General features: G+C 42.3%; 51 protein-coding genes, 1 tRNA gene and 1 other annotated feature (1 of these 53 running past the window's edge). Of the genes, 19 read left to right on the forward strand and 33 right to left on the reverse strand.

Going from position 1 to position 57,671, the window contains the following annotated elements:
• Nucleotides 1-266: 266 nt before the first annotated feature.
• The 5 genes from EKM80_RS00810 to EKM80_RS00830 all read right to left on the reverse strand — a co-directional run bounded on the left by EKM80_RS00810 (nt 267) and on the right by EKM80_RS00830 (nt 7,420).
• Nucleotides 267-1,553 (reverse strand): MFS transporter, encoded by a 1,287-nt coding sequence (locus tag EKM80_RS00810; RefSeq protein ID WP_125551201.1) that lies wholly within the window; start codon nt 1,551-1,553, stop codon nt 267-269.
• A gap of 55 nt (nt 1,554-1,608) precedes the next feature.
• Nucleotides 1,609-2,514: an isocitrate lyase/PEP mutase family protein gene (locus EKM80_RS00815; RefSeq protein WP_125551202.1), complete on the reverse strand. Its 906-nt coding sequence runs from the start codon at nt 2,512-2,514 to the stop codon at nt 1,609-1,611.
• Nucleotides 2,514-3,200, reverse strand: a complete 687-nt coding sequence (locus tag EKM80_RS00820; RefSeq protein ID WP_125551203.1) for an isocitrate lyase/phosphoenolpyruvate mutase family protein — start codon at nt 3,198-3,200, stop codon at nt 2,514-2,516. The genes EKM80_RS00815 and EKM80_RS00820 overlap by 1 nt, the downstream gene beginning before the upstream one ends.
• A 57-nt stretch (nt 3,201-3,257) precedes the next feature.
• Nucleotides 3,258-3,475: a binding site (T-box leader), on the reverse strand.
• 207 nt (nt 3,476-3,682) lie between these two features.
• Nucleotides 3,683-6,394, reverse strand: coding sequence for an HAD-IC family P-type ATPase (locus EKM80_RS00825; RefSeq protein ID WP_125551204.1), 2,712 nt, complete (start codon nt 6,392-6,394; stop codon nt 3,683-3,685).
• A 96-nt stretch (nt 6,395-6,490) separates the two neighbouring features.
• Nucleotides 6,491-7,420 carry a helix-turn-helix transcriptional regulator gene (locus tag EKM80_RS00830; RefSeq protein WP_125551205.1) on the reverse strand — a complete coding sequence of 310 codons (930 nt, stop codon included), beginning with the start codon at nt 7,418-7,420 and terminating at the stop codon, nt 6,491-6,493.
• An 88-nt stretch (nt 7,421-7,508) separates the two neighbouring features.
• On the opposite strand from EKM80_RS00830, the gene EKM80_RS00835 reads away from it, so the two are divergent.
• Nucleotides 7,509-7,988, forward strand: a complete 480-nt coding sequence (locus tag EKM80_RS00835) for a GyrI-like domain-containing protein (protein WP_125551206.1) — start codon at nt 7,509-7,511, stop codon at nt 7,986-7,988.
• 42 nt (nt 7,989-8,030) lie between these two features.
• Here EKM80_RS00835 and EKM80_RS00840 read toward each other — a convergent pair whose 3' ends face one another.
• Entirely contained in the window at nt 8,031-8,708 is a 678-nt protein-coding gene (locus EKM80_RS00840; protein WP_125551207.1) for a GntR family transcriptional regulator, read from the reverse strand.
• Between the two features lie 62 nt (nt 8,709-8,770).
• Complete coding sequence (locus EKM80_RS00845) at nt 8,771-9,412, reverse strand: pentapeptide repeat-containing protein (protein ID WP_125551208.1); 642 nt, start codon at nt 9,410-9,412, stop codon at nt 8,771-8,773.
• 383 nt (nt 9,413-9,795) lie between these two features.
• Here EKM80_RS00845 and EKM80_RS00850 point away from each other — a divergent pair, with 383 nt between their 5' ends.
• The 4 genes from EKM80_RS00850 to EKM80_RS00865 all read left to right on the forward strand — a co-directional run bounded on the left by EKM80_RS00850 (nt 9,796) and on the right by EKM80_RS00865 (nt 12,846).
• Nucleotides 9,796-10,455: an amino acid ABC transporter permease gene (locus EKM80_RS00850; RefSeq protein WP_125551209.1), complete on the forward strand. Its 660-nt coding sequence runs from the start codon at nt 9,796-9,798 to the stop codon at nt 10,453-10,455.
• Nucleotides 10,436-11,119, forward strand: coding sequence for an amino acid ABC transporter permease (locus EKM80_RS00855; protein WP_125551210.1), 684 nt, complete (start codon nt 10,436-10,438; stop codon nt 11,117-11,119). The genes EKM80_RS00850 and EKM80_RS00855 overlap by 20 nt, the downstream gene beginning before the upstream one ends.
• A 14-nt stretch (nt 11,120-11,133) precedes the next feature.
• Nucleotides 11,134-11,871 (forward strand): amino acid ABC transporter ATP-binding protein, encoded by a 738-nt coding sequence (locus tag EKM80_RS00860; protein ID WP_125551211.1) that lies wholly within the window; start codon nt 11,134-11,136, stop codon nt 11,869-11,871.
• 144 nt (nt 11,872-12,015) lie between these two features.
• Complete coding sequence (locus tag EKM80_RS00865) at nt 12,016-12,846, forward strand: transporter substrate-binding domain-containing protein (protein WP_125551212.1); 831 nt, start codon at nt 12,016-12,018, stop codon at nt 12,844-12,846.
• A gap of 56 nt (nt 12,847-12,902) precedes the next feature.
• Here EKM80_RS00865 and EKM80_RS00870 read toward each other — a convergent pair whose 3' ends face one another.
• On the reverse strand, nt 12,903-13,283 hold the full coding sequence (locus tag EKM80_RS00870; RefSeq protein WP_125551213.1) for a VOC family protein: 381 nt from the start codon (nt 13,281-13,283) through the stop codon (nt 12,903-12,905).
• 252 nt (nt 13,284-13,535) lie between these two features.
• On the opposite strand from EKM80_RS00870, the gene EKM80_RS00875 reads away from it, so the two are divergent.
• Together EKM80_RS00875 and EKM80_RS00880 are read left to right on the forward strand one after the other, a co-directional pair.
• Complete coding sequence (locus EKM80_RS00875; protein ID WP_125551214.1) at nt 13,536-14,909, forward strand: NAD-dependent succinate-semialdehyde dehydrogenase; 1,374 nt, start codon at nt 13,536-13,538, stop codon at nt 14,907-14,909.
• Nucleotides 14,910-14,976: 67 nt separating this feature from the next.
• The gene (locus EKM80_RS00880) at nt 14,977-15,507 is read left to right on the forward strand and encodes a dihydrofolate reductase family protein (RefSeq protein ID WP_125551215.1); all 531 of its coding nucleotides are present in this window, start codon (nt 14,977-14,979) and stop codon (nt 15,505-15,507) included.
• Here EKM80_RS00880 and EKM80_RS00885 read toward each other — a convergent pair.
• Nucleotides 15,504-16,988: a PucR family transcriptional regulator gene (locus EKM80_RS00885; RefSeq protein ID WP_125551216.1), complete on the reverse strand. Its 1,485-nt coding sequence runs from the start codon at nt 16,986-16,988 to the stop codon at nt 15,504-15,506. The two genes, EKM80_RS00880 and EKM80_RS00885, sit on opposite strands and share 4 nt — an antisense overlap.
• 173 nt (nt 16,989-17,161) lie before the next feature.
• On the opposite strand from EKM80_RS00885, the gene EKM80_RS00890 reads away from it, so the two are divergent.
• The 4 genes from EKM80_RS00890 (at nt 17,162) to EKM80_RS00905 (ending at nt 21,415) form a co-directional block, all read left to right on the forward strand.
• Nucleotides 17,162-19,111 carry an oxidoreductase gene (locus EKM80_RS00890; RefSeq protein WP_125551217.1) on the forward strand — a complete coding sequence of 650 codons (1,950 nt, stop codon included), beginning with the start codon at nt 17,162-17,164 and terminating at the stop codon, nt 19,109-19,111.
• A gap of 28 nt (nt 19,112-19,139) precedes the next feature.
• Entirely contained in the window at nt 19,140-20,000 is an 861-nt protein-coding gene (locus EKM80_RS00895) for an SDR family NAD(P)-dependent oxidoreductase (RefSeq protein ID WP_125551218.1), read from the forward strand.
• 20 nt (nt 20,001-20,020) lie between these two features.
• The gene (locus EKM80_RS00900) at nt 20,021-20,866 is read left to right on the forward strand and encodes an acetoacetate decarboxylase family protein (RefSeq protein WP_125551219.1); all 846 of its coding nucleotides are present in this window, start codon (nt 20,021-20,023) and stop codon (nt 20,864-20,866) included.
• 168 nt (nt 20,867-21,034) lie between these two features.
• Nucleotides 21,035-21,415, forward strand: a complete 381-nt coding sequence (locus EKM80_RS00905) for an iron-sulfur cluster biosynthesis family protein (protein ID WP_125551220.1) — start codon at nt 21,035-21,037, stop codon at nt 21,413-21,415.
• A gap of 197 nt (nt 21,416-21,612) precedes the next feature.
• Here EKM80_RS00905 and EKM80_RS00910 read toward each other — a convergent pair whose 3' ends face one another.
• The 3 genes from EKM80_RS00910 to EKM80_RS00920 all read right to left on the reverse strand — a co-directional run bounded on the left by EKM80_RS00910 (nt 21,613) and on the right by EKM80_RS00920 (nt 24,618).
• Nucleotides 21,613-22,290, reverse strand: coding sequence for a Crp/Fnr family transcriptional regulator (locus tag EKM80_RS00910; RefSeq protein WP_125551221.1), 678 nt, complete (start codon nt 22,288-22,290; stop codon nt 21,613-21,615).
• A gap of 187 nt (nt 22,291-22,477) precedes the next feature.
• Nucleotides 22,478-23,314: a CPBP family intramembrane glutamic endopeptidase gene (locus tag EKM80_RS00915; RefSeq protein ID WP_125551222.1), complete on the reverse strand. Its 837-nt coding sequence runs from the start codon at nt 23,312-23,314 to the stop codon at nt 22,478-22,480.
• A 230-nt stretch (nt 23,315-23,544) separates the two neighbouring features.
• Nucleotides 23,545-24,618: an LCP family glycopolymer transferase gene (locus EKM80_RS00920; RefSeq protein WP_125551223.1), complete on the reverse strand. Its 1,074-nt coding sequence runs from the start codon at nt 24,616-24,618 to the stop codon at nt 23,545-23,547.
• A 180-nt stretch (nt 24,619-24,798) separates the two neighbouring features.
• On the opposite strand from EKM80_RS00920, the gene EKM80_RS00925 reads away from it, so the two are divergent.
• Entirely contained in the window at nt 24,799-25,338 is a 540-nt protein-coding gene (locus EKM80_RS00925; RefSeq protein ID WP_318531426.1) for a biotin transporter BioY, read from the forward strand.
• Between the two features lie 297 nt (nt 25,339-25,635).
• On the opposite strand, the gene EKM80_RS00935 is transcribed toward EKM80_RS00925, so the two are convergent.
• Nucleotides 25,636-26,589 carry a zinc-binding dehydrogenase gene (locus tag EKM80_RS00935; RefSeq protein WP_125551225.1) on the reverse strand — a complete coding sequence of 318 codons (954 nt, stop codon included), beginning with the start codon at nt 26,587-26,589 and terminating at the stop codon, nt 25,636-25,638.
• 988 nt (nt 26,590-27,577) lie between these two features.
• Between EKM80_RS00935 and EKM80_RS00940 the strand changes: the two genes are divergently transcribed.
• On the forward strand, nt 27,578-28,027 hold the full coding sequence (locus EKM80_RS00940) for a DUF2188 domain-containing protein (RefSeq protein WP_125551226.1): 450 nt from the start codon (nt 27,578-27,580) through the stop codon (nt 28,025-28,027).
• A 19-nt stretch (nt 28,028-28,046) separates the two neighbouring features.
• Here EKM80_RS00940 and EKM80_RS00945 read toward each other — a convergent pair whose 3' ends face one another.
• The 3 genes from EKM80_RS00945 to EKM80_RS00955 all read right to left on the reverse strand — a co-directional run bounded on the left by EKM80_RS00945 (nt 28,047) and on the right by EKM80_RS00955 (nt 29,194).
• Nucleotides 28,047-28,784, reverse strand: a complete 738-nt coding sequence (locus tag EKM80_RS00945; RefSeq protein ID WP_125551227.1) for an alpha/beta hydrolase — start codon at nt 28,782-28,784, stop codon at nt 28,047-28,049.
• Between the two features lie 85 nt (nt 28,785-28,869).
• Nucleotides 28,870-29,064 (reverse strand): hypothetical protein, encoded by a 195-nt coding sequence (locus EKM80_RS00950; protein WP_125551228.1) that lies wholly within the window; start codon nt 29,062-29,064, stop codon nt 28,870-28,872.
• Nucleotides 29,036-29,194, reverse strand: coding sequence for a helix-turn-helix domain-containing protein (locus EKM80_RS00955; RefSeq protein WP_125551229.1), 159 nt, complete (start codon nt 29,192-29,194; stop codon nt 29,036-29,038). Before EKM80_RS00955 ends, EKM80_RS00950 begins: the two co-directional genes overlap by 29 nt.
• A 136-nt stretch (nt 29,195-29,330) precedes the next feature.
• On the opposite strand from EKM80_RS00955, the gene yaaA reads away from it, so the two are divergent.
• The gene (gene yaaA, locus EKM80_RS00960; RefSeq protein ID WP_125551230.1) at nt 29,331-30,071 is read left to right on the forward strand and encodes a peroxide stress protein YaaA; all 741 of its coding nucleotides are present in this window, start codon (nt 29,331-29,333) and stop codon (nt 30,069-30,071) included.
• Nucleotides 30,072-30,473: 402 nt separating this feature from the next.
• Nucleotides 30,474-34,409 (forward strand): MMPL family transporter, encoded by a 3,936-nt coding sequence (locus EKM80_RS00965; RefSeq protein WP_125551350.1) that lies wholly within the window; start codon nt 30,474-30,476, stop codon nt 34,407-34,409.
• A 151-nt stretch (nt 34,410-34,560) separates the two neighbouring features.
• On the opposite strand, the gene EKM80_RS00970 is transcribed toward EKM80_RS00965, so the two are convergent.
• The 17 genes from EKM80_RS00970 to yycF all read right to left on the reverse strand — a co-directional run bounded on the left by EKM80_RS00970 (nt 34,561) and on the right by yycF (nt 54,984).
• On the reverse strand, nt 34,561-35,952 hold the full coding sequence (locus EKM80_RS00970; RefSeq protein WP_386699118.1) for a 6-phospho-alpha-glucosidase: 1,392 nt from the start codon (nt 35,950-35,952) through the stop codon (nt 34,561-34,563).
• 15 nt (nt 35,953-35,967) lie between these two features.
• Entirely contained in the window at nt 35,968-37,575 is a 1,608-nt protein-coding gene (locus EKM80_RS00975; RefSeq protein ID WP_125551352.1) for a PTS transporter subunit EIIC, read from the reverse strand.
• Nucleotides 37,576-37,683: 108 nt separating this feature from the next.
• A complete protein-coding gene (locus tag EKM80_RS00980; RefSeq protein ID WP_125551232.1) occupies nt 37,684-38,445 on the reverse strand; it encodes a MurR/RpiR family transcriptional regulator in 762 nt (253 codons plus the stop codon).
• 116 nt (nt 38,446-38,561) lie between these two features.
• Nucleotides 38,562-39,050 (reverse strand): PTS sugar transporter subunit IIA, encoded by a 489-nt coding sequence (locus EKM80_RS00985; protein WP_125551233.1) that lies wholly within the window; start codon nt 39,048-39,050, stop codon nt 38,562-38,564.
• A 531-nt stretch (nt 39,051-39,581) separates the two neighbouring features.
• Nucleotides 39,582-41,120: a gluconokinase gene (locus EKM80_RS00990; protein WP_125551234.1), complete on the reverse strand. Its 1,539-nt coding sequence runs from the start codon at nt 41,118-41,120 to the stop codon at nt 39,582-39,584.
• 348 nt (nt 41,121-41,468) lie between these two features.
• On the reverse strand, nt 41,469-42,050 hold the full coding sequence (locus tag EKM80_RS00995; RefSeq protein ID WP_125551235.1) for a uracil-DNA glycosylase family protein: 582 nt from the start codon (nt 42,048-42,050) through the stop codon (nt 41,469-41,471).
• A 117-nt stretch (nt 42,051-42,167) separates the two neighbouring features.
• The gene (locus EKM80_RS01000) at nt 42,168-42,389 is read right to left on the reverse strand and encodes a DUF3923 family protein (RefSeq protein ID WP_125551236.1); all 222 of its coding nucleotides are present in this window, start codon (nt 42,387-42,389) and stop codon (nt 42,168-42,170) included.
• A 217-nt stretch (nt 42,390-42,606) separates the two neighbouring features.
• Nucleotides 42,607-43,251, reverse strand: coding sequence for a DNA alkylation repair protein (locus EKM80_RS01005; protein WP_125551237.1), 645 nt, complete (start codon nt 43,249-43,251; stop codon nt 42,607-42,609).
• 168 nt (nt 43,252-43,419) lie between these two features.
• Nucleotides 43,420-44,298, reverse strand: a complete 879-nt coding sequence (gene pepI, locus EKM80_RS01010; RefSeq protein WP_125551238.1) for a proline iminopeptidase — start codon at nt 44,296-44,298, stop codon at nt 43,420-43,422.
• Nucleotides 44,299-44,361: 63 nt separating this feature from the next.
• Nucleotides 44,362-46,317, reverse strand: a complete 1,956-nt coding sequence (locus EKM80_RS01015) for an elongation factor G (RefSeq protein ID WP_125551239.1) — start codon at nt 46,315-46,317, stop codon at nt 44,362-44,364.
• Between the two features lie 332 nt (nt 46,318-46,649).
• A complete protein-coding gene (gene rlmH, locus EKM80_RS01020) occupies nt 46,650-47,129 on the reverse strand; it encodes a 23S rRNA (pseudouridine(1915)-N(3))-methyltransferase RlmH (protein WP_125551353.1) in 480 nt (159 codons plus the stop codon).
• 639 nt (nt 47,130-47,768) lie between these two features.
• Nucleotides 47,769-49,031, reverse strand: a complete 1,263-nt coding sequence (locus EKM80_RS01025; RefSeq protein ID WP_125551240.1) for a S1C family serine protease — start codon at nt 49,029-49,031, stop codon at nt 47,769-47,771.
• Nucleotides 49,032-49,219: 188 nt separating this feature from the next.
• Nucleotides 49,220-50,032 (reverse strand): MBL fold metallo-hydrolase, encoded by an 813-nt coding sequence (locus EKM80_RS01030; protein ID WP_125551241.1) that lies wholly within the window; start codon nt 50,030-50,032, stop codon nt 49,220-49,222.
• 79 nt (nt 50,033-50,111) lie between these two features.
• Nucleotides 50,112-50,939, reverse strand: coding sequence for a two-component system regulatory protein YycI (locus EKM80_RS01035; protein ID WP_125551242.1), 828 nt, complete (start codon nt 50,937-50,939; stop codon nt 50,112-50,114).
• Entirely contained in the window at nt 50,939-52,261 is a 1,323-nt protein-coding gene (locus EKM80_RS01040) for a YycH family regulatory protein (protein ID WP_125551243.1), read from the reverse strand. The genes EKM80_RS01035 and EKM80_RS01040 overlap by 1 nt, the downstream gene beginning before the upstream one ends.
• On the reverse strand, nt 52,251-54,137 hold the full coding sequence (walK, locus tag EKM80_RS01045; protein ID WP_125551244.1) for a cell wall metabolism sensor histidine kinase WalK: 1,887 nt from the start codon (nt 54,135-54,137) through the stop codon (nt 52,251-52,253). The genes EKM80_RS01040 and walK overlap by 11 nt, the downstream gene beginning before the upstream one ends.
• Before the next feature lie 136 nt (nt 54,138-54,273).
• Nucleotides 54,274-54,984, reverse strand: coding sequence for a response regulator YycF (gene yycF / locus EKM80_RS01050; protein ID WP_125551245.1), 711 nt, complete (start codon nt 54,982-54,984; stop codon nt 54,274-54,276).
• 342 nt (nt 54,985-55,326) lie between these two features.
• On the opposite strand from yycF, the gene EKM80_RS01055 reads away from it, so the two are divergent.
• The 4 genes from EKM80_RS01055 to modB form a co-directional block, all read left to right on the forward strand.
• Nucleotides 55,327-55,399, forward strand: a tRNA-Lys gene (locus EKM80_RS01055).
• A 219-nt stretch (nt 55,400-55,618) separates the two neighbouring features.
• Nucleotides 55,619-56,416: a gamma-glutamyl-gamma-aminobutyrate hydrolase family protein gene (locus tag EKM80_RS01060; RefSeq protein WP_125551246.1), complete on the forward strand. Its 798-nt coding sequence runs from the start codon at nt 55,619-55,621 to the stop codon at nt 56,414-56,416.
• A 69-nt stretch (nt 56,417-56,485) separates the two neighbouring features.
• A complete protein-coding gene (gene modA, locus EKM80_RS01065) occupies nt 56,486-57,250 on the forward strand; it encodes a molybdate ABC transporter substrate-binding protein (protein WP_164509471.1) in 765 nt (254 codons plus the stop codon).
• Between the two features lie 22 nt (nt 57,251-57,272).
• Nucleotides 57,273-57,671, forward strand: partial view of a molybdate ABC transporter permease subunit gene (gene modB, locus EKM80_RS01070; protein ID WP_125551248.1) — the 5' portion only. 267 nt of this gene lie beyond the right edge of the window; 399 of the gene's 666 nt are visible here — the first part of the coding sequence; its start codon is at nt 57,273-57,275; its stop codon lies beyond the right edge, outside the window.

The following is a 57,671-nucleotide window of genomic DNA, read 5'->3' on the forward strand; positions in this document are numbered from 1 at the left end:
TTCCCTTTTTCAATTCCCAATAAATCATTTACACATAATTATTTAAACACTCTTACTTAAAGTAAGCACAAATGATTTTTCTGATAAAAACTATAATGTAAATGCTATCATAGTGCATGATTATACATGATAATTATGTAACCGTGCTCGTTACCGTTATAACAGTATTCATTATTTATTATAACTTTTTTGTATTTATCGCTTACATTTATACTTATATGTACAAAAACGGCCTGCCAAGTTGCCCTGCAGGCCGTTTTTTAAACCTATTCGATAATTTTTTGCTTGGTTTCTGGGCCGAAAACTTGAACGACAATTGCTGCAATCAAAGCTAAGGCAGCGATAAAATAGAAGATCAAGTTAGGGCTCACCCGGCTGATGGCCCATGCGGCTAAGTAAGGTGTTAGCACGGTCAATAATTTTGCGACCCCATTGGCATAACCAGTTCCGCGGAAACGGAAATAAGTTGGGAACAACTCAGACATGTAGACACCGACAACGGAGGCCATTAGCACATAAAATCCTGTTGTTAATAAGAAGCCAACAATCAAAACGCCAGTCGTTGAATCTTGGTGTGCATACAATAAACCTAGCAAAGCAGTAATAACAAAAGTAGGTGCGATCACCTTTTTCCGGCCGATCCGATCAACTAATGAAGCGCCAATAATTGCCCCAACTGGCGCACCAATCATCATGATCGTGGAGAAGCTTAATGAATGGACCACGTTAATACCACGTTTAACCAGCAAAGTAGGTACCCAGGAGGTGAAGGTGTATTGGCAGAGCATAACCGCCGACACGGCGACGATAGCAACGAACAAGCCACGCCCGATATTAGTCTCTACCTTGGCTGCTGGTGCCACTTGATTTTCTCGTTTGTAACTGCCGTTTTCCTCTAGTTTAGCGATAATTTCTTCGGCTTCGGCACAGCGATTACGCGCCAATAACCAGCGTGGTGACTCAGGAAAATGCCGCCGTGCTACCCATAAAATTAAAGCCAAAACACCGATTAAAATAAACATTGAGCGCCAGCCTAAATTGGGAATCATAAGGGTAGCAATCAACAACGTGACTGGTGCGCCCATGTTAGCGACTACGGCAGTGATCCCACTCCAACGACCACGCGTTTTAACTGGTGCAAATTCATTGATCAAGGCATAACCAGTGACGATTTCTGCGCCTAAACCAATGGCGGCAAAGAAACGCAACCCGATCAGAAATTCAATATTCGGCGCAAAGGCACCTGCTATTGTAAAAACACCGAAAATTAATAAATTCGTTTGGTAAGCGCGTTTGCGACCGAAGAAATCACCGATAAAACCAGCAGCGATCGAACCGACGAACAAGCCTAGAAAACCAGCTGATAAGAATAATGACCCTTGAAAAAGCGTCGCAAAATGATTTTGGATCAAGGTACTATTGATTGCGCTGGCCATATAAACATCCCCTGCGTCGAGGATCATCCCGGCAGCAATCATGGCGAATACCCGATAAAATAATGGCGTTTCTTTAGTTAAATCTAAGCGTTGTTTCAAATTAGTTGCTTGTTCCATATTGTTGCCTCCTTATTCTGTAATCAATTTGCGTGTGTTCGCAAAATAACAATCACTATTTCTGCATTTCAATTAGCATTTGTTCTGGCGCATACCGTGCTTCAAGTTGATTGACTTGATCTAACCCAACAAATTGGTTAAAACGGTCAAAAGTGACCATCGCCGCCTTGCTTTGACTAGTTGTTCCCTGAGTAGCTAATTCGTGTAACACTTGCTCATCCGCGTAAGTTTGTGCGTAAGTGAGTGCTGTCGGATGCACAACGATACTAAAACCGAGCTGCTGTAACTCACTACTAGAAAGTAGCGGCGTCGCACCATCCTCGATCATGTTGGCCATTAACGGCACCTCTGGAAAGGCCGCCGCAATCTGCTTAAGCTCGGCGACACTGCGCGGTGCCTCAATAAAAACAAGATCAGCACCAGCGGCATGGTAGGCTTTACTCCGTGCAATTGCGGTATCGAGATCGTACACTGCCCGTGCATCCGTTCGTGACATGATCAAGAAATCGTCGTGGCGGCGGGCGGCCGCTGCAGTTTTGATTTTTGCCACCATTTCAGCTTGCGGTACAACACTTTTGCCAGCCATATGCCCACAGCGCTTAGGCCACGTTTGATCTTCTAAAAAGAGGCCCGCTGCACCGATAGCTTCATAGTTGCGGACTGTCCGCTGTACATTAGCTAAGTCGCCATAGCCAGTGTCAGCATCGGCAAATACAGGAATATCAACAGCATTGACAATTTCACGACATTTATTAAGCATGATCCCAAAGTCAGCGATACCACGATCTGGCATGGCTAAATTGCTAGCACTTGTCGCATAGCCAGCGGCAAAAATTGCTTTAAAGCCCTGCTGTTGCGCCACCTTAGCGGCTAAACTATCCGGGGCAACAACCATATTGACCACCTGTTCACCGAAAACAGCCTGACGAAACTGCTGACGCATTTGCGTAAATTTTTTCATTATAGCTGCCTCCCGACCAGTTGATTTTTAGGCTGTAGTTGCTGAAAATAATCTAGATCCAACACAGCCTTAAATTTGTTTTTAAGTAATTGGGTCACGGTTTGACTAGTAGCTGTATGCTGAATAGCTAAGCCGGCTTGCCACATTGAAGCTGGTAGTTGATCTAGCGCAAGCTCAGTACAATGGCCAAGCAAAACGAGATCAGCGCCGGCCTTATAAGCTTGTGTCGTCCGTTCTTGTAAGCCACTTAAGCCATATGTCGTCCAGCCATCTAATTCCGCAATCAATGTTATTGATTCATCCCTAAGCGCATCCTTAGCCGCTCGCAATTTACCAAAAAACTCAACTGGCGATACCGGCTGTGCTTGTCCCTGACTATGCGCTGGATAACGCTGATCGTTAAGGACGATGCCAGCTGCGCCAGAGCGTGCCAATTCTTGCACCGTATAATATGTATTTAGCGCATTGCCGAAGCCGGATTGCGCATCGGCCCAGATATCGCGGTCGGTTACCAAGCTCATATAGCGCAAATATTGCGCGTACTCGGATAATGCCAGTAATTCAGCATCCTGACTACCAAGTAATTGTTGTGCCACTAAACTACCAGCCAAAAACAAGCGCGGTTGCGTTGTCGCTTGGATCATTGGTGCATTTGCGAGCGCCGGAATGAGTTCTGTTTCTGTCATATTGCACCATCTCCTCAAAATTTAGGTCAAAAAAAGCACCCAGTGAGAGCTAAACTCTCAAAGGGCGCATTTGCGCGGTACCACCTTTATTTATGTATTCAAACCGAATACATCTCAACAGTTTTTAAACTGTTGCTGCGATAAGGGGCACCCACCCATGTCAGTACTGACATTAAACTCAAAGCTTACTTTCAATTTACTTAATTACCGCGTCACATCGACCCGCGGCTCGCTTAAAATTAAAATAAATCTACTTTTCTTATCAAAGTTTTAATCTGTTTTTCATTTTCTTATCATAATAGTCGTTTTTCAGAAAATGTCAACCGCTTTTTTGTAAAAAAAATAATGAGGCTGTGACATAAGTAATATTATGTCGCAGTCTCATTTTTATTATCGAACATTATAGATTATGTGCTGAAAAACAGTTTATAACACCATCGCAGCAAAAGTTAAGCGCGCTTGAAAGTGCGCTTAACTTCGGACTAACCCATTGCTGAGCCGCGATGCCGATCAATCATGATGCGAATGATCTTATCGATTTCCGTCACAACTAAGGTAACGAATCCTGCCACAATGGCGATACCCCATTGCCCCCAGCTCATATTACCGGTTTTGAAAACACCCTGCATGAATGGTAAGTAAACCAACAATAGTTGTAACGCCAGCAATAAGGCGATGGTCGCAAAGGCCATCGGATTACTCCAGAAGTGTCGTGAAAACGCCAAATGCGGTGTCCGAATATTGAATAGGTAGAACACCTTACCCAGCACAATGATATTAACCGTGATCGTACTAGCAATTACGTGCGATACACCGCTACTAGTTAACCAATCGAAGGCCCATAAGCCCATACCGGCAATCAGTACCGAGACATAAGTCATTTGGAAAACATCGTGCTTATTCAACAACGACGTCCCAGTCTTGCGCGGTGGCCGTTGCATAATACCTTGTTCTTCTGGTTCAAAAATGAAGGCGAACTGAATCGTGATCGCTGAAACCATGTTGATCCATAACAATTGGGTCGGTACCAACGGCAGCGCTTGTTGCATTAAAATACTGAACGCCACGATCAAACCTTCCGCAAAACTAGTTGGTAATAGGAACGCAATTGTTTTCTTAATATTGGTATATAGATGCCGACCTTCACGAATCGCTTTAGTCATCGTTGTAAAGTTATCATCGACCAAAATCATATCAGCGGCATCTTTGGCAACGTCCGTTCCTTTGATCCCCATTGCCACACCAATATCAGCTTTCTTCAATGCTGGTGCGTCATTGACACCATCACCAGTCATTGCCGTGACCTTACCAGTTTGCTGATAAGCATCAATGATCGCCAATTTATTACTAGGTGTCGTTCGTGCAAAAACATCATAACGATTAATATTTTCGCGTAATTCTTTTGGTGACATTTGATCTAATTCCGCACCGGTGATCGACTGAATATCATCAGCTAAGCCTAACTGGCGACCAATTGCGGCCGCTGTATCAGGGTGATCCCCAGTGATCATTTTTACTTTAACCCCTGCAGTACGCATTTCTTTCAGGGCAGCAATCACTTCTTCACGCGGTGGATCAATAATGCCGACAATGCCGAGAAATTCAATCCCCTGCTTTAAAATGTCATGAGTAACTTCAGTGACAGTATCGGCTACTAATTTATGCCCGACTGCCACTACACGCTTACCTTGGTGCGTTAGATCCTGAATAACATCGTTCCAATGATTTTGATCGAAACTAGGATCAGCGGCCGCCGCCATGGCGTATAACTTATCTGGCGCGCCTTTGATGAAAATCTCATGCTGCCCTGCTGCATCAACATCTAAACGCGCAATATACCGGTAATCAGAATCAAACGGAATTCGATCTAACTCGGTAACAGCAGGCTCTTCAACGCCAAGCCCCTTATGGTACAAGGTTAAAAAAGCCCCATCCGTAGGTTCACCGTTGATTATCCAATGACCATCTTCTTGTTGCAAAATAGTATCATTAGCCTCAAAACCAGCAATCAACAACTTGGTTAATATCGCATCATTACTGACCGTGACTGGCTGCTGATCACGCATGATCTGCCCATCTGGCGCATACCCAGTCCCGGTAACGGTATAGCGATGGCGGCGCGTAATAATATCTTGCGCTGTCATTTCATTTTTAGTTAACGTCCCTGTTTTATCAGTGGCGATCACATCCACTGCACCTAACGTTTCGACAGCCGGTAGCGTCTTAACGATGGCATTGTGTTTCGCCATTCTATTGACACCCATGGCTAAAATCACTGAGGTCGATGCCGGTAATCCTTCTGGCAACGAGCCAACAACCATGGTTACTACCGCTAAAGCTAAGGTTGGCAAGGAATAAAGATTGATCCACCAACCAAAGACAAATAACGCGATTGCGATCCCAATAATGAAATAGGAAATCCACTTACCTAAATCATCGAGTTCTTTCATTAATGGTGTCTTGGCTGCCTTAACGTTACTAACGTCATCGGCGATTTGACCTAATTCAGTATCGTGACCAGTTGCAACGACGATCCCAGTAGCACTACCGTTAGTCACAGCTGTACTAGCATAAGCCATATTGATTCGTTCAGCCAATGGTGTTTTCGCTGAGTCTAATGGCGCAAATGACTTCAGCACCGAATCAGCTTCACCGGTCAAGGCAGCTTCTTGGATCCGTAAATTATCAGCATCTAATAGTCGCATATCAGCTGGAACATTGTCACCAGCTTCCAAATAAACAATATCACCAATCACCAGTTGACTTGCTGGAATATCGGTTCGTTGCCCACCACGAATGACGGTTGCCTCCGTGGATAGTAACGACTTGATTTTTTCTAATGAATTACTAGCGTTGACTTCTTGAAAATAACCAATCAATGCATTAATAATGACGACTAAGCCAATAACGATTGAATCAGAATAATGTTGTAACAACAGCGTTAACGCCGCCGCAAACAGCAAAATATAGATAATCACATTATTAAATTGCCGCAGAAACATCACCCATTTTGGCGTGACGTGTGCAGTTAGCTCGTTGGGTCCATGCTTGGCAAAACGCTCTGCCGCAACGGCCGTACTCAATCCTTGCTCAAGATCACTATCAAACTTAGTTAACACCTGTGTTTCGGTTTGCGTAAATAACGGCGCCGGCCCAGGTTTCGCATCGGGTGGAACAATTGGTTGTTTTTCCATGAAGTACATCATCCTCCGTATTCTTAGTTATATTAGTATAGCATAGCCAGAAATAATCGCGAAAGTATTATTACTCTAAACTAATGTTAGAACTAATTATTTCAAGTCACTTTTGTTATAAATTTGGGCCACTTGTGCTAAATATTTTTCAAAGCCAGCGCGAAATACATCGCCCGCGATAATTTCCGCTTTATTGCCTAACGATAAAATAAAGCGATAAGCTGCTTCATTATTTGGTAGCGTAATCGTTGCTTCAAAATGGCCATCCAGCAATTGTTTAATTGCAGTACTGCCATAACGTTCACTAAAAACATCACGAATGCTATTGGCGGCGCGCAAGGTTATTGACACTAAGTTAGCCGCCGAAAATTTATCGGTAAAGGCCAAGCGCTCAAGCGGCAATGTCCGCGGCGTAAATTCTTCTACTAATAATTGCACAGCTTGCATGCGCGCTAAGCGAAACGTTCGAAAGTCCTGCCGTTCGCGGCTATAAGCTTGTAAGTACCAGCGATCGCCTTTATAGGCTAAACGATAAGGTTCAACCCGCCGCTGACTAAGCGCACCTGTGCGGTCACTATACATAAAAGTCACCAACCGATGCTGCTTAATCGCCTGACTAAATTGCTGCGCCAGCACTTTAATTTCTGCTGCGCCCTGCCAATTAACATCCTCGATCAATAAATCCGTCGCCTCAGGATCAGTAGCAAACATTGCCTGCAATTTTTGCACCGTCGCTTTGATTTCCGGTGTTTCAATCAACGCCTGTACACTGGCCAATGCCGTCAACAAATTACGTACATCGGTCGCCGTTAAAAAGTTTTGGGCAATCTTATAATTAGGCAACAAGCCAATACCGCCCTGCCGACCTTGAACTGTATAAATTGGTAAACCAGCTAGACTCAACGCCTCTACATCACGGTAAATTGTACGCTCAGTGACTTCCAGTAAAACTGCCAGTTCACGTGCTGACACCAAGTCTTTGCGTAACAAAATCAGCATTATATTGATCAAGCGAGCAATCCGCATCTTTTTCCCTCTTTTCCTTAAAACATGACAGCTCTTTGTCAGGTATTATCTGTTATTCTACTATCATCAACTGAAAGAAGGAATCCATATGACACAAACTTACAAAATCCAAAACTTCCCCGAACTGACAATCACTGGTTATGCCGCTAAACTGCCATTACCAACGATGGACAACCTTAAGGAAGTCTCTGCACAAAAAAGTCACCATTTCATGACTATCGGCCAAAGTGGTCAATTTCCCACCTTAATGCAAGCCAGTCGCGACAAAATCGGCTACGCACTTAGTGGCGCGACGGACGATTACTTGGAATATTTTGCCGGTGCCAATACAACAGCTACGCCAGCCGACACGACAACTCGTACCTTACCAGCCGGTGATTACATCGTGCTAAAAGGTCAAGGTGGTCCTAGCCGACAATTATTCGATCAACTAATTAGTCAGTTTTTTGGCACTATTTTACCAGCTGATCCTCACTTATATCCAAAAGACAGCTTCGTCATTGAAGCACTATTAAATGGCAATCCTACTGATGCCGTGGTTGAATTACGTATTCCCGTAAGCCACTAAAAAAAGCATCTAGCAAATTTAACTGAATTTGCTAGATGCTTTTTAATTAGCGCGATCGACGCAAGCTTGTAATAGATGCATTGAACGCAACCAATTTTGGGTCATCCGCTCACGAGCAGCAACAGCATCATCGGCTGCAATTGCGGTAATAATTTCGTTATGCTCGCGAACTGCATCTGGCTGTTGCACGTTCAATTGAGCAAGGTAGAAATTCTCAATCCGTTGTGCGTGGGCATCGACTAATTGCGAGAATTCGTTAACGTACGGATTAGCGGCAATTTTCAAAATATAATCATGAAAAGCATTATCCGCTAGCAAGACGGCTTGAGGCTGATTTTGTTGTTGCGCTTGCTCATAGCGTTGATTTAACACATTGAGTTGTTCCACTTCAGCAGTCGTGATCGTTTCAGCCGCTAATTCTGCAGCTAAGCCTTGTAACGCAGCCAATGGACGATAAATCGTACTGATTCGATCGGTAGCAACAGCGGTAACGCGGGTAGCACTGCGCGGAATCATTTCCACGAATTCTTGCGTGGCTAATAATTGCAACGCTTCACGCACCGGCGTCCGACTGACACCAAATAAAGCAGCAATTGCTTGGTCTGAAATCTTCTCTTTTGGTGCTAAGGTGCCAGTAATGATCCAGCTACGGAGTTGTTGATAAACACGATCCTTAGCATTTAATTCAGGTGAATTTGGCGTTTTTTTAGGTAATGGCATCTCTAAGTCCTTTCATAACTTATTGTGATATATCAGAATTATAGTCTTTTTTACGCCAAGGCTCAAGGCGCATCATTGATCGTCACCCCCAGCGCTAACGCCAGATCCAACGCTTGCTGTGGTGAAATGATCATCCCACGTAACAAGTCTAAACTATAATTAATACCGTTAGTTTCATTATGACTGAAATCGAGTCCCTTTAAGCGCGTATGCAAAAAATTAGCGCGGGCTAGCTGACAATCCACGAATTTTAGTGCTTGCCAATTGACCTCGCTAAAATCAAGTTCACTTAAATCGGTTTGCTCAAAAAAAACATGCTTTAAGCGCGCACCAGCTAAGCTTAAATAATCAGCCTTACAATTAGTGAAGCTGAGCTCATTAAATACTGAGCCGGCAAAGTTACTACCAGTCAATTTACAATCATTAAAGGCCACCCGTTTGAAGCTAGCTTCGATCATTTCTGAATTTAAAAAAGTGCAATGATTAAAACTAACATCTTGCAGCTCAAAGCGTTCAAAAATCATTTGGTCAAAGGTCACATGATCAAACTGTACCCCTTTAAAGTAGACGCCAGTAAAATCACCGTCACTAACTTGTTGCTGCTGAAACTGCGTATCCTGCACGAACGCTTCATCGACTAATTTTAATGTATCGTTAGGTAAGTTAGGTACTAAGCGTGGCGCTGTAATTTTTGATTGAACCATGTTTTCCTCCACAAAGACTACTATAATATATTATAGTTTAGTTTACCGATTTTATCTGAGCTTGTAAAATCCGCCCGTTGACAGCACAAAAAAATAGTGTAGTATTAAAATTAAGTTAGAAACATTAAGCTATGAAGAGAAGAGTAACTTACGAAATGTCCCAGCGAGCTTCTATTCGGTGTGATGAAGCGTCATTTGGTAAGCGAAGATGAACTTGGAGCTTTACTGGCTAGAAGTAGCACAGTCGTTGCAGGCGTTATACTGCACAGTCTAAGACTGAATGAGGTTCAAATCGCGAGGTTTGAACAAAATCAGGGTGGTAACACGTCAAACGTCCCGGCACTGCTTTTTGCGGTGTCGGTTTTTTATTTGGAGGTGTCTTTATGAGTTGGATCGTTATCCAACAAAGTGTTCCAGTTTTTGCGCAGGCTTTCTGGCTAACACTAAAGCTGTCATTTTATGGTATTATCGGCGCCATTATCTTGGGCCTGATCGCCAGTTTTCTACGCTATTTCAAGGTTCCCGTACTCAGACAAATCAGCGCGGTGTACACAGAAGTTTCGCGGAACACGCCATTATTGATCCAATTATTTTTTATTTATTATGCCTTTCCAGAAATTGGGATAAAAATGTCTGCCACCGCGGCCGGCATTAGTGGCTTGATTTTCCTGGGTGGTAGCTATATGGCTGAAGCAATTTTCGGTGGACTAAAAGGCGTCGCTAAAATTCAAGTCGAATCAGGCTTAGCCATTGGGCTGAGTCGTTGGCAATTAGCACGCTACGTGGTGTTCCCACAAGGCTTGACCTTAAGTGTTCCCGCAATTGCCGCTAACGTGATTTTTCTGATCAAAGAAACGTCAATTTTTACCGTTATCGCGATTCCAGAGCTAACTAATACCGCGCTGGATCAAATCGGCTTGTACTATCATACCGACGAATCATTGTTCGTCTTGGTCATTGCCTACGCAATCATCTTAATTCCATTGTCGTTAATACTGACTTGGTTAGAAAGGAGGGCGCGTCGTGGTGCATTCGGGAATTAGTATTTTATTTGCTGGTCAAAATTTCAGTCGCTTACTCGGTGGGCTCTGGATCTCAGCTAAGATCTCGATCGTTTCACTAGTCATCGGTATCGCCCTCGGCATTTTACTTGGGGCATTACGAACAGTAAAGAACCCTATTTTACGCGTGATCTTACGCTTATATTTGGAATTCTTCCGCATTGTGCCAACCGTTGTCTTACTATTTTTATTCTATTATATTCTACCGAAAAATTTCAACGTTAATTTAAACGCCCAAGCCGTGGCCATGTTGGTCTTCGCCTTGTGGGTCGGCGCCGAAATGAGCGATATTGTTCGTGGCGCCTTGATCTCTGTTCCGCAGCATCAGTGTGAAGCCGGCATCGCTATTGGCTTAAACGGTCCCCAGTTATTTCGTTATGTTTTATTGCCGCAAGCAATCGGACTGATGATTCCGGCAACAATCAATTTAATGACGCGGGTGATCAAAACGACTTCGCTACTCTTACTGATCAGCGTTATGGATGTTATTAATATCGGTCAACAGATCATCGAAGCCAACCGTCAAACTCATCCCGACGGTGCTTTCTGGGTGTACGGACTGATTTTCATTTTATATTTTCTGCTGTGCTATCCCCTTTCCGCTTGGGCGCGCCATCTGGAGCGGCAGCAAGACAATAATGCATAAAGGAGTTAATTACTATGGCCACGCCATTATTACAAGTGGAACATCTCGAAAAATCATACGGCGATGTCCACATTTTACACGATATTAATTTAACGGTTGCCACTGGCAGCGTCACTGTTTTACTTGGGCCATCTGGTTCTGGTAAAAGCACATTGATCCGCTGTCTTAATGGCCTAGAGGATTTCCAAAGTGGGCAACTGACCTTTTCCGGTGAGCCAGTCACTCCTAGTCCAAAAGTATGGCAAAAGTTACGGCAAAAAATCGGTATGGTTTTTCAAAGTTACGATTTATTTCCCAATTTGACTGTACTCGATAATATTTTACTAGGGCCACTAAAAGTGCAGCATCGCGCTAAAGCAGAAGCTAAAGAACAAGCAATTAAATTATTAAAGGAGGTGGGGCTTGCTGATTACCAAGATTCCTATCCACGCCAACTATCCGGGGGCCAAAAACAACGGATCGCCATCGTGCGCGCACTAGCATTAAATCCTGACTTTATGTTATTCGACGAAGTGACGGCATCATTAGATCCAGAAATGGTCCGCGGCGTGTTGGAAGTTTTACGCAACTTAGCTCAGCAAAAAATGACCATGTTAGTTGTCACCCACGAAATGAACTTTGCCCGTGAAATCGCGGACCAAGTTGTTTTCTTAGAAGAAGGTCACATTCTAGAGGTCACACCGGGCAAGCAATTTTTCGAAAATCCACAAACAGAACGGGCGCAGATATTTCTGAATAGTATGGACTTTTAGTATTGTATTTTAAAAAGCACCTAAGTTAGTCAGCGCGCCAATAAACGATCCGCAATGATCTTTTGGCGCGCAACTAACTGGTCTTTTTAAACCCGTTTATATCAGCACTAATTTTGGTTACACTTAATTTGGGGGGAACTTATAATGAAGAAACACACACGTTTGATTGCTGCTTTCTTAGCAGTAGTAACATTATTCGGTTTATTCGCTGGGTTTGCACAACCAGCACAGGCAGCAGAAACAACTAGCGTCAGCGCGATCAAGAAACGCGGCACAATCAAAATTGCCGTTTTCGGCGACTTGCCACCTTATGGCTGGGTCGACAAAAACGGTAAGCGCCAAGGCTACGATATTGCCTTAGCTAAACAAGTTGGTAAAGATCTTGGCGTTAAAGTTAAATACGTTCAAGTCAACGCTGACAGCCGGGTCGACGCCCTTAACTCTAACAAAGTTGATTTAGTCTTAGCCAACTTCACCGTTACACCTGAACGCAAACAAGTAATTTCGTTTGCTAAACCTTACATGAAAGTCTCGATCGGGGTTATTTCACCTAAGAGCAAACCCATTACTAAGGTTAGCCAATTAAAAGGTAAAAATTTGATCGTCAATAAAGGCACTACAGCAGAACAATACTTCACCAAAGATTCTAAGGGTGCCACATTACAAAAGTACGATTCAAAAACGCAGCAATTTAACGCTTTGAAAAATGGTCGTGCGGCTGCTTTAGCTGATGATAATTCCTACTTGTATGCTTGGGTCAAAGATAATCCTAAATACACCGTTGGCATCAAGCATTTAGGTCCCAACCAATACATCGCACCAGGGATCAAAAAAGGCAACAAGAGCTTGTTGAAGTGGACCAACAAAGAAATTACTAAGTTAAATAACAATGGTTTCTTTGACAAGAACTACACTAATAATTTGAAGCCATACTTTGGTTCTGACGTTACCGCTAAGGATATCGTCATCAAATAATAACGATAAAAAAGCCTCATTCAAGCGCGCTTAACTGCCGCTGAATGAGGCTTTTTTTAAATCGTGATCTCAATTTGATTGCCTTCAGGATCGAGTACAACGCTTTCGTAGTAACCGTCACCGGTAGTTCTAGGCCCGCTGATGACTTGATAATCGGCAGCCGCTAACTTAGTCGTCAGTGCATCGACTGCTGCTGAATCCCCAACGCTAAACGCCAAATGCGTATAACCTTGCACTAATTGAGTTGGGTGTTCAGTCACATCCGGGCGCTGCATAATTTCCAAGCGCGCTTGATCACCAAAACTAAGGAAATAAGTTGCTAAGCCAGTGTGCGAATTAAAGTATTTCGTGTTAGCCTGCGCCCCAAAATAAGTTTCGTAGAATTCACGCGTATTTTCTAAATCATTAACATATACCGCTACATGAGAGATTTTCATTTAATCACATCCTAATGCTATTTTTTTCTTGTTAGTCATGCGTTAAGCATCACAATTGTAACCGATATTATGAAAGATTACCACCTACGTACTAGGTAGACCAATATTTGGAAATTAAATAAATTATTCCGGTCAAAAAGGCGTATATATGTGAAATGATTAACTATACCATTTAAAATTAATTAGTTAAAATGATTGAATTCGCTTTCTGTAACCGCTATAATCGAAGGTACATGAAAGGGAGGTTACACAATGGCATATCAATCAATTAATCCTTACTCGAATGAAGTTTTGAAATCATACCCTGACGCAACTGACGCTGATCTTGAACAAGCGTTGGCTGCTGGAGATAAATTATATCACCAATGGCGTAATGATGCAGTTTCATCACGGGCACCTTATTTGAAGAAAGTCGCTGAACTGTTACGGGCGGAAAAACAAGAATTAGCGACTATTATGACCAAAGAAATGGGCAAATTGATCAGCGAGGCTAACGCTGAAGTTGATCTTTGTGCCGATATTGTAGATTACTACGCAGACCATGCAGTAGCACTTTTAAAACCAGTTCCATTAAAGACTGATGCTGGTGCTGCTTACTACGCTAAGCAAGCGACTGGGGTTATTTTTGCAGTTGAACCATGGAATTTCCCACTATATCAAATCGTGCGTGTTTTCGCACCAAACTTTATGGTTGGTAACCCAATGATTCTCAAGCACGCTTCCAACACTCCAGGCTCAGCTGATGCGTTCGATAAATTAGTTCAAAAAGCTGGTGCACCTGCTGGCAGCTTCAAGAACTTATTCGTTAACTATGATCAAGTTTCTAAAGCCATTGCAGATCCGCGGGTCTCTGGTGTTGCTTTAACTGGTTCCGAACGTGGCGGTAGCTCAGTCGCTAAAGAAGCTGGCGCTAACTTGAAGAAATCAACCATGGAGTTAGGCGGTAATGATGCCTTTATCGTGCTCAATGACGCTGATCTCGATCTAGTTAATAAAGTCTCAACCCAAGCGCGGTTGTTTAACGCTGGCCAAGTCTGCACTTCATCCAAACGGTTCATCGTTTTAGCAGAACATTACGATGAATTCTTGAAGAACTTAAAGGCTGGCTTTGCTGCAGTTAAACCAGGCGATCCCTTAGCTAAGGACACAACTTTAGCCCCATTATCTTCTAAGCGCGCTAAAGAAAAATTAGTCGGCCAAGTTAAAAAAGCCGTCGACGGTGGCGCTAATGTCTACTTTGGCAATGAACCAATTGACTTACCTGGTCAATTCTTCCCACCAACGATTTTAACTGACATCGCTAAAGATAACCCAATTTACAACGAAGAAATGTTTGGTCCAGTTGCCACCGTTTATAAGGTCGACAACGAAGACGAAGCAGTTGCTTTAGCCAATGATTCTAGTTATGGCCTAGGTGGTTCTGTCTTCTCGAAGAACCCTAAGCATGCCGCTTATATTTCCGAACGTGTAGAAACTGGGATGTCCTTCGTCAATTCAAGCTGGTTATCCTTACCAGAATTACCATTTGGTGGCGTCAAGAACTCTGGTTATGGCCGTGAATTAAGCGATCTTGGCCTTAATGCCTTCGTTAATGAACACTTAGTCATTAACGCAACTGACAAATAAAGCGCTACTAACGATCTGCCCTTGCGACAGATCGTTTTTCTATCTCAAAATACAAGGAGTCCTAACGATGCCTAAAAAAGTTATTCTCCAACTAGCGATGACTATCGATGGCTATATTGCCGATCAAAATGGCAGCGTTGATTGGATCGATGCAACAGTTGGCTTTGACCTCGACTGGGGTTACGATCAATTTATCGCTGGTATCGACACTATTGTTATGGGCGCCACCTCATACCACGCGGCTTTGAAAATGAGCCCCACCTACCCTTACGCCGAACAAGAAAATTATATTTTGACCCACCACCCACAACCTGATCAGACTAAGCGCCATTTCGTCAATGGTTCAGTCACTGACCTAGTCCGTAACTTACGACAAGGTAGTGGCAAAGCCATTTGGATCTTTGGTGGTGGTTCCGTGATTCAACCGTTGATTGCGGCTGACTTGATCGATGAATACCAACTATTCACTGCACCCGTTATTCTTGGCCAAGGTGTGCCTTTATTTGGTCACCGACCTCAGCCATTACTTTTACAACTAAAATCAACCACTGTTTTCGGTCCGGGCGTAATGGCAACCTATATTCGGCAACAAGCTTAGTGAATTACGCTTGCTTTATCATGAAAACTAGCAAGTAATTGCTGCATCTGCAGGCTGCACTCTAACTGGAACCATAATTGGCTGTCCTTCAGATCCAAACCTGTTAAAAGCTTGATTTTGTTCAATCGATTTAGCAGCGTATTGCGATGAATAAACAAACGCTCAGCCGTTATAGTTTGGTTGCCGCCGCAATTAATGAATTGCGCCAGCGTAGCCATCAATTCAGTTTGATTAACTAGATCGTATTCGTGTAATTGCTGTACGCTAGGATCAATGAACGCCGTTAACACATCACGCTGCTTGATCCGATCTAGCATGATTGCAAAGTAATAATCACGACAAAAAAGTAGTTGCGCTTGATCCTGGAGTTGCAAACTTAATTTTTCAGCGTGCCGGGCAATCACATACTGCGCTTTGGTCGCAAAGAAATCACGATAACAATTAGAAACGATTACTTGGCATTGCAGCTGTTGTTGTAACTGCAGCCAAGTAGTCTTTTTTAATGTCGGTAATTCACCGGGAACTAGGGCTACAACGCGCTCCTGATAAACCACAACTAGTGCCGCTGGAAACTGTGTCCGCATTTTTTGACATAGTTGGGTTAAATGCTGCTGGGCCTTAAGCACAACTAGGCACATACTACTCGGCACCTGATAATTAATGACCTGCGTATTAACCTTTATAGCGTTGATATTGATGCCTTCCAATAAATCATTTAATAATTGTGCTTTGACTGAGACTTGATAATCTTTAAACGCAGCCGCCTTACCTAACATATTGCTTAAAACCTGACCAACTCGCGGTAATAGTTGGCGCTGGTTAAGGGAAAATTCTTGTTGGTCATTAAACATCACAATATAACCAACCAATTCATGTTGAAAATACAAGCGGGCTACTAGGCGTTGATAAGTTGACGCTGGACAGGGAAACCGATAACTACCCTGTGCTGAAGTTTCAGTTTGAACCAACATCTTTTTAATGCCGCGGATAAAATCTAACTTCGAATAACCTTGATCAATATTTTGCTGCCACAACGGATCCGGAAAAGGAAATGTACGCGAATAGGCTAATACGCGATAATTATCATCAATGATCATCAAAGTATTCTTTAGCTGTTTAGCTACAAAGTCGATCACATCCTGATAATCGTGGGTCAAACTCCGCTGCAAAACTTCAGTAAATTGCACTTCTTGTTGCTGCTCAACGGCTAAAAGTTGATTGGCCTCATTAAATAGCACTACCACTGCTTGATTACTCAAATTAGTTGACGCTTGACCACCACATGGACACCGCACTAGCGCACGATCACCACCTGAACTAACTAATTTCAATGCGCCAGTCGCCGATTGTTCGATATACAATATATGATTTTGATTACCTGTACCAATTTGTATCATGTTGATTTCATTATCTTGGGCCACTTGAATTTTAGTCAAAATAAATTTTTTTGCCAGTTTGTGTAATAATTCGCTATATTTCATATCCCATACCCCTTATCAGTTCTAGCAACCTAGGCAACTTGCACAGTTCACTTTAATAAAGACTGGACTAACTGTACCTTAATCATAGCAATTCACTGTGCTATTGTGAAGATGTATTCAAAAAAGATTAAATAATCAAGTTCATTTTTTCACAATTTAAGGAGGTTTTCTTAATGACTGTCTTTCCAAAACTTTTTCAATCTGGAAGAATTGGTAAATTAGCCTTGAAAAATCACGTCGTCATGCCAGCAATGGGCGTATCACTGGCGCGTACCAATGGTGAAGCAAGTGATGATATTATTCGCTACTATGCTGAACGTGCACGTGGCGGTGTTGGTTTGATCATTACTGAAGTGACTCGAATTGACGATAAATACGGCGTAGCAACCTACAAACAATTAGCCGTCACTGATCCAAAACAAATTCCCCAACTACAACGCTTAGCTGATGCTGTGCATAAATACGATACAAAAATTTTTGTTCAATTACATCATCCTGGTCGCGAAACTACCGCTCAACTGATCAACGGTCAACAAATTGTTGCGCCGTCAGCAATTGCCGATAAAACCGTTAAAGAAGTGCCGCGTGCTTTGACCACTGATGAAGTGCAAGCACTAATTAAGGCCTACATTAAAGGGGCTGTGATTGCGAAAACTGCAGGTATTGACGGCATTGAAATCCATGCTGCTCATGGTTACTTGATCAACGAATTTCTTTCACCTTATTCCAATCACCGAACGGATCGCTATGGTGGTAGTTTCCACAATCGTCTCCGCATCCTTCAAGAAATTATCACCGGTATCAAATACATGTGCGGTGCTGATTTTCCAATTAGCGTCCGCATTAGCGCCGATGAATTTGTCGCTGGCGGTTTGAAAATCGCCGATAGCGTAAAAATTGCACGTACTCTGGAAAGCTATGGTATCGACGCCATCAACGTTTCCAGCGGGATTTATGAAAGTGCCCCAACCATTGTCGAGCCTGGTTCATACGCTCAAGGATGGAAACAAAATCTGGCCAAGACAATTAAAGCTAATGTGAAAATTCCAGTCATCGCCGTCAACAACATTAAAACCCCAGAAGTTGCTGAGCAGCTGCTTGATACCGCTGTTTGTGACTACATCGGTGTAGCGCGGGCAACTTTAGCTGATCCAGATTGGGCGCGTAAAGCTGAAACTGGTCATAGTGATCAGATCACAACTTGTATCGGCTGCCTACTCTGCTTTGGCGCTTTACAAGCTGGCCAACATATTATCTGTGCCGTCAATCCACGTTTAGGTCGTGAACGTGAATTTGCCTGCTTGAATAAAAATGGTGCGCAACGGTCCGTCGCCGTTATCGGTGGTGGCCCTGGTGGCATGACTGCAGCTAAAACATTAGCTGAACGTGGCTTCAAGGTAGCACTATTTGAACAGCGCAAAGTCTTAGGTGGTACGTTAAATATTGCCGATAAAACACCACTCAAAGATAAAATTACTTTATTAGATCATCAGTTGATCAATCAAGTTGAGGCTAATTCAAATATTGACATTCATTTAAACGAAAAAGCGACGGTTGAAAAGGTTCAAGCCTTGAAGCCAGCCGGCGTCTTCATCGCTAGTGGCGCGAAACCAATCGTCCCACAAGTCCCAGGTATGGCCGGTAAAAATGTCGTTATTGCTGGCGCTTATTTGGCGGGTAAAGCACCTGTCACCGGTAAAGTGGCCGTAATCGGCGGTAGTATGACTGGTTTAGAAACTGCGGAAAAACTCGCCAGTGAAGGTCATGAAGTCACAATTGTAGAAATGCAGGCTAAAGTCGGTGTCGGCGTTAATGCAACCATTTTAATCGACTTAATGCAACGATTGAATAAATATCAACCAACAATTTTAACTGGTAAACGACTAGTTGGGGCTGGTGAACATGGAATTAAGGTGCTCGACATGATCAATCATGGCATGTCAGATATTGCTGCCGATACCGTTGTTCTCGCTTTAGGCGTTACACCTGATACCAGCGTTAGTGCACCATTCACCGAAGCTTTTGAGCAAACAAAAGTGATTGGTGACGCACAAGCTAGTGGCAGAATTGCCGAAGCGATGCGCGACGGCTACACGAAAGCTTACGTTTTTGATAACGATTAATTAAGCCTTAATGGGAGGAGTTTATAACATGAAAGATTTCAAAGATCGCGTTGCGCTGATCACTGGTGCAGCCCATGGTTTCGGTGCTGAATTAGCCCAAGAAGCAGCGCGCCGCGGCATGAAGTTAGTCTTAGCAGATATCGATGAACCAGCTTTAAAACGGTCCGTTCAACAAGTCGCTGATCTAGGCGCCCAAGTGGAAAGCATTACCGTTGATGTTTCATTAGAAGAAGACGTCGATAAAATGGTTAAAGCCGCTATGGCGCGTTTTGGCCAAATCGATTTGCTGATCAATGACGCAGGAATCGCCTTGCCGGGGACTGTTTGGCAGTTACCTTCCCGCGACTGGGAATGGATCATGCACATCAACTTAATGAGCCAAGTTTACGCGCTACAACGCGTGATCCCAATTATGTTGAAGCAAAAAACAGCCTGTCATATTGTCAACGTCGCTTCGATTGCTGGTTTGATCGACACACCAGGAATGCCTGCGTATCACGCTAGCAAATTCGCCAGTGTCGGTTTAACGGAAGCCACCGCCTATGATCTACAACGGGCCGGCGCAAACATCAAACTATCCGTTATGTGCCCTGGCTTTGTCCAAACTGATCTCTATCATACCGAAGATCGCCGGCCCGAACGTTATCAAGCCCCAGATGATCCTTACTATCAAAGTGATATCTTTAAGGGTGGCCAGCAATTCGCTAAATACGTTATCGAAAGTGGCATGCCAATCGACTCAATTGCACTAACCGTATTCCAAGCAATTGAAGATGACGAGTTTTATATTCTAACTCACCCTGTTTTCAACACATTAATTGGCGATCGTGTTAAACGTATCGTTAATGGTGACGGCCCTGATGTTTCGGTTATGGACGGTTTAATGTAGCCTAAAAGGAGGTTCCAATAATGAGTAGTTTTCGCGTTGATCCTAGTGAAATGAAACAGTTTCTGGTACGGCCACGGCTTGATGATCAAGAAGGTATCATGTTTGCCTATGCAGCACCAGCTGAAGTCTTAGCCAAGTTATTACCACCGCCATTAAAGTTAGTTGCTCCTATGGTCTGTGGCTATGTCGTACAAATGGGCAAACCCAGCTTCGGTGGCCCCTATCTGGAATCGGTACTCTACGTTTTAGCCAATTACCGTGATAAAGTCGTTGGCGCTTATCCATTTAATTTAATGCTTCACGGCCCAGGTGCAGAAACAGGTATTATTTCTGGCCGCGAGGGTGCCGGCATCCCTAAAAAGTTCGCCGACCATATGGAGATTCGCCGCAATGACCAATCAGCGACAGCTATCGTTGAACGGCACGGTGTTCGTTTATTGGAAGTCAATTGGACTGCAGGCACACCAAATGATCCGCAAACAGCGCAACAGGTTTTTAGTCAACTGAAGCTAAACAGTCAAGTTGAGCAAGCTAGCTTATTCTATAAATATCAACTAGATCAAGCCCCAGACGGCACTAATACATTCCATGATGCTAAATTAGTCAGCACACAACAAGCCGTCATTACTGACCGTTTGGAACCAGGTAGTCTAGAAATCAAAGTAGCCTCCTCTGCCGATGACCCTTATGGCGAATTAAAAGTAGTTAAACCACTAGGGGCCGCCTGGTATCATGTGGCTTCCTCCGTAATGCATAACACAATTGATTTGGAAGCTGCTGACGCCGATGAAGTTGTTCCATACTTATTAACTGGTCGCTACGACCGTGGTATTGTTAATCCGCGTGCAACAACCTTTATCATCTAACTTTAGAGACTGTGATATAAATAAAATTATGTCGCAGTCTCATTTTTATTGCCAAATATTATAGTTTAACCGTCTTATGCCACACTCTCGTTCAAGCTAAATAAATTGCCAGTATCGGCTAAACGCTCTATACTTAAGCCACTTCTAAATAAAAACGAGGTGAGACGCATGCAAATCCGTTTTGATGACGCCGCAGTGGCTAAGTTACAACAGCATTTAGTCCCCGGCAAAAAACTTTTATTTACCTTTGAAGATGGTGTTGGCCCGTATTCGCAGCACGCAATGATCCACATGCAAGTTCAATTCTCAATCAACATTATTACTGACGACATGGACATTACTGGTTACGATCAAACAATTACCAGTAATATCGGCGATCTACTAGTTAAGGGCTATTCGATGGATAGTCTCGACGAAAATATGGTGGTCCATTTAAACACTCACTTAAACACACTTAGTCTCTCTGGTGATGGCGGATTAATCGACAATAATCTTGGCTTGATTGATTTCACCGAAGCAGATGGACTTAAAGAAAATCCTGCCCGCTAAAAAAAGCGAGAGTGCGACCTAAGTAAACTTAGATCGCACTCTCGCTTTTTTATTGCCGAACATTATAGTCAAAACGTGTGCCATAAGACAGCTCCTTCCGCTTAGCTACGATCGCCAAATAATCCACTACATGGATTATTCGTCAATCTATGCTAATGCTCAGGAGCTAACCGTCTTATGGCACACTCTCGTTTTTATTATTCAATTAACGCTAATCCGTCAGCGTCTAAAATGCGGAAACGGTTGACCGCTAATTTTTCGATCAAACCAGCATCAGTAAAGTCGCGGAACTTGCGACTGATTGTTTCTGGTGTAGTGCCTAAATAACTGGCAATATCTTTTTTCTTCATTGGTAATTTGAATTCATCAGTTTGATCCCCTGCTGTTTCCAGTAAGTAGTTGGCTAAACGTTCTTCAATCGAAGCAGTGGTTGCTTGGGTTGATTGTTCGGCTACACTAGCCAATCGTTGGCCAAAGGCATTCAAAATATTCAAAGCTAATTGGGGCGAGGTTTGGAGTTGTTTTTGGAAATCTTGACGCCGAATCATGCAGACATCCGTTGCTGCTAACGCTGTGCCAAAGTTTTGGCGCGTACTCGCAGTAAACAGCGCCGCTTCACCATCGAAATCGCCAGGATTCAGCAGATACAGTAGCTGTTCTTTCCCATTTGCCGCAATTTGCGTGATTTTTACTTGTCCGTGCGCAACGATCATCAGTGAGCCCACAATGTCACCAGCCGCAAAGACACTTTCCCCTGATGCGTAGTGGCGATGCTGTACTAGTGGCGCAATTTGTGCGCGCTCAGCGTCAGACAACGTTTGAAAGATCGGAACTAATTTTATGCACTGTTCTGCATGATCTGCATCGTGTACCATGATTTCCGCCTCCATTTATATTTTAGTTCTATTATAGTCCCAAACTAAAATAAAAAAATTGATTGAAATCAAGAATTCCACTTAATGTACATCTATTTGTAATTCCATTGTGTGCCGGCTGTATTGTGAATGATGCCTTTAACCAAAATGACAAAATAGTGCTATTTATAATCCCTATAGTTGCCTATCAATCATTAATTTTCGGCCGCTGAATTTCCCACCAAACTAACCCGGCGATGGCGATCAGCAGCACCAATAAAATGACGAAGCCGCCTTCGAAACCGAAGCTACCACCGTTAACTAAGTCAAAGCCTAAATGTGATGTGGTCTTCAGCACTAGTGCATCACTAACCCCGCCAGAAACAGGCACACCAAACAGTGGCCCTTCCGCAAAATTCCAAGCACTATGAAAAGCGATGGCGACCCATAGGTTATCAAAACGCAGCCGTAACAGCGTTAGCAGAATACTAAAGGCTAAAATATTGATAAACGCCAATCCGTTAATACCAGTATTCATTAAATGTAAACCGGCAAAAACCAGTGAATTAATAATGATCACAACATAGACACGCTCAGTTTTTAATAATTTACCGACCATATAGCCGCGAGTTAGTAATTCTTCACTAATCGCCTGAATCACGTAACCAACAAATAAAATTAATAACCAAAACCAAGCTTGAGTGTGTAAAACGACATGAACTGACGCTGCATTGAGACCTAAAGTTCCCAACCAAACTAAGGTAAAGAAGAATAAGCCAGCAAGATAACCCAAGCCACAGTAGCGAAACCATTTTTGCCGTGGTAGTGGCAAGACTTGTGGATCGCGGCGCCGATAATAGAAATATAGTAATAGCACTAAAATACCTGTACTGAATAATTGTGTTGCTACCGCACCTAAACCTTGATTTAACACTGCTATGTGCCGTAAAAGTAGGTACTGGAGTAGTAGCGTCAGTAATTGCGCCAAAATAAACCAGCCTAGCGCAATCAAGATTACTTGCACAATTTTTTTAACGTGTTGCATGTTTTTCCTCCGTCTAACTAGTGTGTGTCCATTTTTAGCGCACTCTATACTTTTATATACAAATATTGCGTGAACTAATTTCTGATACACACTAACTTTGGCCAAAATTGACCCTTAACTAGCTTACGCTAAATATGGGGTGTTGTGCAATTATTTTTTATTTAATCGTAATATTAAAATAACGCAATAAAATAAGACGCCGCAACAAAATTCGTTTTAGCGCCTTACTGTTAATACGTTGTATTGGTGTAATACTGCGTCACAGCACCATCTGTGTCGTAACTCGTGCTGTTATCATCGTTAAAGAAAGCAGCATTTAATTTGTTCAAACGTGTATTTTGATTACTCAACGTTTCCTTAGATAAGCCTAACTGAGTTCGTAATTCATCAGAAACTGACTGCAAGGTTTCCGTCGATGGTACTTGATAAGAACTCCCGTTAATCGTTGCCGATTTTTCTTCCAATTGCTTTGAAGTCACATTATCTAAATTACCGCGATAATCAGTTGCTAATTTTACTGCGTCATCTAACGTAATATCCGTACGTAAATAAGGTTCCAATTCCTTCATTAACGTATTGTACTTAGTAATGCCGCTTGGTGTCGCCAATTTTTTCAAAACAGCCATCATTACTTGTTGCTGGCGTAATTGCCGGCCATAGTCACCACGTGGATCTTGATAACGCATCCGTGAATAGGCCAAAGCTTGCTTCCCGTTTAAATGGTGCTTGCCTTTTGTGATCGTCGTGCCGTCAAATGTGACATCAATTGACGTTGTGATCGTTATGCCATCAACGGCGTCAACAATTTTCTCTAATCCGCCCATGTTGATCGCCGCATAATAATTAATTGGTACATTTACTAATTTTTTAACACTAGCTTTAGCCATTTTTGACTCGCCAATATTGTAAGCTGCATTTAACTTTTGAACGTTTAATGACTTAGTACCAACCATCTCTGCCATCGTATCGCGGGCCACACTATAAACTAATGTCTTGTGTGTGTTCGGATTTATCGTAACCACCATGATCGTATCGGAATTACCACGACTGATACGGCCATCAGCGCCCGTATCGGCACCTAGCAGCAAAATTGAAAATGGCTTTTTCTGCTTAATTGTCGTATCATGCTTGGCACCATTATTGTCATAAATCTTATTAAACGTTGACTGTGTTTGGTGCCACATCATACCAAAAACTGCACCAACCCCAATGACTAACAATGCAACGATCGTCAATGTAATTTTCAAACCTAAATGTTTGCGTTTTTTATTGCCGTGCTGATCACGCCGTGTTTGCTGATCCATTTTCCCCTAACCTACCTTATATTAAAGTCACATCATCATTAGTTTAACCGTTTTTAATCGGTATAGCTGTAACTTTTTAACAAATTTAATCTTTTACTTGGAAAAAATTACTATACGTGGTATTTTATAGCTAACGTTAACCGTAAAAATAAACAGGTTAACGAAAAAGGAGTGCCTCTTATGCACATCAAAACGCACGATATTACTTACATAGCGATCACAATTGCGGTAATCATTATTCTTGGTTATATTCCACCAATTCCAATCGGCCTAATTCCTGTACCCTTGGTCTTACAAAATATGGGTATTATTTTAGCCAGTTTGTTATTAGGTCGTAAAAATGGTAGCTTCGCCGTTGGTTTGTTCGTCGTGCTCGCCTTTATCGGCTTCCCCGTATTATCCGGTGGCCACGGCGGTGCAGCCGTTTTTGTTGGCCCCACTGCTGGCTACATCTACGCTTGGTTGGTGACACCTTTCCTATTAGGAACCTTGTTGCGCGGCCATCACTATTTAGGTTGGGAAATTGGTGCCACCATTTTGATCGGCGTTTTATTTATCAATCTCTGCGGTGTACTTTGGCTCAGCTTCACAACCAATTTAGCGTTACCCAAAGCGATATTAGCGGGCTTAGTCTTCATTCCTGGTGACTTGTTAAAATCAGGCGTAGCAATTGCACTACACCGGCGCTTACGGCAATTAAATATGGTGCCAGAAAGTTGAGCGCGCTGATTTATGGTCTAGCGCTGGACGCAGCTGGCCGTTGCCAACATTATCACACTGATAATGACATCGTGGCTAACAAATGTGCACAGTGTCAGCAATACTTTGCCTGTTACCACTGTCACGATGCTTTGCGTGATCATCATTTTGTGCCGCTACCAACTACGACCACCGGAAAAGTCGTTTGCTGCGGTAATTGTCAACACGAACTGACCTGGAGGCAATACCAAACTGGCGCGTGCCCTTTTTGCCAGCATGCGTTTAATCCCCGCTGCGCATTACATCACGCTATTTATTTTACAGCGTCAAAATGATTTTACCGGTATGTTCATTTAGTAAGGCCTGATAGGCTGCACGGCCATCCGCTAAGGAAAATTGTTGTGCAGCTGTTAACTGAATTTTACCAGCTTGAAAATAACTAAATAGGCGCTGGCTGCGTTTCAAGCGCGCTTGACCACTATCTAAATAATCCCATAAATCGCCTGTCAGTAGACTTTTAGAACTATTTAACATTTTCACTGGATCAAGTGGTGCTGGGTCACCAGCGGCCATACCGAAGAAAACAACTTTACCGCGTGGTTGTACGATAGCTAAACTATCCGCTAAGGTTGCGCCTACACCGTCATATACCGTCATGATCGGCGTTCCAACTTGGACCTGTTTTATCCAGTCGTCTGTTCGCAAGAAAACTTGTTGCGCGCCTTGTTTTAATGCCAGTTGTCGTTTCGTTTCGCTACCGGTAACGCCAACCACATTAATGCCATCAGCAGTCAACATTTGCGCTAATATTTGGCCCACACCACCAGTTAAACCATGTACAAAAACAGTGGTCCCCGGCTGATCACAACCTAGATCATGGGCTAAGAAATCAGCAGTTAGGCCCTGTAAGGCGATGCTAGCCGCTAATTTAAAACTGATTGTATCTGGTAACGGAATTAATTTTTCTGGCTGTGTAACGACATATTCTGCCTGCGCCAACGGCACGTCAGCAAAGAAAACCCGCTGCCCAACCTGATACTCAGTTACAGCCGTCCCAACTGCAGCAATCACCCCAGCACCCTCGTAACCATTAATATAAGGGGTATGCGGCGCAATATGATAATTGCCACGCAAGCGATAAATATCGGCAAAGTTTAAGCCACAGGCCTTGATCCTAATTAAAACTTGATCATCGTGTGGCTGCGGTTGCGGTAGCTCACCGTACTTCAGCTGTTCCACCCCACCGAATTGCTCAAAATATAAAGCCTGCATTGCTCGTCATTCCTTTCTGAATAATTCCCAGTATAGCATGGCACAAAAAAACCAGCGTATGGGCTTACGCTGGAAAAAGGAGTTGGGTTTTCATCACTTTGGGGAAATGATGAAAAATTAAGTTTTGGGTTAGGGATTTAGGTGGGGTCCTTCATCTCTATGTAGACTACTATACCCACAGAATATGAATAATGCGTGATGAAATCAGTGTATTAAATTGAAAAAATGCTTATAGAAAAGTAAAGCTTCACATTGAAGCAAATAAAAAACCAGCGTATGGGCTTACGCTGGAAAAGGAGTTGGGTTCTCATCACTTTGGGGAAATGATGAAAAATTAAGTTTTGGGTTAGGGATTTAGGTGGGGTCCTTCATCTCTATGTAGACTACTATACCCACAGAATATGAATAATGCGTGATGAAATCAGTGTATTAAATTGAAAAAATGCTTATAGAAAAGTAAAGCTTCACGTTGAAACAAATAAAAAACCAGCGTATGGGCTTACGCTGGAAAAGGAGTTGGGTTCTCATCACTTTGGGGAAATGATGAAAAATTAAGTTTTGGGTTAGGGATTTAGGTGGGGTCCTTCATCTCTATGTAGACTACTATACCCACAGAATATGAATAATGCGTGATGAAATCAGTGTATTAAATTGAAAAAATGCTTATAGAAAAGTAAAGCTTCACATTGAAGCAAATAAAAAACCAGCGTATGGGCTTACGCTGGAAAAGGAGTTGGGTTTTCATCATTTTGGGGAAATAATGAAAAATTAAGTTTTGGGTTAGGGAATCAGGTGGGGTCCTTCATCTCTATATGGACTACTATACCCACAGAATATGAATAATACGTGACGAAATAACAAGATTAATTTGAAAATTACTAAATAATAACAAATACGCAAACGTAATCGCCAGTGTGCATATTTCTTTCTTTACATCGTTGATCTCGCTTAAACTTGGATTAGAACAACGATTAAGGAGGTTCCAACTATGCCTTGGAATATGCGCGACTACCCTACCTCAATGAAAAACTTGCCTGAATTGGTCCGTAAAAAAGCAATCGATATCGGCAATGCCCTTTTAGCAAGCGGTTATCCTGATGAGCGCGCGATCCCTATCGCCATCAGTCAAGCCGAAAAGTGGCACGATAATGCTAGCAATCAAGAAAAAGCGGCCTACCGCAAAGAAGCAAACCCAGCAAAACATGACCAACACGAACAACGTAGTAATCCAGAACTAATTGATGCTAATGAAATCGTCCGTCATCAAGAAGACGGCTGGGCGGTAATGGCAGAAGGCGCAAAACAAGCCAGTGAAGTGCTTGCCAGCAAGGAAGCAGCCATTAAGCGTGCCCGCGAGATTGCCCGCAATAAAGATTCAGCGATCAAAATTTATCGTAAAGATGGCAGCCTACAAGATGAAGTCACACCACGGAAATAGTTTGACTAAAAAAATCCCATTACATGGGATTTTCTTTTTTATTAATACCTTTAAGCCACTTGATCAGATTTTGGGCAACTTGTTTTTGTTGTGCTTGATTACTGATTGTGGCGGTGTGATCGCCTTTTTGTTTACCATAATTACCAAAACCAGCGTGATTACCACCTTTGATCTGCACATACTTAGTCTGCTTAGGTAAATTGCGCTTTGCTTTGCGGTAAGCGGATTGGTCCAATACACCATCCCGACTAGCTGTGATCGATAAAACTGGTAGAACCGTCGAACGCAGGCTACCCTTCGCATCCGGATAGCTGGCAAGGAAGAAGACACCCTTTAGGCGCTCTTGATTTTGTTGCGCATAGCGACTAGCAATAACACCGCCGAGCGAATGACCGCCAATCACGTAATCACGCTTAGATTCCTTCAACACGTGATCAGCCTTGTTGGGTGCCAACACGGCAAGATCCATGGGAAAGCGCACGATATAAACCGGATAACCCGCGGCGGCTACTTGCTTAGCCCAAACACTATAACTAGCTGGTTCTACTAATGCACCAGGATAAAAAACGACCATTGGTGTTGTTGTTAATTTACTTTTGAAAATTAATTCTGGCTGCGTCGTACTGGCCTGTTTAGCAGCTGTTTCAGCGGCTGGCTGGGGCTGATGAATTTGACTACGCAAATAAAACCAGCCACCAGACAACAAAACTAACAATGCTACAACGACCCCGAGCAGAATTTTGGTGCGCTTTTTCATGAAGTTAACCCCTCTTAACGATATACTTCATGATACCATATTCACCAGAAGCCGTAAGTTGAATCAGGGCTTTGTTAAGCTTAATTTAAGCGATTAACCATAATAATAAATAAATCACTAAGGCACTAAATAAGCCGACAGTTACAATAAAACTAGCGGTCAAACGTAATTTAAGCTGATATCGGCTAAGTGGGTCATCTAATTCTGGCACAATCAGGTGGTGCCGGCGCAAAATAATATCGGCAAACAAACTAGTCAGCCAAATGAATACTGCGTTCAATATCCAGATAGCTTCGTGAATTTTCCCAATTAGAAATTGCCTGCCGCGACACATTTAATTTCACAGCAATAGCCGCTTGTGTTAAATTCTGCTGCTGGCGACATTGCTGCAACTGCTCACCAATAATCATTAGCATCCCGCCTCATGTTCACAATCTAAGTATATAAAGCTATCCTCTATTTACCTCGCAAATTCGTTTGACAAACTAGTTTTGCAGGCATAATCTTTGCTAAAATAAAGATAATTACTAAATGCGGGGTTTACTCATGAAAATCATTATCGCCCCAGCTAAGAAAATGAAAATTGACACTGACTCATTTGCTATCGCGGCCTTACCCCAATATTTAGCTGCCACGCAGCAAATCTTAGCCAGCATGCGCCAGCGCTCTTTCGCTGAATTACAAACGTTATGGCAATGCAATGACAAATTAGCCCACAGTAACTATGATTGGCTGCAACAACTTGATCTCCAGCAACAACTAACACCAGCGCTGATCGCTTTTAGTGGTATTCAATATCAGTACATGGCCCCAGATGTTTTTTCCGCGCCAGCATTAGCTTACGTTCAAGCTAATTTACGGATTCTCTCCGGTTTTTATGGTATTTTGCGGCCCTTTGACGGTGTCGTTCCCTATCGTTTAGAAATGCAAGCGCGCTTAACTGTCGGTCAAAGCGTCAACCTATATGATTTTTGGGGTGCGAAACCCTATCAGGCACTACAAACCCAGCCAGAACCCATCGTTAATTTAGCCTCACAAGAATATGCTAAAATTATTCGCCGTTATCTGCAACCAAACACTGAAATGGTCGATATCATTTTCGGTCACTGGATCGATGGTAAAATCAAAACGCGCGCCACCTTAGCTAAAATGGCGCGCGGCGAAATGGTTCGTTTTATGGCGGAAAACAAGGTTCAACAACTCACTGAATTACACGAATTCACACATTTAAGCTACCATTATATGCCTGACTTATCGACACCAACTAAATTAGTTTTTCTTGACTAAACTACATACGTTTAGTCTTTTTTATTTGCTCAGCGCGCTTAACTTTATAAAACTTCAGCGTTGCAACAAATATTCGAGTTGCCGTTAACTTTCATTCATGCCTGCCACAAAAAGTTGTGCCAATGACTGATCACTGTAGTAAGTTTAACCGCCACAAACCACACACTAAAATCCCAACACTGACGTTATTTTATACGTCCGCAGCATTAATTTTGAAATGCAACAAGTGTCTATCTATAAGCATTTGTAAAGGCTCGCACGGTAATAAAAGTCTATAATGGACATCCAAAGTAATTGACAAACATAAAAAAATGAGTAAGATAGTTGCATACAAACATTGTAGAATTGGTGGTTTCAGTGGGTATTTTCATTTAGTAAAAATTAGTGAGAGAGATGAGTCGAGTGAAACGTTTTTTGGAACGCCATGTTGGGGCGTTGGTGGCTTGGCTAGTGGTGGTTATTATCGCCCTAGTTGCCATGCCCAATACGACACGATTAATTCGTGAATATGGTCAAACCAAGATTCCTGCATCAGCGCAAAGCCAAGTAGCCAGCGTCATGCAAGACAGTTGGGGCCGTGGACAGGGTAATACGCGGCAAGTTGTTGTTGTTTTCAGCAATGGCAATCATAAATTAACCGCTACACAAAAGGACAATGTTGCCCAGACAGTGCATAAATTACGCACCAATAAGCAGCAGTACCATGTTAAATCAGTCACCGCCGCCAACGATAATGCTGCGACGCGCAAACAACTGATTTCTAAAGATAAGTCAACACAGTTGGTTCAATTAATGGTCAGCAAGAAATCGACCGTTCGTAAAATGAATATCGATATCACTAAAGCAGCTAAAACTGCTGGGGTCAAAACATATGTGACTGGTAGTGATATTCTAACTGATGCTTTCAGTCAAGCAACTGAAGAAGGTATCAAAAAAACAGAGGTTATCGCCGCGATATTCATTTTCATCGTTTTGATTCTCGTGTTCCGTTCACCAATTGTGCCGATTGTCTCTCTATTAACTGTTGGGGTTTCTGTGGTAACCTCGCTTAGTATCGTCATGAACCTAGTCAATTACTTTAACTTCCCCTTATCTTCATTCACACAGGTCTTTATGGTTGTGGTGTTGTTCGGGATTGGGACCGACTATAACATTCTGCTGTACGATCAATTCAAGGCCGAGCTGAGTCAGGGACTCGATTCGGTGGCGGCGACTAAGAATGCTCGGCGAATCGCCGGTCGAACAATTCTGTATAGTGGCTCGACAATTCTCATCGGCTTTACGGCGTTGGGCCTAGCCAAGTTTTCAGTCTACCGTTCAGCCGTCGGGGTCGCCGTTGGGGTCGCAGTCTTATTATTGGTTCTCTTAACGCTGAACCCCTTTTTCATGGCAACCTTAGGTCAGCGGATGTTCTGGCCGATCAAATCCTTTGATGGCGCTAGTAATAGTAAGTTGTGGCACGGTTTGTCTAAACATTCCGTTTTACATCCTTTCATCGCATTAGGTCTCGTGTTGTTGGTGACGTTACCGTTTTTGTTCACTTACAATAACAAGCTTAACTACGATACACTGGCCGAGTTAAGTGATAGTTTACCGGCCAAGCAAGGGTTCAAAGTAGTGCAGGATCATTTCTCTAAGGGTACTGCAGAACCATCGACGCTTTACATTCAAACTAATAAAAAACTGGATCAAGAACAGTATCTGAAGTTAATTGATCAAGTCACACGTAAATTACAAAAAGAAAAAGGTGTCAAAACTGTCGCTTCGGTGACGCAACCTGGTGGTAGTAAAATCAAGGCACTGTACGCAAATCAACAGTTAGGAACGGTTACTAGCGGTATGAAAACTGCTGGTAAAGGACTCAAAACGATCAATAGTGGCTTAAATCAAGCCAGCACCAAACTCGGCCAAAGCAATATGAGTAGTGGCTTAGGTAGCGTGCAACAGTTGATCAGCGGTACCGATCAACTGGTTGATGGCAGCCAGCAACTTAGTAGTGGTACTGGCCAACTAGCCAGTGGTGCGAATACTTTGAGCAACGGTCTCGGTACCTTGAGCAGTTCAACTGGGACGCTAGCTAGTGGTGTAAATCAGTTAACCAGTGGCGCTTACGTCCTACAAAATGGTCTCGGCCAATACACAACTGGCGTTAGTCAGCTAAATAGCGGCTTATCTAAGCTGGCTGGTAGTTCTGACCAAGTTACTAGTGGTGTGCAAAGTTTAGTTAGTCAAAGTAGCCAGCTACCATTAGCTGTCGCTGGTTTGACTGCCTATAATAGTGGCATTGCTAGTGGCGTGAACCAGATCAATAGCGCACTAACTGCTAATCAATCGAAATTAGCAGCCTTGAGCAGTGCGCAAAGTCAGTTACAAAGCCTTAGCAGCCAGAGTGCGACTTTGAAAAAAGAAGTCGCCCAAGCTAAGACAATCGAACCACAATTGACGAAAATGCTCACGCTACTTGATAGTTTACAGGACGCAAAATCGCAAATTAGCGCGCTACAAACGCAAGCAAGTACGCTGGCAACAACACAAAGTACTTTAAAGAGTTCGTTACAACAGATCGGCACCAACGATACCGCCGCAGCAACAGCTGATAAAGCTGTCATCGCCGCAGCACAAAAAATAGTTGATGATACCACCGCGACAGCTGATTCAAAGGCTCAAGCGCAAACGATCATTAAAACGGCTAGTGCAAGCTTGACTAACAACTTATCCGCTAATGGCACAACATTAACGAAGTTACAGCAACAAGCTAGCTCAACCCAGCTACCTGATTTATCTGGCTTAACGACCTTGGCTGATCAATTACCAAGTGACAGCGACATTAGTAGCTTAAAGAGTCAATTATCCGGCATGCAAACCATGCTCAATAATGCTGATTCGTTATTAAGTGAAACCGATAATTTAGCCAGCGCTACCAGCGGCCTCAGCGACTTACAAAGCCAAATGACTACCTTAACGCAGTCGTTGGCTCAGTTACAAACTGCCGCTAATCAAGCTTCCAGCGTCGCTACGCAATTAAATGCTGGCGTCAATGGTAGTGGTGTCGATACGACGAGCCAAAGCACGATCAACGCTACAATCGGTCAATCGCAAATGCTAAGTCAGATCAACCAATTGGCAGCCGGCTTACAACAATATACTGGCGGGGTTGATTCTGCTGCCAGCGGTGCTAGTCAATTAAATGCTAATTCAGCCGCATTAACTAGCGGTACCAGTCAATTAGCTGGTGGGCTCGGTACATTAAGTAGCAAGGTACCTGCTTTGACCAGCGGCGTCAATCAATTAAACAGCGGTGCAACGCAATTAGCTAGTGGTGCCAATCAGTTGAACGCACAAACACCACAATTAACTGCCGGCTTGATTAAAGTCGACAACGGCCAACGTACGATGTACACCACGCTACAAGGCCTAGTTAGTCAAATGCAGACCTTGCATAATGGCTTAGTCGATGCCAGCGGTGGGATTACCAAAGTTAATACTGGCGTTTCCAGTGCCGATGATTACTTAACCGGCCTGAAAAACTCAGCTGCAGCTAAAAACTTCTATATCCCTGCAAATGTCTTGCACGGTAAAACGTTCGCCGCTGCAATCAAGACTTACATGTCTGCCAATAAACACACGACTAAGTTGACGATCGTATTGGATTCCAATCCAAGTTCAGCTAAATCAATGGCACGGATCGATAATTTGCAAACCGAAGTTCAAAACGAATTGAAAGGCACCCCATTATCTGGCGCCAAAGTCGCAATCGGTGGCCAAACAGCTTCGATCTCTGATACGCATCATATTGCCAGCAGCGACTTTACACGGACAGCGGCAATCATGTTGATTGGTATCTTGTTAGCTTTGATCGTGATCACACGTTCAATTCTACAGCCGTTCTACATTTTAGGTACTTTGTTATTAGCCTATGTCACGTCATTAAGCTTGACGCGCTGGGTCAGTACCGCAGTGCTCGGTGAGAATATGCTAACTTGGAACACACCATTCTTCGCCTTTGTCATGTTAGTAGCCCTAGGTGTTGACTACAGTATCTTCCTGATGATGAAGTATCGTGAGTTTGGGCTCACAGAAGGTACTCCAAGTGCCCGCATCATTGCTGCTTCAGGTGTGATCGGTGCCGTAGTGATCTCCGCTGCAATCATCTTAAGCGGAACCTTCGCCGCATTGATTCCATCAGGTGTGTTAACGCTGATTCAAGTCGCGTTAGCTGTCATCATCGGACTGATCATCCTAGTGATTATCTTGCCGGTTGTGATTTCCAGCTTGATCCATCTCACTTATCCGTTAAAAGATAAGTTGAACGACAATATTAAGAAACGTAAGCATTAACCAAAATAAGCTCGCCAACCAGAATGGTTGACGGGCTTATTTTTATACGGTTAATTAACTTGGCGTGCTGGTTCAATTCAAGATATTGCAGCTTCAAACGCGACAACAGGTAAATTCAATGCTACTAACGCTTTGTACGATACTTTCTTAACTACGCTAGACTTTCAACTGGTGTTTCGCTAATTAAATTTACATGTAGCGGCGATTGCTTTAATTCTGGCCAATATTCTTTATTAGCTTCAATTAAATCATCTAAGACTTCCTTAGCCACTTGCGCACTTGGTAATGTTTTAGATAACGTTAGCGCTTGCCATAATTGCTGATAATCATGATCGATCCATGCACTAACAACCAGCTTCTCTACCATTGCCTGTTCTAAGATCATGCCACGTTGAAATAGTGGAATCTTACCTTGCGTTATTGGTTCAGGACCATCATTACCAACAATACATGGAACTTCGACCATAATATCATCATCAATGTTAGCAATTGCCCCATTATTTTCAACAATCAATAACATCCGTTCGTGGGTGTTATATGCAATCGCACATGCTAAATCAACAATAAACGAGGCGTGACTATCAATTGGAAATTCACCAACTTTAGAGGTCCCTGCTTCAATAATTTTACGCGCAGCCGCAAAAACGCGCTTTTCACGACCATCTTCTACCTCATTAGCACGCGTGTAATTGGGATCAGAATGTTCAACGACATAATCAGGATATAAATAATATTTTAGATACGTATTTGGTAAATAGTTAGGATCAACTGCTAATAAATCCTGTGCTTTCTTATGCGTTGCTTGCCAACTAGCATCCATATGTTGCGTATCAACTTCAACTTGAGTCAAGTAGCCATTTTTAGCCACATAATCACGAATCTCAGGCAGATACTCATGGCCTGCCTTATCCTTAACGCTGGTCCACCAGCCAAAATGGTTCATCCCAAAATAACGAACTTCTAAATCTTTAGGATCTAAACCAATAATTTGTGACATCCGCCGTTGCGTCCCAACTGGCATATCACAGATATTTAAGATTTTTGAATTTGGACGCAAACGCCGGCAAGCTTCAGCTACAATTGAAGCAGGATTAGAATAATTTAGCATCCAGCAATTAGGAGAATACTTCTCCATAAAATCAATCAACTCAATGATATCGCCGATACTCCGCATCCCATACGCAATACCTCCTGGGCCACATGTCTCTTGACCAACTACGTGATGTGCCAATGGAATTTTTTCATCCTGTTCGCGCATTTCATAACCACCAGAACGGATATGTGCAAAACAGAAATCAACATCAGTGAACGCTTCAACTGGATCTGTCGTATATTCAAATTTAATTTCTGGTGCTTTTTCCTGTAATTCAATTGCAATAGCCTTACCGATTATTGCCTGACGTTCGCCATCGTTATCGTAAAGTTTAAGCGCCCGCAACGGAAACCGTTCTTGATTTTCTAACAACATCATAACGATTCCAGCAGTATAAGTACTGCCACCACCTGCAATTATAATCGAATGTTTTTTCTCTAAATTTGTCATCATCTAAATCCTCCCTTATTCTAACTCAGAATTATCAAATCCTAATGCTTCATCAACTGCATTACGCACCGCAGTTACTTTAAGTCCATAAACAACATGGACATTCTTGCCATTAATAATGACGGCATTAGCACCTGTCTCATTCTTTAATGTTGTTTCATCAACCACTGAAGGATCCTTTAAAACAGTACGTAATCTGGTATAACAATTAGTTACACTTTCAAAGTTATCAGCCCCACCCATCGCTTCAATAATTGTAGCAACAGGAACTGCATCTCCAGCCTTACCGCGCTTCTGATCCTCCTTAACAACTTCTTTCTCTTTGAGATCTTTTTTAGAATATAGACGAGTTTCTTCCGAGCTATCTTCACGACCAACTGTTTTTAAATTAAAACGAAGAATTAAGAACCTGAACAGGACAAAATAGATAAAGAAAAATGCTATGCCGACAACGATATACATTGGCCAATGTGTCTTGGCAATACCCAATGGCACATTATAAAGTAGAAAATCTAGGAATCCATTTGGTCCAATAGCACGAACGTTCAAAACATTTAAAGCAACCATACTTAGTCCGCTTAATCCTGCATGTAAAACGAACAATACAGGTGCTAAGAACATAAAGGAGAATTCAATTGGTTCAGTGACTCCCGCCACAAATGAAGTAACCACTGCAGGAATCAAAATTGCTTTAACTTTAGCTTTATTTTCTGGTTTTGCAGTTTGATACATAGCTAAGCAGGCACCAATCAAGCCAAACATCTTAGAGATTCCACGAGCATCCCAGATAACTGAACGAGATAGTAAATGAATATTAGGATCCGCCATTTCTGCGTAGTAGATGTTACGGGCTCCTTCATAAACATGACCACCAATAGTTTCTACACCACCAAGAGAAGTGTATAAGAACGGTGTATAAACTAAATGATGTAGCCCTGTAGGAATAAGTAACCGTTCCAACGCACCATAGAGGAACAGACCAAAGTTACCAGATTGATTGATAAAATGGCCTAGACTGGTGATTCCAGATTGGATAAATGGCCATACAGAAGTTAGAATAATTGCCAATAACACAGTAACAGGAATAAGAACAATAAATACAAAACGACTACCACCATAAATTTGAAAAGCACTATGAAATTCAGTATCAACAAATCTATTGTGTACTACCCCTACAGTGATACCAAGAATAATACCTAGGAAAACGCCCATATCAAGAATTTGAATGCCTAAAACACTTGCCTGGCCAGTTCCTTGTAAATCCTCTGCTTTGACCAGCATTCCTCTAAGTTCCAAAAACTTATTCATGGCATTAATGAAAACCAGAAATGCTAACAAAGCTGTAAAACCAGCTTCAGCCTTTTTCTTTTTAGCCAAACCAACCGCTAAACCAACACAGAAAATCACTCCCAGGTTAGTTAAAATCGAAACTAGCGATCCAGAAAGTATCGTTCCAAAACCGGTTGTAATCGGATTGTCCATAAAAGGGACAACTTCTAATAAACGTTGATTAGTAAATATATTTCCTACAGCAATTAAAATACCGGCAATCGGTAAAATAAGTACCGGTACGAACATTGCTTTTGAAAAACGTTGAAGGCCATCCATTACTTTTTCCTTCATCACATGTTCACCTCTTTTTTCTTGTTGAACTAAATCTATCAGAAAATCATCTTCTTGTTAACGGTTTCATCATATTTGAAAACAGATTACTCTAATTAGTAACCTGTTTTAGATATTAGTAGATTCATTTTGCATTTTTTCATAACAAGCAATAACGTATTCAAATGCTTCCAAAACTTGGGGGAAGAAATTATTAGCATGTTGATTATACTCATCTAATTTATATCTATCTTCAATTTTTATTGCACAATCTGCAGTCTTAGCAACGGTATTGATAATCTCACTAGTAAAGCTGATAATGTTAACCGGTTCATCTTTAAGCATATTAATTTTATCGATTACCGCTTGGGTTTCACCTGATTTAGATACTGTTATAAAAACGCCCATCATATCTAAATTATTCTCTAAAACGCCAACTGAGTCTGAGGGTGTTGCCAATAGACAGCGCTTACCTAACACGAGCATCTTTTTGTAAATATAATTCGCGATTACCGACGAAAATCCTGCTGCGTAAATAAAAATTATCTTCTCTTCGCAATCGTTTAGAATCTTGGCTGCTTCCTCAAATGTAGCTTTAGAATTGTATTGGAATAGTGTTTGTATCTGATCATCATTCATAAAATTGGCTTGATTCATTGCATTAACTGGGTTCTCTATCATTGTCGATAGTTTGTATTGTAATTCTACAAATCCCCGAAAGCCCATTTTATGGGCCAGACGCATAACTGTTGACGTTGATGTGAAATTCTTTTTTGCTACACCGCGCACGCCAAGTTCTAAAACAGAATCGATATTCTTAATAATATAGTTCAATACTTCAGTTTCTGTTACCGTTAATTTTTTTCCAGCAGTCAATTTATTAATTTGCATTTAAATTCCTCCAAGGTGTTTTTCAGCCAAATAAAAAAACTAAATTGTAGCATTATTGATATCATACTAATAGTCTGACATCAGTTCTACAATCTAGCTTAAATATTTAAATCAACTTATTTATGCAACGAAAATTGGCCAACTTGATCACCGTGTGTAATCTCTTTTTCTGTGATCGTTGGTATATCCTGTAATTTATCAGAATCAGTAATCACTATCACAATTGTGGTTGGCTTCCCCATCTGCTTGACCGTATCAAGATCCATTTGCATTAAAGGTTGACCAGCCTCTACTTGATCCCCTTCCTCCACTAATTCAGAAAAGGCTTTCCCTTCTAATTCAACTGTATCAAGCCCCATATGAACTAAAACTTCTAAACCATTTTTGGTCGTGATACCGAGTGCATGCTTAGTTGGAAAAATAGATTTAACAGTGCCTGCTACAGGTGAATAAATTTGATTTTCTGTAGGAACAACAGCGAAACCTTCTCCCATTATCTTTTGCGAGAATACTTCATCATCAACTTTTTCTATAGGGATGAGCTGACCAGTAACTGGGGCAACAAATACCTCTGTTGGCGTTTTTTTACCAAATAATTTAAACATACTAAACCATCCTCTCCTAAGTAAGAAAAATAAAGTTAACCATACCACATATCAAGTATATAAGAGCTATCACGAGTAAAGCGAATTTAAACATCAGTTTTTGCTGTTGATATTTGATGGGCTCTTCTGTCAATACAACCAATTCTAGACCACCAATAATAAACAAAATGGGATTTAAGGATAAAGCTTGCTGAATAAGTTGCATGATTAGAATAATTTTCAATCCGTAACGATTATTCAACAATCGTTGTCTGTAATATAACAAAGTAGCCCCACTTATAAAGTTCATTGAAACTAGAATTATCATGATCGGAAATTCTAAATTTGACTGTAGCAGTGTATTAAAATCTGTTTTATTATACGTTGCAGTCATCATCAGAAATGCAATATATACTACAGCAGAGGCCATAAGCAATACCGAATTTAAAAAATACACAGATTTAATTTTTACTCCCCAGGCCGTTAACAATCGTCGAATCCAATAAAGTATTTTGTTATACATTCTGAACTCCTTTATATAAAATATATCTACTATTTGCGTGATAGTTCTTGTTGTAACGCCGCAATCTTCGCATACTCCGCGGTTAGTTTTTCAGTCACTTCAGCCCACAGCGGCATGATTTTCTGATAAACCGCGACATTAGCAGCAAGCGGCTGCACTTGCCGTGTCGTGGTCACTAACGTCTTTACTTCGTCTAAGCTATCGATATAACCTAGACTTTTCATCCCCACAATTACCGCGCCTAACGCCGAACTTTCAATACTAGCGGGAATGTTGATCGGCTGCCCAAAGACGTCAGCTAAGATTTGACACCATAGCTGGCTGTGGGCAAAGCCACCACTAGCTTGGATCGTTAAGGGCATGTCAGTCAATGCCTGTAGCAATTGCAATACCGCATTCAAATTATAAACGATGCCTTCTAGTGTTGCGCGTACAATGTGCGCGCGCGTATGACTTTGCGTTAAGCCAAAATAGCTGCCACGCGCAGCGGCGTTCCATAATGGCGCCCGTTCACCACCAAAGTATGGCTGACAAAGTAGGCCATTAGAACCGGCAGGAATCGCTGCTGCCAGCTGGGTCAATTTTTCATACAAATCGGTACCATCACGTTGTGCTTGTGCCTGTTCGGCAGGAAATAGCTGATCACGTACCCATTGAAATACAACACCACCATTATTCACAGGGCCGCCGATCACCCAATGCGTGCGATCTAAATAATAAGTGAATAACCGGCCGGCTGGGTCAACTTGAGGCGTTGGTGCAACCATACGCACGGCACCAGAAGTACCAATCGTAACGGCCACTGCGCCAGGTTGAATCGCATTTAACCCTAAATTACTCAGTGTCCCATCACTTGCGCCGATAATAACTGGCGTATCCATAGCTAGGCCAATTTTAGTAGCAATTGCTGGGTTCATTCCCTTTAGCTGATAGTCAGTATCGACCAACTGTGGAAGTTGAGCACGCTTGATACCAGCTAGCGCCAAGGCTGGCTCGTCCCAATCCAAGGTGTTGAGGTTAAATAAGCCGGTGGCGTTGGCAATTGAATAATCCTCCACGTAGCGACCAAATAAACGCCACAACACGTACTCCTTGATGCCAATAATCTGTTTAGCTTGCGCCAATAATTGCGGCTGATTTTGTTTAAACCACATCAATTTAGTCAGCGGGGACATCGGATGAATTGGTACACCAGTTCGGGTAAATAACGCATTCGCTTGTGTTGCTGTCTTTAGCTGTTCAGCTTCCTTTTCGGCACGATTATCAGCACAGGTCAACACCCGCGTCAACGGCTGATCAGCTTGATCCATTAAGATCACGCTATGCATTGCGCTGGAAAATGCGATTCCTTTGATATCTGCTGGCAACAGTTGCTGCTTTTGAATGACTTCAATCAATCCCGTGACAACAGCGGTAAAAATTTCATTTGGATCCTCTTCCGCAAAATCTGGCTGATCATGATATAACGGATATAACTGCCGGCTAACCGCCTGCATTTGCCCTTTTAAATCGAATAACACAACTTTCGTACTAGTGGTGCCAATGTCCACACCAATCATAAAGTCCATAACTAGCCCCCGCTTACGTGCACAAAAATTAAAAACCGCCAGCAATTACTGTTGGCGGTTTCATTATATGAAAATAGTTTTCCGATAGCAATTAAAAAATCAAGTTATTTATTTTCAAGCGCGCTTAACATCGCGCTTGAAAGTTTATTCAGCAACGTTTCAATTGCTCTTTAACAATATTTTTAAAGCCAGCTGTTAGGTCCTTATTTTCGGTTGGCTGAAATCACCTTAGGTCGGCTACGTCACTAATTGAAGCAGATTTAGTTTGCCCACACCATTATAGCGCGCCTATTAATCGTACCCCAGGCCATTATTTTTGCTGCATTAGTCCATGTGCCCACCTGGTCGCTAATTCAAAATCCGCCGTATATCCCGCTGTAGCGCTGGCACCACTTGTTCCGCAAACCATTCATTGCGGTGCATCCACCCATAATTCAATGGCGAGGGATGGACCAATGGAAAATAGTTTGGCAAATAATCGGCATAATGGCGCACCGTTTCCGTTAACGTTTTTTGCCGCGTTTTCTGTAGATAATACTTCTGTGCATATTGGCCAATCAATAATGTTAATTGGACTTTCGGCATTAACTCTAGTAACGGTTCATGCCACTTTTCAGCAAAGCCTTTACGTGGTGGTAAATCACCGTGCGGACCCTTACCAGGGTAATAAAAATCTAATGGCACAACACCAATTTTACCAGAATGATAGAACTCGTCCTTGGTTACTCCCATCCACTCGCGTAGCCGATCGCCACTGGGGTCATTCCAAAAAATCATTGATTCCTGGGCTTTACGACTAGGTGCTTGACTAATGATCAAAATCTCGGCTGTGGGAATAACATTATACAACGGCTGAATTCCCTGCGCCGTAAATTCCTGATTTTGTGGATCGGCTTGAATTGCCTTAAAAATCTGTGTCGCACTTTGCATGAAACAACCCTTCCCTACTCACTTATAGTATGAAGCTAACCTAATTTTAGGATATCAGCGTTTTCAATACAAGGACAAAGAAATAGACAACCTCGTTATGAAGTTGTCTACTTATTATCAATTATATTGTTGACTACGCAAGCGGCGATATCGGCTTAACTGCACGATAAGTCCAACTAAAAAGAAGACAACGACTACCGTAAAAGCAATCATTTTTGCCAGCGGCGTTTGTTGCACACCAGCGCCATCAACACGACGTAATGACACTAGGAACAGGCTACTTAAAAATAACACTAACCCAAAGCCGTTCATGATCCACCAATTTTTCAAGTGCATCATTTGCACCTCCGATCTTTTAAAAAGTTATTTTACTAAGTTAACCAACTTGTAATCAGTATAAAAACTGGCTGTCGTCACATTAGTTGTCTTGTATTATTCATTTACAGCCTAATCCTAAGCTGTTTTCATGAATATTTCAATATATATGATTGGTTATTTCCAAATTTTCTGAAAAAAACGGTTTACTAGCTCAAATAACTAAAAGTAGCATTAGAAATTATAAGTATTTGCTAGCCTCGCGCACCGCCAGTGGGCTAAGTTGCTGCGCATTTAAAAATTGCATCACCCAACTCGGATTGAACTTGCTATATTGCCGCAGCGCCCACCCAATCGCCTTTTGGATGAAAAACTCAGCGGTGTATTGATCATACAAGATTGCTTGCACTAACAAATCGATATCGACAGCATCCTTTTCTTTTAGCTGTAATGTGATAGCGATGCGCCGTTCCCACATATTGGAACTGCCGAAAAAAAGTTGAAAAACAGCTTGTTTTTCCTCAGGATGTAGCTGGATGTATTTGCCAAACACAGTACACCAATGATCAACGCTATCCCACCAACTTTTTTGAGTTACAAATTGCTTAAAAATGACAATATCGGCTAATTGCCATTTTCTGACGTTCCGTTCCGCTAGATCCAGTGCGACATACTGGTATTCACGTGGTTCCCGTACATAAAGTTCCGCGATCCAATTATGGAGCGTAGCAGAATCTAGTTGGCGACTGGCTTGCATCAGTGGCTTGCTCTGTTCTCTTCTGGCTACCGACTTAACACCGAGGAACATGAATTTATTTTTCATGTAGCGCGCCATTGCTGGAGCGTTACTAGGATCAGCAGTTAAAGTGAACTTTAATTTTGCCATGTAGATGCACGCCCCTAATTAATTTAGTCCTAAAAGTATATCATACAAACCAAACGGCCCACACTGCATTTTTTTATTGATAAAAATAATTAGTGCGCGTAGGTTCATTTTCCAAGTTATAAGTAAAAAGCTGATATTAATTTTTAAAATTAATATCAGCTTTGAATTTTAGTCGTTAGCTGTTAACCAGTGATCCAGCACATCAATAAATTCATCGTGCTGATCCAATAACGCTAGATGTCGACTGTTCGCAAATAAATGCCACTTAACACCTGGAATATGATCATAAACGGATTTGGCAACTAGCGGTGTACATAAATCATCAGTTCCGCTGGTCACTAATACAGGTACGTGCACGTTTTTTAGCTGATCGGTGACGTCAAAATCACTGATCGTACCGTTTTCAGTAAACTCATTTGGTCCTTCAGCAATTAAGCTAGCGCGCTTACCATTCGTTGGCCGGCGCAATGGTTCCGGTGAGTTTTCATCCGGATCATCCCAGCAATAACGCTCCATATAACGATCATTCGCCGCTAAATATTTAGGCCCACTAAAGTCACCAGTACGTTCAGCTTCGGCGATTGCTTCCCGATCTTCGTAGCTTAAATACGAAATCAAGCGATGTTGTTCTTGCGTCCACAATTTAATTGAAGCTGGCGAACCGTCGATCATGACACTTTTAATTCCCGGCGTCTCGTAATGAGTCAAATAATACATTTCCAGCATGCCGCCCCAAGATTGGCCAAGCATGTGGACTTGATCCAAATGCAGATATTTGCGTAAAGCGATTAACTCCGCCGTCCAAGTTTCTTCAACATAAAGTGCTGGATCCTCAGGTAGGGAGGATTTACCGCAGCCAACTTGGTCATACATAATTAATTGTCGGCCAGTATCAGCATAATCATCGAGCAATTCAAAATAATTATGTGAGGAACCAGGACCGCCATGGATCAAAAGTAGCGGCGCCTTATCTGGATTAGCCTCGCCAACGATACGATAGTACGTTTTGAAACCGCGAAACGGCATGTAACCTTCTTCAATTTTCATCAGCAATTCAAGTCCTTTTATAGTGTTGTTAAGTTCAATTGTACGCCTAATTGAAGCAATCGTTCATTTGAATTTTGCTAAGTCAGTCGCTGAATAAACATATGGTACGTGCGCTGTTTGCGGTACTTGATCCCAAGGCACTGGATAGCCGGCACCATGTGCACAGAAAACGGAACCTGGCGCATTAGCCACATCAGCGACTGGATCATATTGCGCCGCGGCGACCACTTTTGCTTCATCGTGGCACGGCCGATAGCCATCAATGATGCACTCCAACTGCCCTTGGCCATGGGTATAGGCGTAAACCGTCTGCGCGTAACCCTGCATTTCAGAAACTGGCGCGGTCCCAGTTAAGCGTGCGCCAGTAGCTGTGGTGACTGGTGCATCAAAATGACCACTCATCTGTTGAATATCCGTCATTGCACGCCCAATTTGTTCTTGACCAACTTCTAAACGAAATTGATACCACGGCTCCAATAACTGGCAACCAGCCTGCGCTTTAAGTGTCATCAATCCTTGCCGCAATGCCCGCCAAGTTGCTTCACGAAAGTCACCGCCGACCGTGTGGACATTGCTAGCTTTACCACCAACTAACGTGATCCGCATATCCGTAATTGGCGCGCCGACCAACACGCCAAGCTGTTCTTTGGCCTGTAAATTTGCCAACACTTGATGCTGCCAATTACGACCTAATACATCGATTGGACAGTCAGCAGCGAAGGTCAAGCCACTCCCGCGCGGCGCTGGTTGCAGTAACAAGTGCACCTCAGCATAATGTCGCAGCGGTTCAAAATGGCCGACACCTTCCACTGCTTGTGTGATCGTTTCTTTGTACAAAATACTGCCGACGCCAAAAGTAACATCCAAATTAAACCGCGTTGCTAGTAATTGCTGCAAAATTTCCAACTGAACAGTTCCCATAAGCTGAACGCGAATTTCCTGTAACTCCTTGGACCAAACAACGTGTAGCTGCGGATCCTCGTCTTCCAATTGTCGCAAAGCCGTTAAACAAGTGTGCAGCTCATTGCCGTCAGGATCAAGCGTATAATTAAGCACCGGCTGAATCAGCGGTGTCGCCGCAGCCACAGCCTTGCCTAGTCCTTGACCAGGATGTGTACCCGTTAATCCAGGAATCGCACAAACTTCACCAGCAGAAATTTCTGAACTAATCGTAAATTTAGTGCCATTATAAATGCGCAATTGATTAACTTTTTGGTCATCCAACAACACATCTTTCGTCCGCAAAATACCTCCAGTTACCCGTAGCCAAGTTAATCGTTCACCTTTTTCATCATAAGAAATTTTAAAAACTTGTGCCCCAAAATCAGACTGATAGGTAGTTGCCACTGTCCAGCGTTCTAAGCCATTTAGTAATGTAGCCACACCATCCAACTTCAGTGCCGCGCCAAAATAGCAGGGAAAAATTTTGCGCCGCTGAATCATTTGCCGTACTGTATCATCGGTTATAGTACCAGTTGCCAAAAAATCCGCTAGTACAGTATCATCATTTAAAGCAATTTCCTCATAGGCGTCAGCAATTTGCTCGGTATCAAAGGCCAGACAACCTTCCGCAAGCTGACTTTGCAATTGATCAAGTACCTGCTGCCGCTCAGTACCGGGTGCATCCATTTTATTCACGAAAATAAATGTCGGCACGTGATATCGCTCAAGTAAGCGCCACAACGTCCGCGTATAACCTTGCACACCATCCAGCGCTGAAACCACCAGCACCGCATAATCGAGCACGCTTAACACCTGTTCCGTTTGACTAGCAAAATCCACGTGTCCCGGTGTATCCAGCAGCGTTAAATCAAGCGCCTGATATTGCAAACTTGCTTGGTGTGAAAAAATCGTGATGCCGCGCTGCTTTTCTAAATCATCAGGATCAAGAAAAGCATCCCCATTATCAACTCGCCCGAGCTGCCGCAGTTCACCTGAACGATAAAGTAATGCTTCAGATAATGTCGTTTTTCCCGCATCAACATGGGCGATAATACCTGCTACAATGTGCTTTGTCATGTACCACTCCTCTTTTCTACTCTGTTTGTCATATTTACTAATTAAGAAAATTGATTTTTCAATGTCGTTTTGAAATGATCACTAGGATCCCTCATTGTATTTCTTTAGTTACCTAATTAATATACTTTTGTAGCAAGCTCTGTCAAAGATATTGCTGAAGATACTCATAAAGTAACTCCATGCCCAAGGATACACTCTAAAGTATTTTTTCTTCTAATTATTAGTTAACATGTCACGGAACTATTTTTATACAAAGCAAAACACTAAATCAAATTTATTTAGTGTTAGTATATTGGCATTGATGATACCTTACTGATTCTCCATTCGCTATTTCACTTATGATATGGACTACCTGCATTGATCATAAATCCACGATAAACCTGCTCAATCAGCACTAGCCGCATTAACTGATGTGGTAGCGTTAGTTTACCAAAGCTTAACTGATCGTCACTGCGCTTCATGACGGCTGGCGACAGACCAAGTGATCCGCCGATAACAAACGTGATTGCTGAATGACCATACGTTGCTAAATGATCCAGCTCTGCAGCAAATTCTTCGGAGGCGCGCTGTTTACCTTCAATTGCCAGCGCATAAACGTACTCACGCTCCTTGATTTTTGCTAGGATGCGCGTCCCTTCTTTTTCCTTTACTGTTGCCATTTCAGCGGCGCTTAACTTTTCTGGCGCCTTTTCGTCCGCAACTTCAACTAATTCCAGCTTACAAAAGGTATCCAGCCGCTTAGCGTACTCCGCAATACCTTGTTTCAAATATTTTTCCTTTAATTTACCGACACCGATAATTTTGATATTCAGCATATTATTCCTCCGTTATCTTTTAGCGCGCTGAATGATGAAGAACTGCTGCTAGAAAGTCACCAACATGCACAAGTTGTCCACAAGAGTTATCAACATGTTGACAACTTGTTAAACTAAATGTAGGGGCGAACTTTTTTTCGCGTACTAAATCATGTAACTCAAAAAAAGCTAAACTTTTTTGTTTAATAGTTATCCACAGTTTATTTATCGTTCGTCAAAGCGCGCTTAATTAGCTATAACCCCTATTATATCAGACTTAGCGTGAATTTAATTCGTTAAATTAATAAAGTTACGCACAGAACGTTTTTCAACATGTGGATAACTTTGCATGCTATTTTCGCCTTGTTTAAGCAGTTTAAAGTTATCCACAGCTGTGTAAAAGACTGTTCACAACTTTTATGAACATTGACAAATCTATTTCTTAACATTGCGCCACTATTTTGGTTTACTTTTAATTCCTATTGCTACGGTATTTTACGGGAACTTATCCGCTTACGTTTTCCTAGACCAGTTAACCAGTTACCGAACGTTCAGATTCTCCGCGCTTGAATTGATCCGTGCTACGCTGAATCTTCGCGCTTGATTTAGTGCAAAAAAATAAGGCCCACTGATTTCAGTAGGTCTTATTGACAGTAACTATTCAGTTACGTTTAATTGGGTCGTGTTTTCGCTTAAGGTAATTGTTCCTGACTTCTTGGTGCCACCACGGTAATAGCTAACCGCTACCTTATCGCCAACACTGTGATTATATAACTCAGTCCGTAGATCAGCACTGTTAGTGACTTTCTTACCACCAAGTGATGTAATCACATCGTACTTCTTTAACCCAGCATTAGCTGCTGGTGAACTACTTTTAACTGACATCAGCACCACACCACCGGTAACGCTAGCAGGTAGATCTAAAATTGATTTCTGCTGTGTTGCAGAAATATTGGATAGATCAGCCATCGAAACACCTAACGCTGGTCGAACGATTTTACCATTGCTGACCAACTGGTCGATGATTTTAACAACTTCATTACTTGGGATGGCAAAGCCCATACCTTCAACTGTTGCCGTGCTGGAACTGCCAGAGCTACTTAATTTCATTGAATTGATCCCAATAACCTGCCCTTGAATATTGAGCAAAGGACCACCAGAATTACCAGAGTTAATTGCTGCATCCGTCTGGATAACCGTTGCTTCACCGGTTTCTTGCCCAGTGGTTTCATCAGTAACTGCTACTGTCCGATTCTTCGCGGAAATAATTCCTTGAGTAACTGATGTAGCGTACTCAGAACCTAATGGTGACCCAATTGCAATTGCTGGTTCGCCAACTTTAATACTGTCGGAATTACCGAAACTGGCTACCTGTGTCACTTTATCCGCGCTAATACTCAAAACGGCCAAATCAGTAACTGAGTCAGTCCCAACTTTTTTAGCGGTTAACTTCGTACCGTCGCTAAGAATAACTTCTAGCTTGGCCGAGCCGGTAACCACGTGATTATTCGTTACGATGTAGGCTTTACCGTCTGCTTTTTTATAAATCACGCCGGAGCCTTCACTATATTCTTCAAGGCTACTGCTACTAGAACTACCTGATGAATCGGATGACGAATCAGAACTACCGCCAAAAAACTCACTTAAGCCACTATCGTCACTACTACTTTGATTTTGTAGGTTAATTACCGAAACAACAGCATTCTTTGTATGTTTAAACACATTGGAAACCTGTGAATTAGTGCTCACTTTTACATTGCTGACTTGAGTGGTACCTGCTTTAGTGGTATTAACAACGCTACCATTCGAACTACTACCATTGTCCAAAAGGTTAACGCCACCGTAGACTACGCCCCCACCCACAACGGCTGCCACTAGCGCGACAACTGCAGTCTTAACTAAACTATTTGATTGTTTCATAACAAACCTCCAGTTTTTTCAGAACTTGCTTATGTTATTAGAATAGCGCAAAATTTTGAAAAATTATTGAACAAGTTGCGATTAAATCATAATAAATTTAGCCTAAACGCAACTTACTTCCACAGTAATAGTGGCTTATTGCAAAGTGAAATCGGCACGTTTTTTCAAGCGCAAGCATCCATTTCACCCTAGAGGCTTAGTAATGGTAATGCCGCATCTGGCTCAGTATCGTATAAGTTGAAGTCATGACCGACACCAAAATCGTGCTCTTTCAACATTGAAGCCACCGTTAAATGGCAGAGTTCCTTCATGTTATTATGCAAACTGCGATGGCCCAGAAAAACGTTTTTCGTACGGTTGCCGATCACATCCATTAAGCCATCGGCACCTGCTTCGTTGCTTAAATGGCCTTTATCGCCAAGGATCCGCTGTTTTAGCGGCCATGGGTACATGCCCATCCGCAACATTTCGACATCATGATTACACTCGAATAAGTAAGCATCGGCATCGCTGATCTGCGCGCTTAACCGTTCAGAAACGTAGCCAGTATCAGTTAAAATGACAAAGGTTTTGCCATTATGCTGAAATTCATAAAACTGCGGTGCCGCAGCATCATGGGAAACGCCAAAACTCTGAATATCAAGGTCAGCAAAGCTTTTTAGCGCACCCATTTCAAAAATATGTTGTTGCGCTACCGGTACTTTACCGATTTTTGGTAACATAGCATCCCAAGTTGGCTGATTTGCGTAAACGTTGAGCTGCGGATAACGGCGCGCTAAAATACCAACACTTTTAATATGATCCGTGTGTTCATGGGTCACCAATAAATCATCAACCTCAGTCATATCGTGACCAATTGACTGTATCAAGCCTTCAATTTTTTTACCACTTAAGCCGGCATCAACTAACACCTTGCGCTTTGGCGTTTCAATGTATGTTACGTTGCCTGTACTACCGCTACTCAAAATACTGATCTTCATATGATCGTCATTTTGCACCATGCTTGTTCTCCATTCTCACTAAAAGCTTATATCAAGTCTATTATACTTAGTTTGGCCAACAATGCACGCACTGCTGTTCCTAGCTACTCGTTGAGCTAGATAAATTCGCGTCATCACTGGCTTTCATCAAGACACTGGAAAAAGCATTGATGCGTTTGATCTGAATATTACCGCTATTTTTATTTTCAACAGCAATAAACCAAGTCGGAATATACACTGAACTATTATTCGCATCTAGCAACCGCGAGTAACCCAACGTAGTCCATTTGATCGTCGCACCATTCGCAAGTGCATTATTGCTATACAAAGCTAAAACAGCTTGCTTCTCGGTAATCGTTGGCTCTTTTTCACGTAATGTGGTGACCTTATTAATATAAGTTTGTTCGTAGCTGACGATTTGCTTATTAGTAACTTGGAAAATAATTTCACCTTGAGCATCATATAGATCGCCTTCAGGTAATTTTTGCGTATACACAATACGGTCAGTCGTCGAAAATAACTTAGAGTAGCGATAATGTTTGCCTAGCGCGACCATGCGGGGATTATCGATAATCTCTTTTATAGCAGTCGTATATTTCCCATTTTTAGCACTGAGCGGCCGCACTAAGCGACTGTACAAGCGTTGGTCACTGAAGCTGTAACGTTGGTTTTCCAAACGCTGACTAGCTGTTTGTAAGGCCTGATTCGCTTGGCTAGATAAATAATAACCTGATAGTACTTTAGTCGATAACTTCTTAGGTACCGTAATTTGATCGTCATGCATTTCCTGCAAAGCCAGCGTACTTTGGCTGACGTCATCGTTGTTGACCGTCTCTACGTGCTGATTTTGCTTGTACGATGTAAATAGGAAAATGTTCAAACAGACAAAAACGATCAAGAAAATAACTTCGATCCGTTTAAAATCCATTAGCTTGCACTCCCCTCATTCGCATTTGGCGTGGTGTCTAACATTTGCTGATAACTCAACCATTTACCATTATATTTAAAATAATAGGTCGGCGTTAGGTCGATCACTGAAGAAGAGCTGGAATTAACTGCCCAATGATAGCCCAACTTAAATGAACCAATATCTGCCATATCGTAGCCTGCCGCCGCCAAGTTGTCTAGCGCAGTTTGCGTTGTCGGCAACGGTGTCGCGGTACTGCTGGCTGGTAGCGGTACTTGTAACGTATAAACTGAGAAATTCAACTTAACACCAGTGGTCAATAGTTGGACTTTGACCGCGCCAAAATCAGTTTGGTTAAACACCGGTAACCCTTCAACATAGCTCCGATAAATGACTGTCCGCGTTTTATGCTCATAGTCAAAATAACGCATATTCCCTGGGGCGCTACCAATTTTTGCCAATGTTTTATAAGCACCATTTAGGATCTTAGTTGGTGTCGTACTGGAAACATCACTGGAATAGTCTTCAAATTCAATCGTTGAATTTTGATGATCAACCTGCAGACTCTTATACGTGCCATCATTATAAGTCGTAATGTGATTTTGCTCTTTTGTCTCAAGCGCGCTTGGATCAGTGCCGCTTAATAATGACGTTACAAAGTCAGTTGGATTCTGTTTAGTGACCAAATAACTATACTGCGTGACCTTTACATTACTAGTGTAATAGAGCTCCGGTTGATTATTAAAGAGCTTTTCGGTCACGGGCAACTGAATTGTTGTCTTCTTCAAGCGCGCTTGAAGCGCCGCTAGATCAGCATGACTCGCCTTAGCACTAAAGCCTGTTTTACGTTGATCATCTAAAAAATAAATTGTCCCTGACTTCTTAGTTGGAATAATGATTCGGTTAAAGAAACGCTGCCGATTAGCTTTAGTCACCTTTTGCTTAAACGTTTTTGCGAACACCGCATAGGTAATGTTCCGCGGATAAACTAAACTCAGCGCGCTTTTTTGATTAATCGTAGTTAAATAGTTTTTACTCGTGAGTGGCATTTTCTTTAAGCCAGATAGCTGCCATTTAGATAATTGTTTATGCAGCGCATCAACGATATTTTCTTTATTGTTATACACCATATATTGATTACCGTTAGCATCGCTGGTCAAGATCTGCGTCGGTAAATAAACATCCTCGGTGTTCTTAGTCTCCGTTTGTGTTGTCGACGTGGTCGCATCCGTGGTATTACGCTGAAAACGCGCATTATTGGTCCAAATTAGCCACGACAAAACAAGGCTGACCGCAATCATTGCCAACAAGCTGATTTTTAGTAATAAATGACTAATTTTCATCCCAAAGATCATCCTCCTCGTAGGCTTCTTGATACGGTAAGGAAATATAGAACGTTGAGCCTTTACCTTCTTTACTGTCCGCCCAGATTCGACCATTGAGTTTTTCAATGACTTCTTTAGATATAGCTAAGCCAAGCCCAGTACCACCTTGCGCCCGCGACCGTGCTTTGTCCACGCGGTAGAAACGATCAAAGACATGCGGTAAGTCCTTTTTAGGAATTCCCAAGCCTTGATCAGAAATACTGAGGATCACATGGTTATTAGTTTCAAGCAGCCGACAGGTGATCACACCGCCATCCGGTGAATATTTGATGGCATTATTGATAATGTTATCCACCACCTGCATGAACTTATCCGTGTCGATTTCCACCCAGAGATCACGCTTAGTAAATTCCCGCTTGATTGAATATTGCTTCGGCGTAGTGGTTTCAGTCCGATTATTATCGCCTGCCGTAGCATCAGCCTCTGACTTGATCATCATGTCGAAACGATTCAATGTGTAATTAAATAACTCATTCAAGTTAACTAATTCCATATCTAACTTTGCTGTGCCAGAATCCATTCGTGACAAGCTGAGTAAGTCGTTGATCATCCGAATCATCCGCTCCGTCTCTTCTTGTGTAACATTCAAGAAGTTTGGCGCCACTTCAGGATCTTTCCAGGCACCATCGGTCAAAGCTTCCAAATAACTGCGCATTGAAGTCAGTGGTGTCCGCAACTCATGCGACACGTTGGAAACAAACTGGCGCCGTTCACGTTCATTTTTCTGCTGTTCAGTGACATCATGCAAGACACAAACGATCCCACTGATAAATCCAGTTTCGCGTTGAATCAGCGAAAATTCGGCATGTAAAATCAAATTATGTTCTGGCGCCGAAAAGTCTAGCATGAGCTCAGTTTGGTTTTCTAATAAATCACGAATTGTATGCTTATCCTCAATTTTCAAGATTTTCAAAATTGACTGCCCAATCACTTCTTCATCGTTGAGGTTTAAAAATTCTGCCGCTGCTTCATTGATAATGATCACATTACCGCGCCGATCCGTTGAGATCACGCCATCAGTCATATGGGATAAGACACTGTCCAACCGCCGCCGCTCAGCTTCAGAGGCCTCCTGTGCTTCTTCAACTCGCACTGATAAGTTATTGACTGCGACCGCTAATTGACCTAATTCATCACGCCCATAAATGCGCACCTGACCCGAGTAATCGCCGCGCGCCATTCGAATGGCTTGCTTTTTCATTTCATCAATTGGTCGCGTGATCGCCCGCGAAATAACCACCGCAATAATGGATGAGAATAATGCCGCCACCAGTGATGCCGTCAAGAAAATCAGCGTAATATTATTGATATTGCGGTAAACACTTTGCATATTTGCCCGCACATAAATAACCCCAACAATACTGCTACTATCGCTGTTAGGATTGACTAACGGTACGACGCTAACATAATAACTGGCGTGGTTTTTTTCATCGTATGATAACGTTTCGTACGAACGATTATTGTACAGCACGCTCTTAATGTTGTTATCAGCTGTCTTCTGCCCAATCACGCGTTGATCATTTAGATCACTGGTTCCACGAACAGTCCCTTTACTATCAACGACCCGAATATCAGCAGAATTATTTAAGTCCGTCAAAATATTAGCGATTGCCTTATTAGCCGCCGCCGTATCGCTTTTTAATAATTGACTACTCAACTGATTATCAACATAAACTGGTGTCTGCACCTGTTGTTTAAACGTTTCAATATTCTGTTCTTCCAATTGCTTAACGAAATAAGCACCAATAATCTCCAACGTGATCATCAATAATAAAATAAAAACGATCGCGATTTTAAAATTAATCGATTGAAAGAAATGAATTTTTTTATTCATTACATAATATCCCCAAATCACTTTAAAAATAGCGCATTTATTTAATAGCCAGCCAGCTGCTCAGTGATATAGAAAACCGAGTCCGGCTAAAGTCACGAACTCGGTTCAATACTGGCATGTGGCGGACGTTTAACGACTAATCTTGATCAGGATTGCGCAGATAATAACCAACACCACGCCGCGTTACTAACCATTCAGGGTGACTTGGGTTATCTTCGATTTTTTCCCGTAAACGACGTACAGTCACGTCCACGGTCCGCACATCACCAAAATAATCATAGCCCCACACCGTCTGCAGTAAATGCTCACGGGTCATAACTTGGCCAATGTGTTGGGCTAAATAGTGCAACAACTCAAACTCACGGTGAGTCAATTCGATTTTGTCGCCACGCTTAGACACAATATAAGCATCTGGATGGATCGTTAAATCACCAATTTCAATTTCACTGTTTTCATCAGCTTCATTTTGCGCACTGTTGATCGTCCCCTGGCGCCGAAGATTAGCCTTGACCCGTGCCACTAGCTCACGATTAGAGAAAGGCTTAGTAACATAATCATCAGCGCCCATCTCTAGACCCAAGACTTTATCGATTTCTGAGTCCTTGGCCGTCAACATAATAATTGGCATATCATGATCTTTGCGCACTTCACGCGCAACTTCCAAACCATCAATTTTTGGTAACATGAGATCCAATACAATTAAATCTGGCTTTTCATCATTAACTTTAGCCAACGCTTCCTCGCCATCATAGGCGGTTACCACGTCATAGCCTTCCTTGTTCAGATTAAATTTAACGATATCCGAAATCGGTTTTTCGTCATCTACAACTAATATTTTTTTTGCCATAAATCGGTCGTTCCTCCCTCGTGAAGTCATGTTTAAAACTTCACTGACTCATTCATATTTTAGCCCGCGGTGCATAACTTTTTACCGCCACTAAATTACCATGTTCATAGAACCTGCTTTACTTTAGCATTTTTGCCATTCGAGCTGATCGATTCTGAATTCGACATCGCACGCGATGTGCTTCGTTTCAATTATACTCATTCCGAACAAAATTGGCAAAGACCACTGTGAAAACGTGTGCGTCAGCAACAATTACCTTAAAAATCGCTAATTAAAATTTTTTCTCAAAAAACCATTGCGCAGCATGCGTATTTTTGATATACTATTATTCGTTGATGACATGGAGCGCTAGCTCAGCTGGCAGAGCAACGGACTCTTAATCCGTGGGTCCAGGGTTCGATCCCCTGGCGCTCCATCTTAGTAAATACCTTAATTCACTTAGTGAGTTGAGGTATTTTTTTATTACCTAACTAAGACAATTAGTTTACCATACCTGTCCAGAAATGTAACTGTCAACTGCCCAATCAGGCGACCTTTTAAGCTTTCTTAAGTAATTGAACAACTCGCTTGCTATATTAAATTATTTGCTTTATAGTGTGCCTATTATTAAATTTAAATGAGAGGGGACTCATTCATGAGACCAAGAATCGCAATACCTGCCGATACATTAACCGAAGCTACTAAGGTGATCAACGAACGAAACGCTGACTTTGCGCCACGAATGGCGGTTAATGCGATTCTAAAATCCGGTGGTATCCCGATAATTTTACCAAATAGTGCTCCTGAAAACGTAACTGACTATATTGATACGTTTGACGGTGTTTTATTTCTCGGTGGCTTCGATGTTGATCCCACTTTCTATCATGAAGAGCCACATATGGACTTGGGTCAAACTTACATCCCCCGTGATCAATTTGAAATTGAATTAGTTAAGCAGTCTTTGTTAGCTGGTAAAAGTATTTTCGGTATTTGTCGTGGTATGCAAGTGATCAACGTCGCCTTAGGTGGTACGTTGTATCAGGATCTATCCGAAGATCCCGCCGCAAAAATGAAGCATGCGCAAACATCACCAGGCAATTTACCAACGCATCACATCACGGTAGAACCTGATTCACACTTGCGTTCAATTCTCGGTGAACGCCCCTACGTTAACTCCCGCCACCATGAAGCAGTTAAGGAACTGGCGCCGAGTTTACGTAGCGTTGCCTACGCCGATGATCACGTGATCGAAGCAATTGAATCAATCGACAGCGAACAAATTCTAGCTGTTCAATGGCATCCCGAGAATATGTATAAGCATTACGTTGAAATGCAAGGTCTCTTCAAAGACTTCATTCAGCGCAGTGAAAAATTAGCGACTCAAGCACCACAACAGCCATTAAAAATCGTGCATAAAATTGGCGAAGGTTATCCCAAAGAATACTTTGGATAACCTTTTTTCTTTGGCTTTCTTTTTGTTATAATACAGTTGTAGCTAAATTTGTATCTGGAGCTGATCAGTTTGATTAAGAAGTTGCCACTTTTTGTAAGCGTATTCCTAATTACTGTTATTGGTTTACTCACACTCCCAACCGCCGCACATGCTGTCACGATCCACTACTCCGCCGCCGCTAGCCTCAAAGATACATTAACTGAGCTTGCCCAAAACTATCAAAAAACCCATCACAATACTGATATTGAGCTAGATTTCGCTGGTTCTGGTCAAATCAAACAAAAAGTCCTCAGCGGCGCCCCAATCGATGGGGTACTGACTGCCAGCAAGACTGATATGCAGGCACTAACTAAAACCGATAAAGCCACTCACAGCCAAATTTTATTAAAAAATGACTTGGTGGTGATTCAAAATAAACAAGCGCCGCAATTGAAAGGTACGTTGAAGCAACAATTAACGGCCGCCAATAAAATTGCCCTCGGCGAGCCTAAATTAGTCCCTGCTGGTAATTATGCCATGGAAAGTTTAGCGAGCTTGAACTTACAATTGAAAGATAAATTTGTTTACGCCAACGACGTTCGCCAAGTTCTAGCCTTCGTCGCTAGTGGTAATGCTGAAATTGGCTTTGTTTATCGCACTGATGCTAAAATTAGTGATAAAGTCCGCATTAGCGCTAAAGTGCCAGCCAAAACGCATAGTCCAATTCGCTATTACGTCGGCGTTAGCGCCACTGACAAAGCAAAACAACAAGCGACACAACAGTTTAACCACTATTTAACCGGTAAGCCTGCACAGAAAATTTTCAAGCAAGCCGGTTTTAAAATGGCCAATTAATCGTTGTTAATGAGGTGCCGTCATGCCAATTATTCATTCTTTAATTATCGCGATCAGCGCTACACTGATCACCTTTTTAGTCGCATTACCAGTGGCCTACTTTTTAATCCGCCGGCATACTCATTTTGGTTGGGTATTAGAAAGCTTATTGCTATTACCACTGGTCTTACCGCCAACTGTGGTCGGTTTATTTCTCTTGCAATTATTTGGTAAATTCGGCTTTGGTGGCCGTTTTTTAGCTTTATTTCATAACTATAGCCTTATTTTCACACTTAGTGGTGCGGTCTTGGCTACAATTATTGTTGTTTTACCGATCATGTATCAAGCCCTGAAGGCGGCGTTACTCAGTGTTGACAGCAACTTAATCGAGGCGGCTACTGTAATGGGCGCCACACCATTTGAAACACTACGCCTAGTCGTT

Source organism: Loigolactobacillus jiayinensis (assembly GCF_003946445.1).
Lineage (GTDB): Bacteria > Bacillota > Bacilli > Lactobacillales > Lactobacillaceae > Loigolactobacillus > Loigolactobacillus jiayinensis.

Bases quoted from the DNA above. Each gene is read 5' to 3' on its own strand.
- EKM80_RS00810 (WP_125551201.1), bottom strand. From the start codon at position 1,553: ATGGAACAAGCAACTAATTTGAAACAACGCTTAGATTTAACTAAAGAA.
- EKM80_RS00815 (WP_125551202.1), bottom strand. From the start codon at position 2,514: ATGAAAAAATTTACGCAAATGCGTCAGCAGTTTCGTCAGGCTGTTTTC.
- EKM80_RS00820 (WP_125551203.1), bottom strand. From the start codon at position 3,200: ATGACAGAAACAGAACTCATTCCGGCGCTCGCAAATGCACCAATGATC.
- EKM80_RS00825 (WP_125551204.1), bottom strand. From the start codon at position 6,394: ATGGAAAAACAACCAATTGTTCCACCCGATGCGAAACCTGGGCCGGCG.
- EKM80_RS00830 (WP_125551205.1), bottom strand. From the start codon at position 7,420: ATGCGGATTGCTCGCTTGATCAATATAATGCTGATTTTGTTACGCAAA.
- EKM80_RS00835 (WP_125551206.1), top strand. From the start codon at position 7,509: ATGACACAAACTTACAAAATCCAAAACTTCCCCGAACTGACAATCACT.
- EKM80_RS00840 (WP_125551207.1), bottom strand. From the start codon at position 8,708: ATGCCATTACCTAAAAAAACGCCAAATTCACCTGAATTAAATGCTAAG.
- EKM80_RS00845 (WP_125551208.1), bottom strand. From the start codon at position 9,412: ATGGTTCAATCAAAAATTACAGCGCCACGCTTAGTACCTAACTTACCT.
- EKM80_RS00850 (WP_125551209.1), top strand. From the start codon at position 9,796: ATGAGTTGGATCGTTATCCAACAAAGTGTTCCAGTTTTTGCGCAGGCT.
- EKM80_RS00860 (WP_125551211.1), top strand. From the start codon at position 11,134: ATGGCCACGCCATTATTACAAGTGGAACATCTCGAAAAATCATACGGC.
- EKM80_RS00865 (WP_125551212.1), top strand. From the start codon at position 12,016: ATGAAGAAACACACACGTTTGATTGCTGCTTTCTTAGCAGTAGTAACA.
- EKM80_RS00870 (WP_125551213.1), bottom strand. From the start codon at position 13,283: ATGAAAATCTCTCATGTAGCGGTATATGTTAATGATTTAGAAAATACG.
- EKM80_RS00875 (WP_125551214.1), top strand. From the start codon at position 13,536: ATGGCATATCAATCAATTAATCCTTACTCGAATGAAGTTTTGAAATCA.
- EKM80_RS00880 (WP_125551215.1), top strand. From the start codon at position 14,977: ATGCCTAAAAAAGTTATTCTCCAACTAGCGATGACTATCGATGGCTAT.
- EKM80_RS00885 (WP_125551216.1), bottom strand. From the start codon at position 16,988: ATGAAATATAGCGAATTATTACACAAACTGGCAAAAAAATTTATTTTG.
- EKM80_RS00890 (WP_125551217.1), top strand. From the start codon at position 17,162: ATGACTGTCTTTCCAAAACTTTTTCAATCTGGAAGAATTGGTAAATTA.
- EKM80_RS00895 (WP_125551218.1), top strand. From the start codon at position 19,140: ATGAAAGATTTCAAAGATCGCGTTGCGCTGATCACTGGTGCAGCCCAT.
- EKM80_RS00900 (WP_125551219.1), top strand. From the start codon at position 20,021: ATGAGTAGTTTTCGCGTTGATCCTAGTGAAATGAAACAGTTTCTGGTA.
- EKM80_RS00905 (WP_125551220.1), top strand. From the start codon at position 21,035: ATGCAAATCCGTTTTGATGACGCCGCAGTGGCTAAGTTACAACAGCAT.
- EKM80_RS00910 (WP_125551221.1), bottom strand. From the start codon at position 22,290: ATGGTACACGATGCAGATCATGCAGAACAGTGCATAAAATTAGTTCCG.
- EKM80_RS00915 (WP_125551222.1), bottom strand. From the start codon at position 23,314: ATGCAACACGTTAAAAAAATTGTGCAAGTAATCTTGATTGCGCTAGGC.
- EKM80_RS00920 (WP_125551223.1), bottom strand. From the start codon at position 24,618: ATGGATCAGCAAACACGGCGTGATCAGCACGGCAATAAAAAACGCAAA.
- EKM80_RS00925 (WP_318531426.1), top strand. From the start codon at position 24,799: ATGCACATCAAAACGCACGATATTACTTACATAGCGATCACAATTGCG.
- EKM80_RS00935 (WP_125551225.1), bottom strand. From the start codon at position 26,589: ATGCAGGCTTTATATTTTGAGCAATTCGGTGGGGTGGAACAGCTGAAG.
- EKM80_RS00940 (WP_125551226.1), top strand. From the start codon at position 27,578: ATGCCTTGGAATATGCGCGACTACCCTACCTCAATGAAAAACTTGCCT.
- EKM80_RS00945 (WP_125551227.1), bottom strand. From the start codon at position 28,784: ATGAAAAAGCGCACCAAAATTCTGCTCGGGGTCGTTGTAGCATTGTTA.
- EKM80_RS00955 (WP_125551229.1), bottom strand. From the start codon at position 29,194: ATGATTATTGGTGAGCAGTTGCAGCAATGTCGCCAGCAGCAGAATTTA.
- yaaA (WP_125551230.1), top strand. From the start codon at position 29,331: ATGAAAATCATTATCGCCCCAGCTAAGAAAATGAAAATTGACACTGAC.
- EKM80_RS00970 (WP_386699118.1), bottom strand. From the start codon at position 35,952: ATGACAAATTTAGAGAAAAAACATTCGATTATAATTGCAGGTGGTGGC.
- EKM80_RS00975 (WP_125551352.1), bottom strand. From the start codon at position 37,575: ATGAAGGAAAAAGTAATGGATGGCCTTCAACGTTTTTCAAAAGCAATG.
- EKM80_RS00980 (WP_125551232.1), bottom strand. From the start codon at position 38,445: ATGCAAATTAATAAATTGACTGCTGGAAAAAAATTAACGGTAACAGAA.
- EKM80_RS00985 (WP_125551233.1), bottom strand. From the start codon at position 39,050: ATGTTTAAATTATTTGGTAAAAAAACGCCAACAGAGGTATTTGTTGCC.
- EKM80_RS00990 (WP_125551234.1), bottom strand. From the start codon at position 41,120: ATGGACTTTATGATTGGTGTGGACATTGGCACCACTAGTACGAAAGTT.
- EKM80_RS00995 (WP_125551235.1), bottom strand. From the start codon at position 42,050: ATGCAAAGTGCGACACAGATTTTTAAGGCAATTCAAGCCGATCCACAA.
- EKM80_RS01000 (WP_125551236.1), bottom strand. From the start codon at position 42,389: ATGATGCACTTGAAAAATTGGTGGATCATGAACGGCTTTGGGTTAGTG.
- EKM80_RS01005 (WP_125551237.1), bottom strand. From the start codon at position 43,251: ATGGCAAAATTAAAGTTCACTTTAACTGCTGATCCTAGTAACGCTCCA.
- pepI (WP_125551238.1), bottom strand. From the start codon at position 44,298: ATGAAAATTGAAGAAGGTTACATGCCGTTTCGCGGTTTCAAAACGTAC.
- EKM80_RS01015 (WP_125551239.1), bottom strand. From the start codon at position 46,317: ATGACAAAGCACATTGTAGCAGGTATTATCGCCCATGTTGATGCGGGA.
- EKM80_RS01025 (WP_125551240.1), bottom strand. From the start codon at position 49,031: ATGAAACAATCAAATAGTTTAGTTAAGACTGCAGTTGTCGCGCTAGTG.
- EKM80_RS01030 (WP_125551241.1), bottom strand. From the start codon at position 50,032: ATGGTGCAAAATGACGATCATATGAAGATCAGTATTTTGAGTAGCGGT.
- EKM80_RS01035 (WP_125551242.1), bottom strand. From the start codon at position 50,939: ATGGATTTTAAACGGATCGAAGTTATTTTCTTGATCGTTTTTGTCTGT.
- EKM80_RS01040 (WP_125551243.1), bottom strand. From the start codon at position 52,261: ATGAAAATTAGTCATTTATTACTAAAAATCAGCTTGTTGGCAATGATT.
- walK (WP_125551244.1), bottom strand. From the start codon at position 54,137: ATGAATAAAAAAATTCATTTCTTTCAATCGATTAATTTTAAAATCGCG.
- yycF (WP_125551245.1), bottom strand. From the start codon at position 54,984: ATGGCAAAAAAAATATTAGTTGTAGATGACGAAAAACCGATTTCGGAT.
- EKM80_RS01060 (WP_125551246.1), top strand. From the start codon at position 55,619: ATGAGACCAAGAATCGCAATACCTGCCGATACATTAACCGAAGCTACT.